52 protein-coding genes and 2 pseudogenes (2 of these 54 only partly in view) are annotated in these 56,900 nt (G+C 71.0%); 31 read left to right on the forward strand and 23 right to left on the reverse strand.

All coding sequences use genetic code 11. The features are described 5' to 3' along the window. The 3 genes from OH804_RS08305 to OH804_RS08315 form a co-directional block, all read left to right on the forward strand. Positions 1-331: the 3' portion of an effector-associated constant component EACC1 gene (locus OH804_RS08305; protein ID WP_231392690.1), read on the forward strand. The gene continues 47 nt to the left of window position 1, outside the view; the window shows 331 of its 378 coding nt (coding positions 48-378); its start codon lies beyond the left edge, outside the window; it ends in the stop codon at positions 329-331. A gap of 153 nt (positions 332-484) precedes the next feature. Continuing rightward, positions 485-2,578, forward strand: coding sequence for a hypothetical protein (locus OH804_RS08310; RefSeq protein WP_406064038.1), 2,094 nt, complete (start codon positions 485-487; stop codon positions 2,576-2,578). 10 nt (positions 2,579-2,588) lie between these two features. After that, a complete protein-coding gene (locus tag OH804_RS08315) occupies positions 2,589-4,850 on the forward strand; it encodes a hypothetical protein (protein ID WP_406064040.1) in 2,262 nt (753 codons plus the stop codon). A gap of 118 nt (positions 4,851-4,968) precedes the next feature. On the opposite strand, the gene OH804_RS08320 is transcribed toward OH804_RS08315, so the two are convergent. Further along, the gene (locus tag OH804_RS08320; protein ID WP_406064042.1) at positions 4,969-6,312 is read right to left on the reverse strand and encodes a glycoside hydrolase family 18 protein; all 1,344 of its coding nucleotides are present in this window, start codon (positions 6,310-6,312) and stop codon (positions 4,969-4,971) included. 146 nt (positions 6,313-6,458) lie between these two features. On the opposite strand from OH804_RS08320, the gene OH804_RS08325 reads away from it, so the two are divergent. Continuing rightward, on the forward strand, positions 6,459-7,343 hold the full coding sequence (locus OH804_RS08325) for a bile acid:sodium symporter family protein (RefSeq protein ID WP_196923660.1): 885 nt from the start codon (positions 6,459-6,461) through the stop codon (positions 7,341-7,343). A 60-nt stretch (positions 7,344-7,403) separates the two neighbouring features. Here the strand turns inward: OH804_RS08325 and OH804_RS08330 are convergent, their stop codons facing one another. From OH804_RS08330 to OH804_RS08345, 4 genes are all read right to left on the reverse strand, one after another. Beyond that, the gene (locus OH804_RS08330) at positions 7,404-7,823 is read right to left on the reverse strand and encodes a PPOX class F420-dependent oxidoreductase (protein ID WP_406064044.1); all 420 of its coding nucleotides are present in this window, start codon (positions 7,821-7,823) and stop codon (positions 7,404-7,406) included. A gap of 85 nt (positions 7,824-7,908) precedes the next feature. Further along, on the reverse strand, positions 7,909-8,364 hold the full coding sequence (locus OH804_RS08335) for a pyridoxamine 5'-phosphate oxidase family protein (protein ID WP_406064046.1): 456 nt from the start codon (positions 8,362-8,364) through the stop codon (positions 7,909-7,911). A gap of 11 nt (positions 8,365-8,375) precedes the next feature. Next, positions 8,376-9,002 carry a glyoxalase gene (locus OH804_RS08340; protein WP_406064048.1) on the reverse strand — a complete coding sequence of 209 codons (627 nt, stop codon included), beginning with the start codon at positions 9,000-9,002 and terminating at the stop codon, positions 8,376-8,378. Between the two features lie 97 nt (positions 9,003-9,099). After that, positions 9,100-9,510, reverse strand: a complete 411-nt coding sequence (locus OH804_RS08345; RefSeq protein WP_091399534.1) for a VOC family protein — start codon at positions 9,508-9,510, stop codon at positions 9,100-9,102. A gap of 69 nt (positions 9,511-9,579) precedes the next feature. Here OH804_RS08345 and OH804_RS08350 point away from each other — a divergent pair, with 69 nt between their 5' ends. Then, positions 9,580-10,473: an NAD-dependent epimerase/dehydratase family protein gene (locus OH804_RS08350; RefSeq protein ID WP_406064051.1), complete on the forward strand. Its 894-nt coding sequence runs from the start codon at positions 9,580-9,582 to the stop codon at positions 10,471-10,473. 1 nt (position 10,474) lies between these two features. On the opposite strand, the gene OH804_RS08355 is transcribed toward OH804_RS08350, so the two are convergent. The 4 genes from OH804_RS08355 to OH804_RS08370 form a co-directional block, all read right to left on the reverse strand. Beyond that, on the reverse strand, positions 10,475-11,443 hold the full coding sequence (locus tag OH804_RS08355; RefSeq protein WP_406064053.1) for a glycosyl hydrolase: 969 nt from the start codon (positions 11,441-11,443) through the stop codon (positions 10,475-10,477). A gap of 352 nt (positions 11,444-11,795) precedes the next feature. After that, a complete protein-coding gene (gene trxA, locus OH804_RS08360) occupies positions 11,796-12,143 on the reverse strand; it encodes a thioredoxin (RefSeq protein WP_269215343.1) in 348 nt (115 codons plus the stop codon). Beyond that, complete coding sequence (locus tag OH804_RS08365; RefSeq protein ID WP_196923655.1) at positions 12,122-12,505, reverse strand: MerR family transcriptional regulator; 384 nt, start codon at positions 12,503-12,505, stop codon at positions 12,122-12,124. Before OH804_RS08365 ends, trxA begins: the two co-directional genes overlap by 22 nt. Positions 12,506-12,611: 106 nt before the next feature. After that, positions 12,612-13,568, reverse strand: coding sequence for an AraC family transcriptional regulator (locus OH804_RS08370; RefSeq protein ID WP_406064056.1), 957 nt, complete (start codon positions 13,566-13,568; stop codon positions 12,612-12,614). Between the two features lie 216 nt (positions 13,569-13,784). Between OH804_RS08370 and OH804_RS08375 the strand changes: the two genes are divergently transcribed. The 4 genes from OH804_RS08375 to OH804_RS08390 all read left to right on the forward strand — a co-directional run bounded on the left by OH804_RS08375 (position 13,785) and on the right by OH804_RS08390 (position 18,758). Next, on the forward strand, positions 13,785-15,326 hold the full coding sequence (locus OH804_RS08375; protein WP_406064058.1) for a flavin-containing monooxygenase: 1,542 nt from the start codon (positions 13,785-13,787) through the stop codon (positions 15,324-15,326). Between the two features lie 114 nt (positions 15,327-15,440). After that, a complete protein-coding gene (locus OH804_RS08380; protein ID WP_196923652.1) occupies positions 15,441-16,640 on the forward strand; it encodes a low temperature requirement protein A in 1,200 nt (399 codons plus the stop codon). Positions 16,641-16,799: 159 nt separating this feature from the next. Next, positions 16,800-17,696, forward strand: coding sequence for an acetyltransferase (locus OH804_RS08385; protein ID WP_406064060.1), 897 nt, complete (start codon positions 16,800-16,802; stop codon positions 17,694-17,696). 75 nt (positions 17,697-17,771) lie between these two features. Further along, the gene (locus OH804_RS08390; protein ID WP_406064062.1) at positions 17,772-18,758 is read left to right on the forward strand and encodes an alpha/beta fold hydrolase; all 987 of its coding nucleotides are present in this window, start codon (positions 17,772-17,774) and stop codon (positions 18,756-18,758) included. A 54-nt stretch (positions 18,759-18,812) separates the two neighbouring features. Here OH804_RS08390 and OH804_RS08395 read toward each other — a convergent pair whose 3' ends face one another. Continuing rightward, positions 18,813-19,352, reverse strand: coding sequence for a DUF308 domain-containing protein (locus tag OH804_RS08395; protein ID WP_406064064.1), 540 nt, complete (start codon positions 19,350-19,352; stop codon positions 18,813-18,815). A 245-nt stretch (positions 19,353-19,597) separates the two neighbouring features. Between OH804_RS08395 and OH804_RS08400 the strand changes: the two genes are divergently transcribed. Together OH804_RS08400 and OH804_RS08405 are read left to right on the forward strand one after the other, a co-directional pair. Next, positions 19,598-20,200 (forward strand): VOC family protein, encoded by a 603-nt coding sequence (locus tag OH804_RS08400; RefSeq protein WP_406064066.1) that lies wholly within the window; start codon positions 19,598-19,600, stop codon positions 20,198-20,200. Between the two features lie 108 nt (positions 20,201-20,308). Further along, positions 20,309-23,032 (forward strand): ATP-binding protein, encoded by a 2,724-nt coding sequence (locus OH804_RS08405; RefSeq protein ID WP_406064068.1) that lies wholly within the window; start codon positions 20,309-20,311, stop codon positions 23,030-23,032. 23 nt (positions 23,033-23,055) lie between these two features. Here OH804_RS08405 and OH804_RS08410 read toward each other — a convergent pair whose 3' ends face one another. The 3 genes from OH804_RS08410 to OH804_RS08420 form a co-directional block, all read right to left on the reverse strand. After that, entirely contained in the window at positions 23,056-23,973 is a 918-nt protein-coding gene (locus OH804_RS08410; RefSeq protein ID WP_406064070.1) for an NADP-dependent oxidoreductase, read from the reverse strand. Positions 23,974-24,061: 88 nt separating this feature from the next. Further along, positions 24,062-24,439, reverse strand: a complete 378-nt coding sequence (locus OH804_RS08415; protein WP_196923645.1) for a nuclear transport factor 2 family protein — start codon at positions 24,437-24,439, stop codon at positions 24,062-24,064. Between the two features lie 11 nt (positions 24,440-24,450). Beyond that, on the reverse strand, positions 24,451-25,554 hold the full coding sequence (locus tag OH804_RS08420; protein WP_196923644.1) for an aldo/keto reductase: 1,104 nt from the start codon (positions 25,552-25,554) through the stop codon (positions 24,451-24,453). Between the two features lie 141 nt (positions 25,555-25,695). Between OH804_RS08420 and OH804_RS08425 the strand changes: the two genes are divergently transcribed. Further along, on the forward strand, positions 25,696-26,301 hold the full coding sequence (locus OH804_RS08425) for a TetR/AcrR family transcriptional regulator (protein WP_196923643.1): 606 nt from the start codon (positions 25,696-25,698) through the stop codon (positions 26,299-26,301). Between the two features lie 59 nt (positions 26,302-26,360). Here the strand turns inward: OH804_RS08425 and OH804_RS08430 are convergent, their stop codons facing one another. After that, positions 26,361-27,953: a tannase/feruloyl esterase family alpha/beta hydrolase gene (locus tag OH804_RS08430; RefSeq protein ID WP_406064074.1), complete on the reverse strand. Its 1,593-nt coding sequence runs from the start codon at positions 27,951-27,953 to the stop codon at positions 26,361-26,363. Between the two features lie 151 nt (positions 27,954-28,104). On the opposite strand from OH804_RS08430, the gene OH804_RS08435 reads away from it, so the two are divergent. The 3 genes and pseudogenes from OH804_RS08435 to OH804_RS08445 all read left to right on the forward strand — a co-directional run. Beyond that, a complete protein-coding gene (locus OH804_RS08435) occupies positions 28,105-28,257 on the forward strand; it encodes a hypothetical protein (RefSeq protein WP_196923641.1) in 153 nt (50 codons plus the stop codon). After that, entirely contained in the window at positions 28,254-28,994 is a 741-nt protein-coding gene (locus OH804_RS08440) for an alpha/beta fold hydrolase (RefSeq protein ID WP_406064076.1), read from the forward strand. Before OH804_RS08435 ends, OH804_RS08440 begins: the two co-directional genes overlap by 4 nt. A 254-nt stretch (positions 28,995-29,248) precedes the next feature. Then, positions 29,249-29,818, forward strand: a pseudogene (locus OH804_RS08445) (ATP-binding cassette domain-containing protein); the annotation flags it as partial. A 124-nt stretch (positions 29,819-29,942) separates the two neighbouring features. On the opposite strand, the gene OH804_RS08450 reads toward OH804_RS08445, so the two are convergent. The 4 genes from OH804_RS08450 to OH804_RS08465 form a co-directional block, all read right to left on the reverse strand. Beyond that, the gene (locus OH804_RS08450; protein WP_406066478.1) at positions 29,943-30,194 is read right to left on the reverse strand and encodes a helix-turn-helix domain-containing protein; all 252 of its coding nucleotides are present in this window, start codon (positions 30,192-30,194) and stop codon (positions 29,943-29,945) included. Between the two features lie 278 nt (positions 30,195-30,472). Beyond that, positions 30,473-31,924, reverse strand: a complete 1,452-nt coding sequence (locus tag OH804_RS08455) for an aldehyde dehydrogenase (protein WP_357105609.1) — start codon at positions 31,922-31,924, stop codon at positions 30,473-30,475. A gap of 55 nt (positions 31,925-31,979) precedes the next feature. Further along, complete coding sequence (locus tag OH804_RS08460; RefSeq protein WP_357105606.1) at positions 31,980-32,861, reverse strand: SDR family NAD(P)-dependent oxidoreductase; 882 nt, start codon at positions 32,859-32,861, stop codon at positions 31,980-31,982. Between the two features lie 97 nt (positions 32,862-32,958). Further along, positions 32,959-33,822, reverse strand: a complete 864-nt coding sequence (locus OH804_RS08465; RefSeq protein WP_406064079.1) for an oxidoreductase — start codon at positions 33,820-33,822, stop codon at positions 32,959-32,961. Positions 33,823-33,967: 145 nt separating this feature from the next. Between OH804_RS08465 and OH804_RS08470 the strand changes: the two genes are divergently transcribed. The 13 genes and pseudogenes from OH804_RS08470 to OH804_RS08530 all read left to right on the forward strand — a co-directional run bounded on the left by OH804_RS08470 (position 33,968) and on the right by OH804_RS08530 (position 47,458). Further along, the gene (locus tag OH804_RS08470; RefSeq protein ID WP_357105602.1) at positions 33,968-34,513 is read left to right on the forward strand and encodes a helix-turn-helix domain-containing protein; all 546 of its coding nucleotides are present in this window, start codon (positions 33,968-33,970) and stop codon (positions 34,511-34,513) included. A 72-nt stretch (positions 34,514-34,585) separates the two neighbouring features. Next, a pseudogene (locus OH804_RS08475) lies at positions 34,586-34,774 on the forward strand (IS256 family transposase); the annotation flags it as partial. Between the two features lie 137 nt (positions 34,775-34,911). Next, positions 34,912-35,625 (forward strand): IS5 family transposase, encoded by a 714-nt coding sequence (locus OH804_RS08480; protein WP_406066480.1) that lies wholly within the window; start codon positions 34,912-34,914, stop codon positions 35,623-35,625. A 201-nt stretch (positions 35,626-35,826) separates the two neighbouring features. Beyond that, positions 35,827-36,930, forward strand: a complete 1,104-nt coding sequence (locus tag OH804_RS08485) for a LacI family DNA-binding transcriptional regulator (protein WP_406064081.1) — start codon at positions 35,827-35,829, stop codon at positions 36,928-36,930. Continuing rightward, complete coding sequence (locus tag OH804_RS08490) at positions 36,927-37,862, forward strand: carbohydrate ABC transporter permease (protein ID WP_196923638.1); 936 nt, start codon at positions 36,927-36,929, stop codon at positions 37,860-37,862. The genes OH804_RS08485 and OH804_RS08490 overlap by 4 nt, the downstream gene beginning before the upstream one ends. Before the next feature lies 1 nt (position 37,863). Then, positions 37,864-38,703, forward strand: coding sequence for a carbohydrate ABC transporter permease (locus OH804_RS08495; RefSeq protein ID WP_406064083.1), 840 nt, complete (start codon positions 37,864-37,866; stop codon positions 38,701-38,703). Between the two features lie 38 nt (positions 38,704-38,741). Next, entirely contained in the window at positions 38,742-40,034 is a 1,293-nt protein-coding gene (locus OH804_RS08500) for an ABC transporter substrate-binding protein (protein ID WP_406064085.1), read from the forward strand. A 4-nt stretch (positions 40,035-40,038) separates the two neighbouring features. After that, positions 40,039-41,208, forward strand: coding sequence for an ADP-ribosylglycohydrolase family protein (locus tag OH804_RS08505; protein ID WP_406064087.1), 1,170 nt, complete (start codon positions 40,039-40,041; stop codon positions 41,206-41,208). Further along, positions 41,205-42,572 carry an ADP-ribosylglycohydrolase family protein gene (locus OH804_RS08510; protein ID WP_406064089.1) on the forward strand — a complete coding sequence of 456 codons (1,368 nt, stop codon included), beginning with the start codon at positions 41,205-41,207 and terminating at the stop codon, positions 42,570-42,572. Before OH804_RS08505 ends, OH804_RS08510 begins: the two co-directional genes overlap by 4 nt. Then, entirely contained in the window at positions 42,569-43,507 is a 939-nt protein-coding gene (locus OH804_RS08515; RefSeq protein WP_406064091.1) for a ribokinase, read from the forward strand. The genes OH804_RS08510 and OH804_RS08515 overlap by 4 nt, the downstream gene beginning before the upstream one ends. Continuing rightward, a complete protein-coding gene (locus tag OH804_RS08520; RefSeq protein ID WP_406064093.1) occupies positions 43,504-45,453 on the forward strand; it encodes an SUMF1/EgtB/PvdO family nonheme iron enzyme in 1,950 nt (649 codons plus the stop codon). Before OH804_RS08515 ends, OH804_RS08520 begins: the two co-directional genes overlap by 4 nt. Next, the gene (locus OH804_RS08525) at positions 45,450-46,637 is read left to right on the forward strand and encodes a CaiB/BaiF CoA transferase family protein (protein ID WP_406064095.1); all 1,188 of its coding nucleotides are present in this window, start codon (positions 45,450-45,452) and stop codon (positions 46,635-46,637) included. The genes OH804_RS08520 and OH804_RS08525 overlap by 4 nt, the downstream gene beginning before the upstream one ends. Continuing rightward, positions 46,637-47,458: a CoA ester lyase gene (locus tag OH804_RS08530; protein ID WP_196923631.1), complete on the forward strand. Its 822-nt coding sequence runs from the start codon at positions 46,637-46,639 to the stop codon at positions 47,456-47,458. Before OH804_RS08525 ends, OH804_RS08530 begins: the two co-directional genes overlap by 1 nt. Positions 47,459-47,526: 68 nt before the next feature. On the opposite strand, the gene OH804_RS08535 is transcribed toward OH804_RS08530, so the two are convergent. From OH804_RS08535 to OH804_RS08555, 5 genes are all read right to left on the reverse strand, one after another. Continuing rightward, complete coding sequence (locus tag OH804_RS08535; RefSeq protein WP_406064098.1) at positions 47,527-48,120, reverse strand: DUF305 domain-containing protein; 594 nt, start codon at positions 48,118-48,120, stop codon at positions 47,527-47,529. 70 nt (positions 48,121-48,190) lie between these two features. Next, positions 48,191-49,105, reverse strand: a complete 915-nt coding sequence (locus OH804_RS08540; RefSeq protein ID WP_196923629.1) for a DUF1996 domain-containing protein — start codon at positions 49,103-49,105, stop codon at positions 48,191-48,193. Positions 49,106-49,341: 236 nt separating this feature from the next. Then, positions 49,342-50,001: a C39 family peptidase gene (locus OH804_RS08545; protein WP_406062710.1), complete on the reverse strand. Its 660-nt coding sequence runs from the start codon at positions 49,999-50,001 to the stop codon at positions 49,342-49,344. A gap of 1,079 nt (positions 50,002-51,080) precedes the next feature. Further along, the gene (locus tag OH804_RS08550) at positions 51,081-52,964 is read right to left on the reverse strand and encodes a Xaa-Pro dipeptidyl-peptidase (protein ID WP_406064100.1); all 1,884 of its coding nucleotides are present in this window, start codon (positions 52,962-52,964) and stop codon (positions 51,081-51,083) included. A gap of 125 nt (positions 52,965-53,089) precedes the next feature. Next, a complete protein-coding gene (locus tag OH804_RS08555) occupies positions 53,090-53,626 on the reverse strand; it encodes a helix-turn-helix domain-containing protein (RefSeq protein WP_124772961.1) in 537 nt (178 codons plus the stop codon). Positions 53,627-53,798: 172 nt separating this feature from the next. Between OH804_RS08555 and OH804_RS08560 the strand changes: the two genes are divergently transcribed. The 3 genes in view from OH804_RS08560 to OH804_RS08570 are tightly spaced (at most 10 nt apart) and all read left to right on the forward strand, a layout consistent with a single transcriptional unit that may run on beyond the window. Beyond that, on the forward strand, positions 53,799-55,403 hold the full coding sequence (locus OH804_RS08560) for an ABC transporter substrate-binding protein (protein WP_406064102.1): 1,605 nt from the start codon (positions 53,799-53,801) through the stop codon (positions 55,401-55,403). A 10-nt stretch (positions 55,404-55,413) separates the two neighbouring features. After that, complete coding sequence (locus OH804_RS08565; protein ID WP_196923625.1) at positions 55,414-56,499, forward strand: ABC transporter permease; 1,086 nt, start codon at positions 55,414-55,416, stop codon at positions 56,497-56,499. Continuing rightward, a protein-coding gene (locus OH804_RS08570; protein ID WP_406064105.1) for an ABC transporter permease crosses the window boundary here: on the forward strand, positions 56,496-56,900 show its 5' end (the start). Its footprint extends 495 nt past the window's final position; 405 of the gene's 900 nt are visible here — the first part of the coding sequence; it begins with the start codon at positions 56,496-56,498; its stop codon lies beyond the right edge, outside the window. Before OH804_RS08565 ends, OH804_RS08570 begins: the two co-directional genes overlap by 4 nt.

The raw sequence follows: 56,900 nt of genomic DNA on the forward strand, positions 1-56,900 counted from the left end.
GCGTTCGCTGGCATCCTGGCTTCGCGCTGAGGATCGGTTGCGGGAGGGAGTGACCACGACCTCCCCGGAGGGGACGTCGGCCGACCGCGCTGACGTACTGCGGGTGGCCGCCAGCGACGCGGGCACCGCCATGGTGCTGGTGCAGGCGATCGCCGGCTGGCTGACGCACCGCCGCGACGATGTGACGGTGAAGCTCACCCGGCCCGACGGGTGGTCGGCCGAGGTGGACGTGCACCGGGCTCGGGACATGGACCAGGTGACAGCGCTCATCGAGGCTGCCGTGGGTGCTCTGGCCGATCACCAACCGTCTGTCGAGACCAACGACCGCTGAGCCGCCCCGACCCGACCGGGTCGACCGCGTTGACCGATATCGATCGCCGCACGGATAGCCCGTAGCGCGCTCCGAAGTGGATCGATGTCGGGTTCTCGACCCAGCGCTACCGCCCGAATCTCCTTGCCCGGACAGTGCACTGCGCCGGAGGAGGTGGGGAAGTTGGGGCAGCCGACGGGTGAGACCGTCATGATCCGGGACTGGTTCAGTGTGCCGCGGGTGTCCGCCGAGAACCGGGCGGCGGTCTACGGCGTACGTACCCAGGATCCGCGGGTGGAGTTCGTCGCGCTGACCGTACGGTACTGGATGGACGCGCACGCCACCCGCTCGATGACCCGCGACCGGGTGTTGCAGGCGATGACCGGTCGGATCTCAGCCGACAACGTCTGGGACCTGGTCGCGATGCTGGCGAGGCTTGGGCTGGCCGAGGCGTTCTTCGACCTGGCGGCCTCCGACGTCGACACGGATGGCGCGTTCCGACGCTTCCTGCTCGGCCTCGACCCCGCGCTGCTCGACGCGATGCGCCACTACGCGGCCTGGAACGGCATCAATCCGAAGCTGTTCCTCGACGGCTTCCTGGTGGGCGTCGGGGAGTCGTTCGCGACGGTGGTGGTCGACCTCGGCAAACTCGTGCAACTGGTCGGTCGCCTCCAGCAGGAGCAGCTGACCACCCTGATCGTGCTCACCGTGGACCCCCGGGCAGGTCTGCAACGTCTCGCCGAGCAGGCCACCGTCGTCCGCGAGGCGCTGGCCGGCGTCGTGGCCGCGCTGGACCCGAGCACCGTGCCCGAGCGGCTGCTGACGCTGTGGCGCGGCTGGGTGGCGGAATTCGGGCGGCACCTGGAGGAACTCGACCCGTTCGCCGCCGGCCGGCTGCTCGGCCGGGTCGCCGGCGACCTTTTCCAGCTGCTGACCGGCCTGGTCCAACTGGTCCGGCTACTCGGCGGGGTGGCGGTGCGCGCCGCGATCCGGTACGTGCCGCTGCTGATCGTGGGTGCCCGGGAGGCCGCCGCCGAGCTTCGTCTCCTGACCACCCAGATCGCCGCGCTGCTTGTCGCGATCGGCCGGGCGGCACTGCTGGCCACGCCGCAGGTAGGCCTGGCCGTGCTGCGTACCCTGTTCCCCCCGAAGGTGCTCGAAGCGTTGTACCGGCGGGGCCGGGTGCTGCTGGTCGACGCCGAGCTGACCCTGACCGTGTTCAACCAGGCTGCGCACGCCGAGGCGTTCGCTGGGGCGGGTGCGGGAGCCCAGCTCAGCGCGCTGATCAGCGCCGACGGCAAGCCGGTCCTGATGGCGTGCATGTCGGAAACGGTGCCGTCGGCCGGTCGCTCGGCCAGCCGAGCGGAGCTGAGCCAGGCGCTCGACGAGATCATCAAGCGGGTCGAGGACCTGCGGGAGCTCAAGCCGCCCAAGACCCCCCGTGACATCCGGGCCGCCGCAGTGCGGGCCGCCATCGCCCGCCAGCTCGAGCAGCGCCTGACCACCGTGTTCAACCGGGCGTTGCAGACCGCCGCGTACGAGGAGTTCCGCGCGCTGCGCAAGGCCGGGCAGGCGCAACCTTGGCGGCTCGGCCAACAGGTACACCGGCGGATGGCGGCCGAGACCGCTCAGTTGGTCGCTCGCTCACCGGGGTTGCAGGCGTTTGCGGAGAAGTCGCTCGCCACGGTCGTCGAGGCGGTCCGCGCGGCCAACCCGGAGCTGGCTGCGGCAGTGCGCGGCTCCGACGCGGTGCTCCGGCAGACGGTCGCCCAACTGCTGCTCAGCCACCCGGACCGGGACCTGCTGCTGCGCCTCGTCGGGTTCACCCGGAGCCCGTCCGCGGCCGGCGCGGAGAAGGCGTTGGCCTCCCACCTCGCCGAGCGGTTCGGGTGGAAGGCGTCAACGACCGTTGGTGAGCTCCGCAGCGACCTGCTGTTGGTCGACTCGGAGGCGGCCCGGGTGACCAACGTGGACTGGACCGCGTCGACGAAACTGGAGCGCTTCGAGAAGACGTGGGGCACTGTCGCCGACGACCTCGGCGAGGCGTTCGACGGTCGCTGGGAGGCGATCGCGGACGCGTACCAGCGGGCCAGGAAGGGCGGGGTGCCGGCTGAGGTCGTCGCCGGCCTGGAGGAGCTGACGGCGCACGCCGTGCGGGAGACGGTCGTCCGGCAGGCCGCCCTCAGCCAGTTGTTTCCCGGGTTCTTCGTCACCTCGCACGAGATGACCTACCAGGGCCTGCAAACCCTGTTCAAACTGCCACTTTAGAGGAGCACCGATGGGTGAAGTCGTCGTCGCCGACGCGGACCTGGCGACGCTGGGGTTCAGCACCGCGCACTCCGACCGCTACGTCTACTCCAACTACTTCGTGCCGGTCCAGCTCACCTTCGACGACGGGGAGACGCCCCTGCTGCCGTTCTACGTCAAGCAGGCGCTGATCGAGGCAATGCGGTACGGCGGGCTCTCCCATGACCGGCTGCCGCACCTGCTCAAGGAACTCGGCCTGTCGGGGCTGTGGAAGGCCAACGACATGGACGCCGCCGAGGCGGCGCTGCCGGGGCAGGACTCGGGCATGACCAACCGCGAGCCGCCGGCCCGGCGCCAGAGCCTCCTCGGTGACCAGGAGGCGGAGTTCGTCGCCGGCCTGCTCCAGTCCGACGTGGGCATCGCGTTCCTCGACCGGACCCGGATCCGGCCGGTGGGCTTCGCGCTCGGCGAGCACGTCTACGCGCTGGCGCTCGCGCCCGGCGAGGAGGCGGTGCTGGAGCAGCGCACCTACACCAAGCGTGAGTTGACCCTGGAGGAGCAGGACGAAACGGAGAAGCAGACCGACGTCGAGCTCACCAGCGCGCTCACCACGGAACTGCAGGAGGGCTTCGAGCGGCAGAAGTCGCTCACCGACACCTGGGGGCTCAACGCCAGCCACACTGGCCAGTACACCAGCCCGACCGGCATCTGGGGCACCTTCAACGCCAGCCACACGATCGGCTACACGCGCAGCGTGACGGCGGCCAGCCAGGAGACCAGCCGCCGTGCGGTCAAGGACAGCCAGACTGCCACCTCCAAGGTCGCCGCCCGCTACCGCACGCAGCACAAGACCGACTTCAAGCTGGTGAGCGAGACCGGCATGGAGTCGACCTCGAAGCGGACCGTACGCAACCCCAACCGGGCAACGCCGATCACACTGCACTACTTCAAGGTGCTGCAACGGCTGGAGCTGGCCCACGAACGGTACGGCGCCCGGGTGTGCTGGGCGCCGACGGTGAAGGACCCGGCGCTGGCGTTCGCCAAGAAGATCACCGACGGGCGCCAGCGGATCAGAGACAACGCTCTCGCCGCGCTGCCCGCCATGCCGGTCAAGCCGGTGCCCCCGGCGCCCGGCGTGCCGGCCGCCGTGGAGACCCGCACCATCTACTCCCCGGTGGTCACCCTCGACAAGTGGGGCTTCACCGGCGACATGAGCGCCGATTACGACATCGACGTCGTCTTCGACAGCGGTTGGGAGTGGGACGGCGACATCGAGACCATTCGGCAGAGCCTCACCCTGTTCACCCGCCGGCCGCCGTCGGGCATCGCGGCCCGGGTGGTCGGCGTTCCGGTGGTCACCGACGCCAACGGTCAGCCGGCACTGCGGGTACGCATCCACGTCGGCGCGGCCAGCTGGCTCGCCGGGCCCGGCGCCGACGTGCAGCTCGCCGCCGCGTTCCGGCGTACCCCGACGCTGGTCGCCGAGAACGCCGACGACGCCGCCTACAACGCGCTGGTAGCGGGCTATCTGACGGACCTGCAGGATTGGCAGGACACGCGCGGCGCGGCGCTGGCGGCGGCCGAGGAGGCCGGGGACGAGTTCGAGGCGCGGCTGCGCGGCGGGTACTCACCGGTCAACGAGATGGTCTCGCAGATCGTCGAGGCGCACTTCCCGGCCAGTGTGCGGGACGAGGCGTGGGAGATCGACTTCTGGCACCGGGTCTTCGACTGGGAGCGCGCCTCGTTCGTGTCGTACCCCGGCTGGTGGTCAGCCGGTGACGCCCGCGCCCCCGAGCGCGACCCGAGTGACTTCCTCAACGCCAGCTGGGCAAAGCTCTACCTCCCGGTGCGGGCCGGTATGGAGCTGGCGGCGCTGCGGTGGATCTTCGGCAAGGCCGTGGCGACCCGGCTCGCGCCGACGGTGGAGCAGCAACTGGCCGCGTTCGTCGACGAACTGGGCGCGTTCCGCACCAGCCACCTCGGCAGTGGCGACGAGATGCCGGACCTGACCAGTGAGTGCCAGGAGGTGCCGGAGCGGGTCTACTGCCTGGCCAAGTGGGCTGAGCTGATGCCCACCGACGGCACTCACCTGGAGGTCGTGCAGGGCGCGACGACCGCGGCCGACGCGGTGACCAGCAAGGAGATCACGGACGCGGAGGCTCTGCGGGCGGCGCTGCTCGACGGCGAGCTGCAGACCAACCGGCTCAAGACCAGGGCGTACGACCAGATGACCGGGGCCGCCGACGTCGACATCCACCTCGGCACGTCGGGTAACAGCAGCCCGACGGCGTGACACAGCGGCGGTTCCCCCTCCGCGGGGCACACGCCTCCTGACGGGTCGCGGCACCGTCCCGCCGGCCCGCCGCCAGCCGAGGAGTCGGCCGGCGACGGGCCGGGTGGATCGGGTACGGCTACCAGGTGGTCAGGCCGAGGCCGATCGTCTTGGTCAGCGTGGCGTTGTCGTCGTCGCCGTCGAGCGACCAGATCATGGCGCCGGCCAGGCCGGCCCGTCGGATGTAGAGCGTCTTCTGCAACACGACCGCCGGGTCGTCGTACGTCCACAACGTCGTACCGTCGAACAGCCAGGCGTGCCCGGCGCGCAGGTCGCGGTGCACCGTGTAGCCGTTGCCGGCCAGCGTCTTGAGCTTCTTGTAGTCCTCGTACCCGGCCTCGAAGGTGGCCGGCGCGGGCCCGGTGGCCGGTTGGAACAGGCCGTTGCCGCCGCCGGTGATGCCGGTCCAGCCGCGACCGTAGTAGGGGATGCCGAGCACGAGCTTGTCGCGCGGCGCGCCACGGGCGATCCACCCGTCGATGGCCACCTCGACGGAGAAGTCCGGGTTGTCCGGGGCGCCCGTCGGGACGCGAAGCGCCGACTGCTGGTTGGCTCGCGCGTCCCAGCCGCCGTGGAAGTCGTACCCCTGCACTGTGGCGAAGTCCAGGTACTTGAAGATCTTGCGACCCTCGTAGCCGGCGTCCATGGTGGCCGGGCTGGCCGGCAGGAACGCGGTCAGCGGGTGGTGCGCGCGGGTCGTGCGCCCGTACGCGTCGAGCTGCCGGCGGAACTCGGCGAGCAGCTTGGTGAAGTTCTCCCGGTCATCCGGACGGATGACGTTGCCGGGCTCACCCTCCCAGTTGGGCCACTCCCAGTCGAGGTCGATGCCGTCGAAGACGCCGGCCCCGGCGCCCGGTCCGCCCGCGGCGCCGTCGCCGCCGGGCAGGTTGCCCTTGAGGTAGAGGTCGATGCAGGACGTGACGAACGCCTTGCGGGAGGCGTCGGTGCGGGCGGCGTTCGAGAAGTACGTCGACCAGCTCCAGCCGCCCAGCGAGATCAGCACCTTCAGTTCGGGGTGCTTGGCCTTGAGCTTGGCGAGCTGGCCGAAGTTGCCGTTGAGCGCCTGGCCCGGTGCGTCCGCGACGCCGTCGACGCTCTCCTCGGCCGGGACGGGGCGCTGGTAGTCGGCCCAGGCGTCGCCCTCACCCGGCCCACCGTCCACGTAGCAGCGGCCGTCCTCGCTGACGTTGCCGAAGGCGTAGTTGAGGTGGGTGAGGCGGCTCGCCGCCCCGGAGGTCTCCAGCTTCTTGACCGGGAAGGCCCGGCCGTAGATGCCCCACTGGGTGAAGTAGCCGACCCGGTGGTAACCGGTGCGGCGCTGGTGGTTGTCGCCGGCGCTGGCGGCGGTGGGCGGAGCGGCGGTGACCAGCACTGTCGCCAGGGCGACGACGGCGGTGAGACGGCGGTGGCGGAATGGTCGCATCGGCACACTCCCACGAGACATCAAGCAGAATTAGTAAAGAGACTTATCTGATTGATGAAGTTAAGCCGATCACCGTCCGGGGTCAAGAGCCGTCCAGCCACATGGGGGATTGTGACGGCGTTACCGGGTGGTAACGATGTTGTGCCATGGACTCCGCCGTGACTCTGATCGGACTACCCGTCGCCCTCGGCATCATCATGCTCGGTCTCGGTCTCGGACTGACCACCGCGGATTTCCGCCGGGTGGCCCACCATCCACGAGCCGCCGTCATCGCACTGGTCTGCCAGGTGCTGGTGCTGCCGGCGCTCTGCTTCTGCCTCGTCCTCGCGTTCGACCTCGCACCCGAGCTGGCCGTCGGCATGATGCTGCTGGCCGCGTCACCGGGCGGCACCACCGCCAACCTCTACAGCCACCTGTTCGGCGGGCACGTGGCCCTGAACATCACCCTGACCGCCATCAACTCGGTGCTCGCCGTGTTCACCCTGCCGATCCTGGTCAACCTGTCGGCGGCGTACTTCCTGCCCGACGGGAGGAGCATCGGCCTCCAGTTCGACAAGGTGCTCCAGGTCTTCGCCATCGTGCTCGTCCCGGTCGCGATCGGCATGCTCATCCGGGCACGGATGCCGCAGGTGGCCGAGCGGCTGAACCGCCCGGTCCGGATCCTCTCCGTCGTCGTCCTCGTCGCGGTGATCGCCGGCGCGGTGCTCGGCGAGCGGGAGAACATCGCCGACTACTTCGTCTCGGTCGGCCTGGCCGTGCTCGCCTTCAACCTGCTCAGCCTCGCCATCGGGTACGGGGTGCCGCGCCTCGCCGGTGTGGACCGGAGCGCCGCGACGGCCGCCGGGTTCGAGATCGGCATCCACAACAGCACCCTGGCCATCACGATCGCGCTCAGCCCGGCGCTGCTCGACAGCACCCAGATGGCCATCCCCGGCGCCGTCTACGGCATCGTCATGTTCTTCACCGCAGCGGCCTTCGGCTACCTGGTGACCCGCGTCGGCACCCGGTCCGCCACCGCACTGACCCCCTGACGGCTGACGCCCTGGCGCCCTGACGACTGTCGTCGAGGGCGCCAGGGCGGGCGGCAACGGTCAACCGACCTGGTCGTTGTCCTTCTGCGCGCCCCAACCGTGCCAGCGGTCGACCTCGATCAGGGCACTGACCCGGGCGCGGTCCCGGCGTGGGTACGCGTTGCCCGTGTAGTGCTCCGACAACCGGTCGATGTCCGCGAGGTCCTCGTCGGGGCGCAACTCGGCGACGTGCCCGATGATGCTGACGTGGGTGTACCAGCCCGCCTCGTCGAGCACGGTGAGGGCCACCCGGGGGTCGTTGCGGACGTGCTCCAGCCGGCGGCGGCTCTCGTCCATGTTGACCAGGATCCGGCCGTCCTCCCACAGGTACCAGGTGGCGGCGGACACCGGCTGGCCACCGTTGCGGAGGGTGGTCATGACGGCGGGGTTCGGCTTCTGGAGCATGGCGACCGCGGCCTCGGGAAGCGGTGGCTTGGACATGAAGTCTCCTCGTCGCGACAACGTTTACCCCTGCACGTTACGCACCCTCTGGCCCCGATCATGGTGCTACAGGTACATCGCGCGATCAGCCGAGCCAGCGGCCGTCACGCATGAGGACGCGTCCCTCCAGCTCGTTCGCCTCCCGCCAGGCCTGGATGCGCTGCGGTCGGATCAGAAAGTACTGATAGGGCTCGTCGAGACCGCTCGGGTCGAAGCCCGTCTTCGTCGCGAACGCATCACCCGTCTCCGGGCCGAGGTCGGCGATGTCCACCGGCTCGGCGGTGCCTTCGACGATGACGACGTCGCGCGTCGGCCCGAGGCTGAGTCGTACCCGGCCATCCGCCACCAGGTTGCGGCCGGTGACCGAGGCGCGCGGCGTTGAGACGAGGAATGCGGTCCCGTCCCAGAGGAACGAGAGTGGGATGAGGTGTACGCCCCCGGGGGAGCCCGCCGTCGCGACCCAGAGGTCGACGTCGCTCTCCAGTCTGGCGCGAGTGTCCCGAAGCCTCTGCTCAAGCCCACGCGGCGGAACTTCCGTCATGCTTCCTCCAGTCACTTCGCGGTCGCCAGCGATGAGGCTTCCCAGGCGAACCCGTCCGGGTCGGTGAAATGCCCGCCGTCGCCGCCGATCGTGAGTCGATGCGACCCGGTGCCGCCGGGAGCGACGCCGACGTCCTTGGCGAGGGCACGACGTCGGTAAAGCGCCAGCTTCACGGGGCTGGACCCGGCAACGAACTCGACGTACATGCGGCCGAAGCTCTTTGCCACCGCAAGGCCGCGCTCGACGTAGAACCGCTTGCTCGCAGCCACGTCCGCGACTCCGAGCAGGAGCACCATCTCGTCGATCTGCCGGGTAGCCGGGCCGCTGTCCTTCTTCGCCGAGGTCGCGATCTTCCAGATCGTCCCGTCCGGGGCTTGCACGACACCGCCGTAGCCCCAGAGCGACTTCGCGGCAGGCTTCAGCGACGTGGCACCGGCGTCCAGGGCGGTGCCGATGAGGCCGTTGACGGTGGCCGGCTGGGACACCGTGAGCGCCAGCGTGAACCCACGGAAGCCGCTCGTCGGTGCGTCCGAGGCCCGCAGGCGAATCTGCCTGTCCAGACCGAAGGCGGCGGTGTGGAAGCGCTGGGTGGCCGCGGGGTCGGCCACGTCGAGGGTGACGGATGCGATGGATGTCATGGCGATCACGCTATTTGCGGCCAGGCGACCGGTGCTTCTTGATTCCTGACCGGTCTCGTCAGCTGTCCCGAACGGTGCACATCGAGGACCGGACGGCTCAGCGAAGCTCCTGGATACGGACCAGGTTGCCGGCGGGATCGCGGAAGGCGCAGTCGCGGATGCCGTACGGCTGCTCGGTCGGCTCCTGGACGACCTCGGCGTCGCCGGCCTGCACCTTCTCAAAGGTGGTGTCGAGGTCCCGCGTGGCCAGCAGGATCCAGCCGTAGGTGCCCTTGGCCATCATCTCGGTGATGGTGCGGCGCTCGTCCTCGGTGGCCCCGGGGTCCGCGGCCGGCGGCGCCAGGAGGATGGACGTGCCGGGCTGGTCGGCGGGGCCAACTGTGATCCAACGCATCGTGCCCTGACCGACGTCGCTACGGACCTCGAAGCCGAGGGCGTCGCGGTAGAAGGCCAGCGAGGCGTCCGGGTCGGTGTGCGGCAGGGAGCACGTGTGAATAGTGATGTCCATGTCGATCATGCTAGGGCTAACGCCGTACCCGCGTGTGGGTCACCGTCTGCCCCCGGCGAAGATGGGGTCATGAGCGAATCCACACTGCCCAGGCGTGTCGTCGTCACCGGTGCCACCGGCAAACTGGGTCGCGCCGTGGTCGCGCACCTGCGCGCCGTGGGGGTCGACGTCCTGGCGGTGGACCGCGCCGGTGGCCGCGACGCACGCGACGTGAACGGCGAGTTCCTGCTGGTCGACCTGACCGACTACGGGCAGGTGGTGGAGGCGTTCACCGGGGGCGCCGACGAGCACGCGGGTGGCGTCGATGCGATCGTGCACCTCGCGGCGGTCCCGGCTCCCGGGCTGATGTCGAACGCGACCACCTTCGCGAACAACTCCGCCGCGACGTACAACGTGTTCGCCGCGGCCAGGGCCGCCGGAATCAAGCGGGTCGTGTGGGCGTCGAGCGAGACGGTGCTCGGGCTGCCGTTCGACACCCCGCCGCCGTACGCGCCGGTCGACGAGGAGTACGCGCCACGGCCCGAGTCGACGTACTCGCTGAACAAGGCCCTGGAGGAGGAGATGGCCCGACACTTCTGCCGGTGGGACCCGGAGTTGGTCATGGTGGGGCTGCGCTTCTCCAACGTCATGGACGTCGAGGACTACGCGCCGTTCCCCTCGTTCGACGCCGACCCGCGGCTGCGCCGGTGGAACCTGTGGGGCTACATCGACGCCCGCGACGGGGCCCAGGCGGTCGAGCGGGCGCTCGCGTACGACCAGCCCGGTGCCGACGTCTTCGTCATCGCCAACGCCGACACCGTGATGACCAGGTCCAGCGCCAGCCTGATGGCCGAGGTCTACCCGGGCGTGGAGATCCGTAAGGAGCTGGGTGAGCACGAGACGCTGCTCAGCATCGACAAGGCCCGCCGGGTGCTGGGGTACGAGCCGCAGCACTCCTGGCGGGACCACGTCGACGTGCTGTAGGTCAGCGCGCCGCCTGGTAGGCGCGGCCGACGGCGGTGGCAGTGCTGCCGGTACGGAACAGCCCGGTCTGGTCCTTGTCGGTGGCGGGCAGGCCGAACCACGCGTACCGCTGTAGCCAGGACAGCCCACCCAGCATCCGGGTCGCCGCGGTCAGGAAGGCGGCCTGCTGTGCCTGGGTGGGGAAGCGGACGCCGTTGGAGAAGTCGATCAGGGCGAACTCGGTGAGCCAGATCGGCAGCTTGTACCGGTCGTGCACGGCCTGGAGGTACGACCTGAGCTGGTTGACCGCGTTGGCAGTGGTGAAGTCGCCGCCGTACCAGTGCAGGGCGATGAAGTCGACGCGGTAGCCGCGCTGCTTCGCCCCGGCCATGAACCGGTCGAGCCATTCGCCCGGCCGGTCGCCGCCCCAGGCCACCGCCGGGCTGCCCAGCGGAAGGCCGGTCGCCTGCAACTGCGGCCACAGCTCCAACGCCTGCTCGACGGTCATCTCCGCCTGGCCCTTCAGGTCCGGCTCGTTGAATCCGAGCAGGTAGCGGCCGTTCTTCCTGGCCTGTTGCAGGTTGGTGGCGGTGACGCTCTTCGCCCCCCAGATCATCGGGACGAACTCGGCGCCCTTCGGGCTGGTGACGCCCGAGTGGGCCACGTCCCAGGTGTAGTACCAACTGGCTCCGGAGTTGGCCAGCGCCTGGCTGACGCCGTCGAAGGTCCACACTCCGACGCCCTTGCGCTTCGAGGTCACCGCCGGGCCCGCCGGGGCGACCGGACGCCCGGTCGTCGGCTTCACCGCCGGCGTCGGCGTCGGGGTCGCCCCCGCCGGGCTCGTGGTGGCGGCAGGCGTGGTCGCGCTGGGCGCGCCGGGTTGCGGGCTCGCGGGCGGCGGCGCGTCGAGCGCCTGCGTCGCGGCCGGGGCGGGCGTCGGCCCGGTCGGCTGCACCACGACGATCACACCCGTCACCAGTACGGCGACCACGGCCGCCACCAGGAGCGGCCACAGTAGCCGCCTCGCGCCGGTCGGGAGGCGGCCGAGCGGCCCGCGTCGGGGTTCCGCGTGGACGCCCCGGTTTCCCCTCGCGGCGTCCGCTTCACCCTGGCCGGTTGCGCGCATCGTCTCGACTCCTTCACGTGGTCGTACCGCTACCTGGTGCAGACGGTGACGGAAGGTCCGCCACCTGCCTCCCCTCAGGAGACTCGCCGGCCGCATCGGGATAACGATTTCCACCACTGATGTCGACCGTCGATCACCACCTGGTTCTCCGACAGCACCAACCACCCTGGCCGGGACGACACCCGGTCCCGGTCCGACGGGCTCGCGGCGGCGGCCCTTACCACCCGGCCTGTGCGGTCAGGGTCTGTCGCAGGTACGTCTTCGGCCTGGACCCCACGGTCGAGCCGACGACCTCGCCCTGACGGAACACGAGCAGGGTCGGCAGGGACATCACCCGGTAGCTACGGGTCGCTCTGGGGTTCTCGTCGGAGTTCAGCTTTGCCACGACCATCCGGTCACCGAACTCTTGGGCCAGTTCGGCGAGGCTCTTCTCGATCGCCTTGCAGGGCGGACACCAATCCGCCCAGAAGTCGACGACCACGGGCCGGTCGCTGGCCAGCACCAGCTCCGCGAACGTGTCGTCGGTGACGGTGACTAGCGAGCCTACTTCCGCCTTCTGCGGCATGTTTTCTCCCGGTGTGCGATCGCATGGGTGAGTTGACTGTGCAGTTGCTGGCGGACCGCGCCGAGCCGGTCGATGACGAGGTCGACCTCGACGATCTTGCGCCGCAGCACCAGCACCGAGTCCGGGCAGACGTCACCGGACGTGTTGCCGGCTCGGAGGCAGGCGACGAACGGGCGGACATCGTCGAGGTCGAACCCGACGTCGAGTAGCGCCCGGATCTCCCGCACGACGCGTAGCTCCGCCTCGTCATAGATGCGGTAGCCGTTGGCGGAGCGCTGCGCCCGTACCAATCCGTGCGCCTCGTAGTAGCGCAGAGTGCGAGGGCTCGTGCCGGCCCGCTCAGCCAGCTCGCCGATCAGCATCCGACCTCCTCCATCGGCCCGTCGCGACCACGCTAAACCTTGTCGTCAGCGTCAAGGCAAGGGCCGGGCGGGGCCCGGCGAGGTGCCGGGGGCGAGGCGACGGTCGTCACCGGCGCAGGGTCGTGGACGGCGTCTCGCCGAATCGGCTCCGATACTCGGTCGCGAACCGACCGAGGTGCACGAAGCCGTGTTGCAGGGCGACAGTCGTCACGGACGCCCCCGGCGCGGCCGAGCGGAGCGTGCGGTGCGCCGCGTCGAGCCGGCAGGCCCGCAGGTACGCGGTCGGCGTGGTCTGCAACTCACGGCGGAAACAGTCCTGCAGCGTCCGGACGCTCACCCGGAGCGCCTCGGCGACGTCACCGACGGTCAGTGCCTCGCCGTGGTGGTCGGAGATCAGGGCGCAGGCCCGGCGGACGAGACGCCCGGGGTGGGCGTGCTGGGACGGCTCGGCCAGCAGGTGGGAGTGGCTGTGCCGGTGGGCCAGCAACAGCTTGCCGATCAGTCCCTGTTCGAACCGGGCGGCGACCTGCGGGTGGTCGAACAGGGATGCCGGTTGCGACAGCTCGTCGGCGAGGAACGCCACCCCGCGCGCCCACGCCTGCGCTGTCGGCGTGGTCATGAGCATGCCGACGTCGAGGCGGACCGGGTCGTCCACCGGGTGGCCCAGCAGCCGGGCGAGTTCCCGGTCGACGGCGTGCCGGTCGGCGTAGAAGATCCGATGGGGCGATCCCTCGGACCACCGCATGTCCGACGGGTCGTACGGGGACAGGACCGAGGCGACCTCGGGGGTCGAGGTCACGATCTGACCGGCGTGCCGGACCGTCGTGCTGCCGGCGCTGGGGATCTGGACGAGATAGAAGGTCTCCAGCGCGGGCGGTTGAATGCGGACCGCCTGCCCGTAGTCGAGGTCGATGACGCCCACCCCGCCCGCCCGGCGAGCCGCCATCCGCAGTCGCACGTTGTGCACGCCCGGCTGGGGGGTCAGCCGGTGTGGACAGAAGACCCGGCCCACCTCGGCGCGGGCCTGGTCGACGTCGTCCGTGCGGACCGTCACCGCATCCATCCGACACCTCCCGGGCGTCCCGTCGCGCTGACCGTAAGGCGTGAGCGGGCCGGACCAGACCGGAAAGCCGTCGACCCGACAGGAAAAGGGGCCGGCTGCGTACTGCGGACAGTGCCCGCGTCGCGCGGATAGCGACCATCCCGGCCTGCCCGCTAGCGTTCGACCACCGCTGGCGGTCGGCGCCGGCACCGTTTCGTACGTCCTTCGGAGGAGATCATGAGGATTGCCGTCGTCGGTGCCGGATTCGCCGGTGTCAGCGCAGCGAAGGTGCTGCGGCAGAGCGGATTCGACGTCACCGTCTTCGAGCGGGCGCCCGACGTCGGCGGGGTGTGGAGTCGCACCCGCCGATACCCCGGCCTGCACACCCAGAACGACAAGGGCACTTACCACCTCTCCGACCTGCCGATGCCCGCCCACTACCCGCAGTGGCCGTCCGGTGAGCAGGTGCAGCAGTACCTGGAGAGCTACGTGGAGAAGTTCGGGCTGGCCAGCGCGCTGCGCCTCTCCACGGAGGTCGCCTCCGCCGAGCTCGTCAACGACGAGACCGGGTGGCTGGTCACGTCGCGGCCGGCGGGCGCCCAGGACCCGCTGACTGTGGAACGGTACGACCACCTGATCGTGGCCAACGGCATCTTCTCCGACCCGGTCGTCCCGTCCTTCGACGGGCACGCGAGCTTCGTCGCCGCAGGCGGGCGCGTCCTGGCGACGGGGGAGTTCCACGACATCGAGGCGGCCCGAGGTAAGAACGTCCTCGTGGTGGGGTACGGCAAGTCGTCCTGCGACGTGGCGGTCCCGGTGAGCGAGGTCGCCGCCCAGACCCACGTGGTCGCGCGCGAACTGCTCTGGAAGATGCCCCGCAAGCTCGGTGGTGCGCTCAACTACAAGTACCTGTTGCTCACCCGGATGGGTGAGGCGCTCTTCCGCTACCTGCACCTGAAGGGCTTCGAGCGGTTCCTGCACGGTCCGGGGAACGGTCTGCGCCGACGCATGGTCGACAGCGTCGGCTCGGTCGCCACCCGGCAGCTCAACCTGCGCGAGCTGGGTCTCGTGCCCAACGGCAGCTTCGAGGACATCGCCCGCAGCACGGTCAGCCTCGCCACTGAGGGTTTCTTCGAGCGGGTGACCGACGGCCGCATCGCCGTGCACCGGGAACAGGTGATCACCGAGCTGCTGGTCGACGGTGATCGGCCCGCCGCCCGCCTGGCCGACGGCACGGTGCTCGCTGCCGACCTGGTGATCTGTGGCACCGGCTTCCGCCAGCACGTGCCGTTCTTCGACGACGCGTTGCACGCCCGGCTCCAGGACGACGCCGGCAACTTCATGCTCTACCGGCAGATCCTGCCGATCGGCGTGCCGAGGCTGACGTTCGCCGGCTACAACTCGTCGTTCTTCAGCCCGCTCAGCGCGGAGATGGCGGCGGTCTGGACGGCCGCGTACCTGCGGGGTGGGCTCACAGTGCCGACCGAGGTCCGGATGCGTGACGAGGTGCGCGCCCGGCTGTTCTGGATGACGAAGCGCACCAACGGACGACACGCTCGCGGCACGAACATCATCCCGTTCTCGATGCACAACGTCGACGAGGTGCTCGACGAGTTGGGGCTCAACGTCGGCCCGCTGACCCGGGCCCGGCAGTGGCTGTTCCCCGTTGACCCGGGCTCGTACCGCAGGGTGACGGCGCAGATGATCCGGCGTACCGCCGACCCGGTATCTGCCATCAGCGACGAGGGTCCGATAAACATGGATAAAATACGTAGATAGGGATCAGGTGGGGCCGGTCGGTGAGGAGGCTCGGGGACGATGGCAGCGGAACAGGGTCAGCACCGTCGGGTGCCCGTGCCGGCGGCCCTGGCCGGCTGAGCTGTCTCGCCGTCCGTGTTGACGCGCACCGCGTTCTTCCGTGGGCTCGGGGACAGCAAGAGCCCACGCTCGGCGACCGTCCTGGAACTGCTGTTCGACATCGTCTACGTCTTCGCGTTGGCCCGTCTCGCCGGGCGGGTCGCGGACGACCTGACCATCGTCCGGCACACGCTGCTGTCCGAGGCGGGCCAGACCGTCCTGTTCTTCACGGCGATGTGGATGATCTGGTCGCTCAATGCCCTGCTGGCGAGCACCTACGACCCTCGACGCCCCGATCTGCAGGCCGTCCTGCTGGCGACGATGTTCGGCACGCTGGTGCTGGCTGTCACGTTGCCGCAGGCCTTCGGCCAACGCGGCGTGATATTCGCCTGCACCTACGTCTTCATCCAGGTCGGCCGGCCGCTCTTCCTGGTGTTCGCCCTGCGGGGTCACGCGGGTCGCGCGTTCTCGCTCCGGGTGCTGACCTGGCACCTGGCGTCCAGCGTGCTATGGATCAGCGGCGGCATCAGTGGTGGTCTCGGTCGGGGCATCTTCTGGACCATCGCCCTCGCCATCGAGCTGATCGGCGCCGCCACCACCTACCCCCTGCCCCGGATGGGCGGGAGACAGCTCATCAGCTCGGGGGTCACCGTCTCGCAGGAGCATCTCGCCGAGCGGTACAACCAGTTCTTCATGATCGCCCTCGCCGAGGTGGTGCTCGAAGCCGGCGCGGCGGTCAGTTTCCCGGGCTTCACCACCGGGGGGACCATCACCCTCGTCGCCGCGTTCGTGGCGGTCGTCTCGTTCTGGCGCATCTACTTCTACCACGTCAGATCCGGCCATGCCTCGACCCCCAGCGGGGAGGGGATCCAACTGTCGCGGTGGGCGAGCTACAGCCTGCTGCTGATCGTCGGTGGCATCATCTGCACCGCCGTCGGCTTCGGACAGGTCATCGAGGATCCACACCCTCCGATCGACTGGGCTCTGGTGGCCATCATCTTCGGCGGGCCGGTGCTGTTCCTGATCGGGCGGAGCGCCCTGGAGCGGGAGGACCGATCCGCACCGCGGTGCCGGGCGCTGTACTACGGCGCGGTGGCGCTGGTCGTGGCAGCCCCGCCGATGGTGCTGCTCCCGCCGGTCGCCGTGGCGGCCGTCGCGGCGGCGATCCTGGCCGGCATCACCGTGTACGACCAACGTGCCCACAAGCGCGGGGCGGAGACCAACCCGACGCTGTGACGATCCGTTGCGAACCGCCGACCAGTCCGCGTATGGTCGTCGGGCACGCCGTCGAGCTGGAAGGAGGTCAGAACAATGTCCAATGTTCTGCGCCCCCTCCGCGCTCCGGCGTCCGCGCGGATCTGACCCGGGGCGCGCGCTTCCCGGAGGACCAACCCCATGACTGATCTGGTCATCCGTCCGCTCGTCGCGGGCGAGGAAAACCTGTTCGACTCCATGCCCGATCCGCTGCCCCAACTGCGCCAGGTCGCGTACGCAGACGGGATCGCCGGTGGCGGCTACCGGCCCGAGAACACGTGGGTCGCGCTGCGCGCCGGCCGGTTGGTGGGCCGGGCCGCCTGGCTCCTTCCCCCGGGTGCCGTCGGTGCCCCCTGGCTGGACCGGTTCGACCTGGACGCCGAGCCGGAGGTGGGCGCCGAGCTGTTGCGCGCCGCCCACGAGGCGCTGGGCGGCCCTGGTCTGTACTACGCCGCGCTGCCGGCGCACTGGCGGCGTCGACCCGAGGTGCTGGCCGTGGTGCGGGCGCCCATGGAGGCCGCCCGGCTCGCCGGGCTGGTCGAGCGGGGGGAGCGGCTCCGCTGCTCCTGGACGGGCACACCCCTGCCAGCGTCCTCCGGGCGGTACGACTTCCGTCCGCCCGTCGACGTGGCGGAGATCAACGCCCTGGTCGCCAGGGTCGTGGAGCCGGACGTGCTGACCGGTGTCGAGATCGCGCGGGTGGTCGGCGGCGTCGACCTGGCCACCGACCCGCTGGCCTGGCTGGGCGAGAACACCGAGGAGTGGCGCGTCGCGGTGGACGCTGGTAAGCCGGTGGGCCTGGCCGGAACGGCCGGCGATGCCTGCTTCCCACTGCTCGCCTATCTCGGCCTCCGCGACGAGGCGGCCCGGCCCGAACTGCTGGCCGAGGCGGTCCGGGTGCTGGCAGCCAGCGGTGCCCGCGAGGTCATCGCCGATGTGGAATCGCACCGGGTGGCGGTGCTGGCGGAGTTGGAGCGGACCGGCTTTCGACAGTTGCGCTCCCGGGTCGTCTTCGCGCCACCGAACAACCAGGAATAGCTGACCGGGTGCGCCCGGTCACCCGGGCGCACCCCCTCAGCCGGCGCCGAGCGCGACCCCTGTCAGCATCTGTCCATGCCGGAGATCATCGCGCTTCTCGTCGGCGGGTTGGCGCTCGTCGCGGCGGCGGTCGCCGGGGTCTATCTCTGGCCGGTGGGCCGCCGTGGGCTCCGGGTCGCGCCGGACCGACCGCTCGACTTCGACACCGCCACCCGTGCCGCTGCGGCCATCATCGCCGCCGAGGCGGCCGATCCGGAGGTCCGACCGGAGTCACGCAGCCGCCTGCTGAGCCACGGCTCCCGTACCGGCCGGGCCGTGCTGCTGTTGCACGGATACACCCTCGCGCCCGAGCAGTACGAGGGGCTGGCCGAGGAGTTCTTCCAGCGTGGGTACAACGTCTGGATTCCCCGCGCGCCCCAGCACGGGACCGTGGACCGGCGGGCCCACCACCGGGTCGAGGCCGGTGAGCTGACCACGTACGCCGCGCAGGGGTGGGCAGTCGCGGCGGCCCTGGGCGACGAGGTCGGCGTGGTGGGGATCTCCGGCGGCGCCGTGCTGGCCGCCTGGTTGGCCCAGGTGCCGGGCAACGTCGTACGGCATCTGCTGTTGCTCTCGCCGTTCTTCGGCCCGAACCCGCGACAGGCGCCGGCCTACGCGGTCAAGCCGCTCATCGTGCTGTACGGGCGTCGCGTCCTCCGGGACCGCGTCACGTCGCGCGGCTACTCCCTCGCCGCCGTCACCCAGTACCTGACGATCGCCCGTACGTTGCCGAACCCCGCCCGGGGGAACGGGCTGCGGACCGCGGCGGTCGCGATCAGCCCGCTCGACGGCGTGGTGGACCTCGGGGCAGCGGTCCGGGTGCCGCGCCGGATCGCCGATGCGAACGCGATTCCGCTGCGGGTGTGCACCCTGCCGGCGACGTTGGGCGTCGAACACAACACCCTCAACCTCGCTGCCCTCGGCGCCGACGGCGACGAGTGGCGCCGACGGTACGTCGCGCTCTACGAGGGTGAGAACGCGTCGGCCTCCGGGCTTGCTGGGACGACAAGCGTCGGCGAGTGACGGTCGACGACGCCGTGGTGGCAGGTGAGCCCCTGCCATCACGGCGTCGGTCGGTCATGCTCGGACGGTCTGTCGGCGCTGCCGCCAGGCGAGGCTCGCGGCCTGCAGGACGAAGAAGACACCGCCGGCCGCGGTGTAGACGATCAGCATGCTGAGGCTCGGCTCCGCACCGAGGGCAGCGGGCAGGTAGGTCGCGCCGGCGATGACCGAGAGGGCGCCGGCGACCAGCATCGGCCACTGGCGGCCGAGTTCCGGGCTGTTGCGGCGGATGGCGACGGTGAACTGGGCCACGCCGGAGACGATCGCCCAGACGCCGAAGGCGAAGAGTACGGCGCCGATCCCGCTGCTGGCCGCCAGCCCCAGGGCGAGTGCCGCCAGGGCGCTGAGCGTGGTGTTGAAGATCTGCAGCTTGCGGGCCGGGGTGCCGGGATCTTCGCGGGCGTCGAGCAACGAGGCCACCACGTCGATGAGTGGATAGGCGATCAGGAGGACCACGGTGGTGGCGGTGAGCGAGTCGCTGACTGTCGAGAATCCGGCGGCCCAGGCGATCGCCACGAGGCCACGGACGAGGTAGATGCGAAAGAGGGGAGACATCCGAGGGTCAGCTTTCTGCCGGTCGTGTCGGTTACCCAGACGACTCTTCCGGCCGTGCCGCTGGATGGCCCCAGGGAGACACCCTGGCCGAGGCACTGGCCTCCGACCGCCTGGCCTTCAGCGCACTGGGCCGGTGACCCCAGGGCGCCGGCCAGGGAATCTCCCTGGGGCGACCGGTGGGTGCTGCGCGCGACGGTGAACACCGGACGGCGAACGGCGTCCGGTGCCACAGAGGAGTGAAGATCGTGGATTTCAAGCTCGAGGTCATCGTCCTGCCGGTCTCGGACGTGGACCGGGCCCGGGACTTCTATCAGAAGGTCGGCTTCCGGCAGGACGTCGACTACGTCGCCCCGGACGGCTTTCGCGTCGTGCACTTCACCCCGCCCGGCTCGGCGTCCTCGATCATCATCGGTGACGGGGTGTCCGACGCCGCGCCGGGCTCGGTGCAGGGGATACACCTCGTGGTGGACGACGTGGTCGCCGCCCGCGCGGAACTGGTCGCCCGTGGAATCGAGGTGAGCGAGGTCTTCCACGACGCCGGAGGCGTGTTCCACCACGCCGGCACCCGCGACCGGGTGACCGGCCCGCAGCCGGAGCGACTGTCGTACAGCTCGTTCGCCTCGTTCAGCGACCCGGACGGCAACGGCTTCGTCCTCCAGGAGGTCACCGCGCGGCAACCGGGACGGATCACCCACGTCGTCTACGGCTCGGTGCCCGAGGTGGAGCAGGCCCTGCGCGACGCCGCCGCGGCGCACGGCCGGCACGAGGCGGAACTCGGTCACGAGGACGCGGACTGGCCGATCTGGTACGCCGACTACATGGCCCGGACCGCCGGCCTCGGCGCCTGATTTCCGCGCGGTCCCTCGCGCAGCCGACGCGCGGGGGGCCGCCCTTTGAGCTGGCCGGACCCGGGATCGGTGATCTCACTCGGTGTACCCTCCGCCGGGGAGGATGACGTGCCGAGTAACACCGAGGGTTCCGCGCTGCGGGGACGTCGGCGCGAGCGGGACACGCTCGACCGACTCCTGCGTGACGTTCGCGCCGGGCACAGCCGGGTGCTGGTACTCCGCGGCGAGGCGGGTGCCGGTAAGAGCGCACTCCTGGATTACCTCAGCGAGCATGCGTCGCCCGGTCGGGTGACCCGGGCCGCCGGGGTGGAGCCGGAGTCCGAGATCGCGTACTCGGCGCTCCAGCAACTCTGCGCGCCGCTGCTCGGTCACCTCGATGGGCTGCCGGAGCCGCAACGGCTCGCCCTCGCCACCGCCTTCGGGCTGAGCCCCGGCGACCCGCCGGAAGGGCTGCTCATCGGCCTCGCCGTCCTTGGGCTGCTCGCCGAGGCCGCGGCGGAACAGCCACTGGTCTGCATCGTGGACGACGTGCAGTGGATGGACCGCATGTCGGAGGTCATCCTCACCTTCGTCGCCCGCCGACTGGACGAGGAGTCGATCGCGCTGGTCTTCGCCTCCCGCAGCCCGGGGGACGAACAGATCCTCGGCAGCCTGCCGGAACTGCGGGTCGACGGGTTGCCGGCCGCGGAGGCGCGGGCGCTGTTGGATTCGGTGCTACCCGGGCCGGTCGACGACCGGGTCCGAAACCGGATCGTCGCCGAGACGCGCGGCAACCCGCTCGCCCTGCTCGAGCTGCCACGTGGCTTGACACCAGCGGAGCTGGCGTTCGGGTTCGGCGGACAGGCCGCAGCACCCCTGGCGAGCCGGATGGAGGAGGGCTTCCGACGGCGCATCACCGCGCTTCCGGCGAACACCCGCCAACTCCTGCTCGCCGCGGCGGTCGAGCCGGTCGGCGACGTGACGCTGCTGTGGCGCGCCCTGGAGCGGTTGGGAGTCGGACCTGACGCCGCCGCGCCGGCCGAGGCCGCGGGACTGGTCGAGTTCGGGGCGAGGGTGCGGTTCCGGCACCCGCTGGTGCGTTCGGCCGCCTGGCGGTTGGCCGAGGCCGCCGACCTGCGTGAGGTGCACCGTGCGCTCGCCGAGGCGACCGATCCGGATCACGACCCCGACCGCCGCGCCTGGCACCGGGCGCACGCCGCCGTCGGGCCGGACGAGGAGGTCGCTGCCGAACTGGAGCGTTCGGCCGGTCGCGCCCTCGCCCGGGGCGGCCGGTCCGCCGCCGCGTCCTTCCTCGAGCGCGCCGTCGCGCTCACCCCGGACCCGAAGTCGCGTGCCGCACGCGCCCTGGGTGCCGCGCGGGCCCGACTCGACGCGGGAGAGCTGAATCAGGTTCCGGACCTGCTGGCGGCCGCCGAGTTGGGTCCACTCGAACCGTTGCAGCGGGCCGGGGTGGAGCGTCTGCGGGCCCAGGTCGCGTTCGCGTTCAACCCCGGCAACGCGGCAGGTCCACCACTGCTCGCGGCCGCCCGCCGGCTTGAGGAGCTGGATCGCGCCTCGGCGCGCACCACGTACCTCTCGGCGGTGGGTGCCGCCGTGCACGCGGGCCGGCTTGCTGGCGGCGACCTGCGCCGGGCGGCCGAGGCGGCCCGCGGCGTGCCGGCCGGCGACGAGCCGGCCGGCCTGTTCCTGACCGGCCTCACGGCATGGACCCTCGACGGGTACGCGCACGCCGTTCCGTATCTCCGCCGGGCTCTCGAAACGATGACGGCGGACGAGAACCTGCACCTGCTCTGGCTGGCCGGGCCGGTCGCACACGAGGTGTGGGACGACGCCGCCTGGTTCCGGCTCACCGAGCGGGCGGTCGGCTTCGCCCGTGCCACCGGTGCGCTGTCGCTGCTGCCCACAGCGTTGACGTTCCGCTCCGGCGCGCTGGTGTTCGCGGGCCGGTTCGTCGACGCGGCCAGCCTGGTCGACGAGGCCGATGCCCTCGGCCAGGCCACCGGGATGGCCATGCATCCGTCCGCCTCGCTCACCCTGGCCGCCCACCGTGGCCGGGAGTTGCCCGCGATGGAGCTGATCGACGCCACCGTCAAGGACGCCGACGCGCGTGGCGAGGGGCGCCTGCTCGGCCTGGCCGGCTACGCCAGGGCGGTGCTGGCCAACGGGCTCGGCCAGTATCCGGCCGCGCTGCATGCCGCGCGTCAGGCGACCGAGTACGTGGACCTCGCCGTGTTCAACTGGACGCTCGGTGAGCTGGTCGAGGCCGCCGTCCGAGCCGGAGAGACCGAGGTGGCCGCCGAGGCCCGCGAGCGCCTCGCGGAGCGTACCGGCGCCGCCGGCACGGACTGGGCGCTCGGCGTGCAGTCCCTCGCCGACGCCCTGACGGGAGCGTCGGGGAGGGCTGAGGACCGGTACCGGGAGGCGATCGAGCGGCTCACCGGTGGCCAGCTCGGTCTGCAACTGGCCCGGGCCCGACTGCTGTACGGCGAGTGGTTGCGTCGGGAGAATCGCCGCGCCGATGCCCGGACTCAACTGCGTGCCGCGCACGAGGCATTCGCCACGATGGGCGCGGAGGGCTTCGCCGAGCGGGCGGGCCGGGAACTGCTCGCCACCGGTGAGACCGTCCGCAAGCGGACCCTCGGTGAGCCGGTCGCGCTCACCCCGCAGGAGGCGCAGATCGCCCGACTAGCGGTGGCCGGGCAGACCAACCCGGAGATCGGTGCCGCGCTGTTCCTCAGCCCTCGTACCGTCGAGTGGCACCTGCGCAAGGTCTTCACCAAGCTCGGCATCGGGTCGCGCAGGGAGCTGGCGGCGGCCCTGCGCGACCGCTGACCGCAGGTAACGGACCCCCTCGTTCAGTGACTGAGCACGACCTTGCCCGACAGGCGGCCGGCAGCGTGACGGCGGTGCACCTCGACGATCTCTGTCATCGGGAGGTGCTCGCTGACGCCTGACGAGATCCCGTCGGCGTCCACCCGGCGGGCAATCTCGTTGAGGTGGGCGGGATCCCAGCGGACGGTCATGACCATCGCGCGCACCGCGGGGCGGCGGTCCGTCGCCGCGGCCGAGGTGATGGAGACCAGACGACCCCCCGGCTCGATGAGGGCGACGAGCCGATTCAGGCCGGACCGGTCGATGGGTGCCGTGTTGAACACAGCGTCGACCGGCTCGGTCAGCCGGTCGACCGTGTAGTCCAGGATCTGGTCGGGGCCGGCCGACTGGGCTGCCGTGATGCTGGCCGGGCCCGCCACTCCCAGGACGGTGGCACCAGCCAGCTTGGCGAACTGCACGGCCAACCGACCGACGCCGCCGCCCGCGCCGTTGACCAGGATGCGCTGGCCGGGCCGGACCCGCAGGTGGTCGTGAATGCCCTGCCAGGCGGTGAGCCCGGCGATCGGCAGGGCGGCGGCGTCGGCGAGCGGGATGCTCGTTGGCGCGGGGACCACCATCGCCGCCGGAGCGACGGTGAACTCCCCGGTTGCGCCGTCCGCCGGTCGTGGCAGGGCCGCGATGACCCGGTCGCCGACCGCATGGCCGGTGACACCCGGGCCGAGTTCGACGATCGTGCCAGCGACGTCGGTGCCAGGGATGTGCGGCATCCGGACGGGATGGGAATGGTGCAGGACACCGGCTCGGATGACGGCGTCCGCCGGGTTGAACGACGTGCCCGCGACGTTGATCAGGACCTCACCGGAACCGGGGACGGGCACGGGTGCCTCCTCGTAGCGGAGCACCTCCGGTCCGCCGTACTCGTGCATTCGGATGGCGCGCATGTCTTCCTCCATCGGGATGTGCGGCAAAGGGGGGTGCCCGCAGCCACGACCCGGGCTGCGGGTTCGTGGCCGCGGGCACGAGGGCGGGTCAGCCGGCGACGAGCTTCTGGGCGTACTCCGGGTTGGTGTAGTCACGCCAGGCGGCGATCCTGCCGTCGCGGATCTCGTAGATCGCCATGTTCATGACCGGTGCCACCGGTCGGCCCGGCAGGCCGAGGCCGTGGACCTGCTCGGCGATCACGACGTCGCCGTCGACCGCCTGGTGCACTGTCGCGAACTGAACCTCCGCGAACATCCCGAAGACGCCGCGCCACACCTCCACGACCGCGTCCCGGCCGCGCACCTGCTGGTCGCCGTACGCGTGGAAGACGACATCGGGGTGGAGGTAGGGAACGAGGCGGTCCGCGTCCCTGGTGTTGAACGCCTCGACGAACTCACGAACGAGGGTGTCGTTGCTCTGTGCCATGTCCGGTCCCTTCACTTGGTGGGCTGGGTGGCGCCGTTGAACACCGGCGGGGTGTAGCCGGCCGGCTTGTCGCCGATGCCGAGACCGGGGCTCACCACCCAGGACTGGTACTGCGGGGTGAACATCACGTAAGGCCCCCCGAACTGCGGCGCGCTGGCCTCCTCGAGCCGGCGGCGGGCGTCGGCCGGGATCTCGAAGTCGAGCGCCTCGAAGTTGCTGCCGACCTGCTCGGCACTGCTCGCCCCGATGATCACCGAGGCGACGGCGGGCTGGGTGGCGACCCAGTTGATCGCGACCTGGGCCATGCTGCGACCCAGGTCGGCGGCCACGCTCTCCAGTGCCTCGATGACCTGCCACTCGCTGGGGCTGACCTCGCGACCTCCGGCGTCGGGATTGGTCAGCCGGCCGCTGCCGCTCAGACCGTCGCCGGTGCGCCGGTACTTGCCGCTGAGCAGGCCGCTGGCGATTGGGCTCCACGCGGTGAGCCCCATGCCCATGGTCTGGGCCATCGCCACGTACTCCGCCTCGATGCCCCGGCTGACCAGGGAATACGGGAGCTGCAGATTGATCATCGGGGCCAGCCCGTGCGCTTCGGCGTAGCTCTGTGCCCGGGCGGCGTACCAGGCCGGTACGTCGGAGAGGCCGGCGTAGCGGATCTTGCCGGCGCGCACCAGGTCGTCGAGGGTGTGCACGACCTCCTCGACCGGGGTGATCCGGTCCCAGGTGTGCAGCAGGTACAGGTCGATGTAGTCGGTGCCGAGCCGGCGCAGCGACGCCTCCACGGCCCGCATGATGTGCTTGCGGCCGTTGCCGCTGGCGTTCGGGTCGGTCGGGTCGACGGTGTTGGTGAACTTGCTGGTCAGCACGAGCCGTTCCCGGACACCGGCCCGGTCGATCAGCCGGCCGAGGATCTTCTCGCTCTCCCCGGCGGTGTAGAAATCCGCCGTGTCGATGAAGTTCCCGCCCGATTCCAGGTATTGGCGGAAGATCGGCTCGGCCTCCGCCTCGGTCTTGCCGTACGCGGCGTGGAACCCGTCGACGCCGAAGTTCATGGTGCCCAGCGCCAGCCGGCTCACCCGCAGACCGGACCGCCCGAGCAGGTAGTAGTGGTTCATCGTTGCGTCCTCCCGATCGTGGTGTCGGCCCGTGGCGGACCGCGCTCCAGACCTTTGCTCGCCAAAAATGGACCTGCAAGTCCAAACCTGCGGCTAGGGTTGGACCGGCAGCCGAGGGCGGATGCTGGTGACGGAGGTCTCATGACACGCGCGTTGACCCGCAAGGGCGAGGCGACCCGGGCGCGGATCGTCGCCGGTGCCGCCGCCGAGATCCGTGAGCGCGGCGTCGACGACGTGCGCCTTGAGGATGTGATGGCCCACACCGGCACCAGCAAGGGTCAGCTCTTCCACTACTTCCCCGACGGCAAGGAGGAGTTGCTGCTTGCTGTCGCCCAGCACGAGGCCGACCAGGTGCTCATCGACCAGGAGCCGATGCTCAGCAACCTGACGTCCTGGCCGGCCTGGCTGGCGTGGCGCGACCGGCTCGTCGAGCGCTACCTCGCACAGGGGGTGAAGTGCCCGCTCAACGGTCTGCTCGGCCAGACCGGCCGGCGGGCGCCCGGCGCGCAGGCGATCGTGACCGGTCTCATGTGGCGCTGGCAGGCGGCGATCACCGAGGGCATCCGGCAGATGCAGTCGACCGGGGACATCGCCCCGGACGTGGACGCCGAGCGCGCGTCGGCGGCGTTGCTGGCGGGCATCCAGGGAGGCGTACTGCTGTTGCTCTCCACCGGCAAGATCGATCACCTGGAGGCCGCCCTCGACCTCACCATCGAACGCCTGCAAGCGAGCGCCCGCACCGCCTGACGGCCCGGTCGGCGGCGGCCCGGAGCGGGATCGCTCCGGGCCGCCGCCCTCAGCTGTGCTCAGGCCATGACGCAGCGGTAGTTCGCCGCCGCCTTCGGGTCGCCGTGACCGGTGAAGCGGGCCACCTGCGGGTACCGGCAGGCGTTGCGGGTGACGCTGCCGTCGGCGCTCGACGTGGCGAGGGTGGCCGGGGCCTGACCCTTCTCCACCCAGTCGACCAGCGCGTCCAGCTCACCGGTCGGCTGTGGGCCGGGGCCGCCGCCGCAGTGGGCCACGCCGGGCAGCAGGAACAGCCGGTAGAAGTCGTCGACCCGGCGGTTGCCGCCGGACACCCGGTTGACCCGCTCGCGGTAGTCGACGGTGCCCTGGGTGGGCACCAGCTGGTCGGCCTGGCCGTGCCAGCTGAGCAGCTTGCCGCCGGCGCGGGCGAACGCGGACAGGTCGGGATCGTCGGTGCCGATGACGTCGTTGTAGCGCTCCTGGGATTCGCGGAAGATCTGTGCGAACCGCTGGTAGGTCAGTTTCGTGGTGTCGAACGAGGGATCCTGCTGCACGAAGTACTTGACCCAGGTGTCGGCGACGGTGAACGGCTCGCCCGCCTTCGCCAGCCAGTCGAAGGTCGCGCCCTTGTTCGGCCCGTACCAGAGCTTCTTGCCGGTGGGGGAGACCGGTCCGGCCCAGATCTTGCGGACCGCGTCGGCGGTGGCGGCGGAGATCGTGATCTCCTTGCCCTCGCAGACGACAGTGGTGCCGATCAGCCGCCGGGTGTCCCAGTGACAGTCCTGCGGATCGGCGATGATGCCGTCGGCAACGCCGTCGAGAGTGTCGCAGGCCTTCGTCGCGGCGGCGTTGAACGCCTCCAGCTCACACTGGGTGGGCTGGACCTTCTCCTCGTTGAAGACGACCTGCGGCCACAGCGTGGCGACCGCGAACCGGTCCCAGTTGACCGCCGGCGCGTCGGCGAGGATGCCCTGGAAGTCGGTGGGGTGGTCCTGGGCCTCCTGGTAGCCCTGGCGGCCTCCCGTCGAGCAACCGTTCCAGTACGCGTAGCGCACCGGAGTGCCGTAGAACCTCCTGGCCACGTCCTTGCCGACGACGGCCATGTCGTGCAGCGAGCGGGAGGCGAAGTTCTTCAGCAGCGGTGTGTTGACCGTGCCGGCCGCAGTGAGCGCCCAGCCGCTGACATCGGCCGGATTCTGGCCGATGCCGGCATCGGTGGCGGCGGCGACGTAGCCGTTCTTCACGGCGCTGACCAGCGGGGCGCCGAAGTCACCGGCGAGGTAGGCGCTGCCGCCGATGGCCTGGAACCGCCCGGTCCACAGTCGCGGGTCCTGTGGCAGCGAGACCTTGACCTGGACGTGGTCATGAACACCGGGGTGGGTCAGGGTGACAGTGATGTCGCACCAGGCCGGCACATCGGTGATCGGCGGCGGCGCGTCGAGCGGGGGTACGGCGGGGAAGGTGACCGTTCCGCCCGCGTGCGCGACCGCCGTCACCGACTCGACCGTGGCGCCAGCGGGCGGGGCGACCGGCACCGCCGCACACGTCGTAGCGGAAACGGTGCCGCTGTCGCGCGCATCGGCCGCCATCGGCAGCAGGACGGCCGACAGCGGCACGGCAGCCGCCATCAACATGATCAGTCGTCTTCTCATGCCCGTCACCCTCGCCGGAGTCCACGATCCTCACCCCAGGGAGTTGCCCTGGGGTGAACCCTGGCCGTTATGGAGCAACCCACACCAGGGACCGACACCGGAGTTGTGCCGAGTAGCTTGAGTCGTGCCGTCTCTCAGCGAGCGGAAGACCGTGAAAACCATTGACGTCGACGTGCTGGACAACCCGGCGTGGGCCTCGCTGACCGGCCCACACGCACTCTTCGCCGAGGTACGCGTGCAGGCCGCGCGGTCTCCGTCCGAGGCGGTACCGGGTGACCGGCACGCAGGAAAGGCACGTAGATGAATGACGACGAGCGCCGCCCACCGCTGGTGCTGCTGCATGGCCTCACGTTCGACCGGCGACAGTGGGATCCGGTCCGGCGTGAGCTTGCGGTGATCGACCCCGCCCGGCAGGTGCTCGCTCTCGACCTGCCCGGTCACGGCGATTCACCGCGGCGGGCCTCGTATCGGATGGCGGAGGTCGCCGAGGTCGTGCACGACCGGGTGACCGAGGCGGGGCTCGTTGAGCCGGTCGTGGTGGGGCACTCGGTGGGCGCTGTGGTCGCCACGACGTACGCGGGCCGTTACCCGGTGCGTGGCGTGGTGAACCTGGACCAGATCCTGCTGCCCGGCCCGTTCGGTGCCGCCGTACGCCAGAGCGAGCCGACGCTGCGCGGCCCGGACTGGCGGCGGGTGTGGGACGGCATGCTGGCCGGGATGGGCATCGAGTCGTTGCCGGCCGAGGCGCGCGAAATCGTGACGAGCGCGACCGATCCCCGGCCGGACCTGCTGCTGGGCTACTGGGACGAGATCCTGCACGGCTCCGACGAGGGAATTGCCGCCGAGCGGCACCGCGCGCTGCGATCCATCGGCGAGCGGGCGATCCCCTACCGCTGGGTGACCTCGTCCGAGCCGCCGGCCCGTTACCTGGCCTGGTTGACCGAGACCCTGCCGGAGGTTGCGGTGACCGTGCTACCCGGTAGCCACTTCCCGCACCTGGCCGAGCCGGCGACGATCGCCCGGCTGCTGGCGACCGGCTGAGAGCGGTCGGTCGAGCACATCGCCGGGAACGACGGCAGCGAAAGCTGGACCACGGGCGGCGAGTTATTCTTGCGCCCGAGTTGCCGGAGATCGGAGCAGGCGTGGCAGGTGACGACGACATCTCCGGGTGAGCACCCGGACCGGCCGCCGACGGGCGCGTGATCACGCCTCCGTCGCCGCGGCCTCCGTCGTCATGCTCTGCTCCCGCCGGGGTGCCGGTGTGCGCCCCGGATCGTCGTTCTCCGAGGTTCCCCATGTCTGTTCGACCTGCTCTCGTCGCCCATGACCTCGTACGGGTCCGCGGCGACCGCCGGGTGCTCGACGGCGTCTCCCTGACCGCCGCGCCCGGCCACCGGATCGGCCTGATCGGTGAGAACGGCACCGGCAAGACGACAGTGCTGCGGGTCCTCGCCGGCGCCGACGAACCCGACTCCGGCACCGTCGCGCGCCCACCACGTCTCGGCTTCCTGCACCAGGAAATGCCCCACGCCCCGTCCGTGACCGTCGCCGCCGTCCTGGACGACGCTCTGCGCGGGGCCCGCACGGATCTCGCCGAGCTGGACCGGCTTGGTGCCGCCCTGGCCGAAACGCCGGAGGAGTCCGAGCGGCACGCCGGGCTGCTGGCCGCGTACGCCGAGGTTCTGGAACGGGCCCAGGACGGTGACGCCTGGGATGCCGACCGGCGTGCGGTGACGGTGCTCGACGGCCTCGGCCTCGGCGGAATACCCCACGACCGCAGGCTCGGCGCGCTGTCCGGCGGGCAGCGCGGCCGGCTGGCCCTCGCCGCCCTGCTGATCCGCCGGCCGGATGCGCTGCTGCTCGACGAGCCCACCAACCACCTCGACGACGCGGCTGCGGCGTTCTGCGAGGGCCAGCTCCGTGCCATGCCCGGGGTGGTCGTGGTGGCCAGCCACGACCGGGCCTTCCTGGACGCGGTCTGCACCGATCTCATCGACCTGGACCCGTCGGTCGACGGGCCGGTCCGCTTCGGCGGGGGCTACAGCGCGTACCTGGCCGCCAAGCGTGCCGAGGCGCAGCGGTGGCGCCGGCGCTACGACGACGAGCAGCCCGGCCGCCGTGCCGGGCGACTTCCCGCGACACGACCGACGGGTCCCGGCCGATCCGAACCCCGATTTCCTTATACAGCAAGCCTTCCGCGAGCCCGCGGGAGATCTCGGCATGTCCGGCGGGCCAGGGCATCTGATGTCGCCGCAAGAAGCCGAAGCCGCACCGCGCATCGGTTGGATACCCGCTCAGGAGCAACACGTGACGGAGTGCTTCAACCACCACATCGTCGGTTCACAGGCGACCGTCAAGGCAGGGTTGGAGGATCTCGCCGAGCGCACGGGGGCGAACGAGATCATGATCGCCAATATCATGCACGGATACGGTAACCGGCTCAAGAGCTTCGAGCTCATTGCGGAGGCCAACCGGGCGCAGACGAGAACGCCGCTCAGACGAGGCCCTCGCACACGCGATCACCGGGTGCGGGTGATCGACTTATGCTCGACGTAGCCGGTCAGGCCGACCTTGCCGTACTCGCGGCCGAGGCCGCTGGCCTTGTAGCCGCCGAAGGGTCCGTCGAAGCTGATCGGAGAGCCGTTCAGCGTGACTGTGCCCGTGCGCAGCCGGCGGGCGACGGCCAGGGCGCGGGCGGCGTCCGTGGACCAGATGCCGCCGGACAGTCCGTACTCGGAGTCGTTGGCGATCCGCACAGCATCGTCATCGTTGTCGTAGGCGATGACGGCCAGGACCGGGCCGAAGATCTCCTCCTGCGCGATGCGCATGCCGTTGTCGACGTCGGCGAATACGGTCGGTGTGACATAGTTGCCGTTCTCCAGGCCTGCCGGGACCTGCGGCCCGCCGGTCACCAGCCGTGCGCCCTCCTCGATGCCGATGTTGATGTAGTCAATGACCCGCTGCTGCTGGTCGCGGCGGATCATCGGGCCGATGAAGGTGTCGGCGGCGGAGGGGTCGCCGACCTTCAGCGACTCGACCATTTCCTTCACTGCGGCCACGACCTCCTCGTAGCGGCTGCGCGGGGCCAGGATCCGAGTTTGCAGGATGCACGCCTCACCGTTGTTGCCCAGCGAACCGAACCTGAGGCCCTGCATCGCGGCCGCCAGGTCGGCGTCGTCCAGGATCAGGGCGGCGGACTTGCCGCCCAGCTCGAGACCCACACGCTTCAGCTGCTCCCCGGCGATCGCCGCGATCCGCCGTCCGGCGCGGGTCGAACCGGTGAAGGAGATCTTGTCCACGTCGGCGTGCGAGACGAGGTGCTCGCTGGTCTCACGGTCCGCCGGAAGAACACTGAGGACGCCCTCGGGCAGGCCGGCCTCGTGCCACAGGTCCGCCAGCAGCATCATGCTCAGCGAGTTCTCCGGGGAGACCTTCAGCACGACGGTGTTGCCCGCCAGCAGAGCCGGGATCAGCTTCGCGGTGGCGGCGGAGAACGGGGAGTTCCACGGGATGACCGCGGCGACCACACCGATCGCCTCGCGCCGCACGATGGTGTCGAAGGCCACCGAAGGGTCGGACGGGGTGACGATTTCCTCCCAGCCGAACTCCTCGGCTGCCTGGAGGTAGGCGTTGGTCTGACGGGTCAGGAATGGCTGACCGATCTTGGTGAACCAGCCCGCCGAGCCGTTCTCGGTCGAGATCGCCGCGGCGATGTCGTCGGCCCGAGCGGTGCGCAGCGCATCGTAGCGACGCACGACCTCCTGGCGCTCTTCGGGCGTGGTACGCGGCCATGGGCCGTGGTCGAATGCCTCACGCGCCGCAGCGACCGCCCTGTCGATGTCGGCCGGCGCGGCCTGCGCCGCACGGCCGATGACCGACTGGTCGTGGGGCGACAGGATATCGAGCATCAGCTCCGGTGCGCTGGGAGTCACCCAGGAACCACCGATGTAGAGCTTGTCGCGCACAGTCATGTCTGTCATTCCTTAGGTGAAAAGTGGTGGAGGGAAGGGGATGGTGGGGTGGGTATCAGGGCTTGGCCGGGCGGACCATCCGCGCGACCTCGGTGTCGGCGAAATCGCCGAGTCCGTCGCGGTCGGTGGATACGCTGAGTTCGCGCCACGCCGCGTCTTCCGCGGCTCGCGCCGTCGTGATCTGCGGGGCGAGCCAGGCAGCGTCGGAGCCGAGCAGAAGCCGCATCGGCGGTGCCGGCTCTTCGGTGAGCCTCAGGATCGCGGCGGCCATCTTGGCCGGGTCGCCCCGCTGCACGTCGGGGTTGTTGCTGTAGGTGCGGGCGAAGGCGCCGACCGTTTCCTCGTACTCGGGGTGGATGTCCGGCACCGTCATCGGGGCGACTGCCCACGGGGTTCGGATTCCGCCAGGTTCCACCAAGGTGACGCGGATCCCGATGGGGGCTACCTCGCGGGCGAGGATCTCGGTGAAACCGCCCAGCGCCCACTTGGATGACTGGTAGGCGCTCAGACCGGGCTGGTTGCGCCGGCCGCCAATGGTGGAGACGTTGATGATGCTGCCAGAACGACGCGGGCGCATCACCGGCAGGACGGCGCGCACGGTGTTGACCGCACCGAAGAAGTTGACGTCGACATCGCGGTGGAAATCGTCGTCGGACATGTCCTCGATCGAACCGACAGTTCGGGCACCGGCGCTGTTCACGAGCACATCGACCGCGCCGAACTCGGCGACCGCGCAAGCGACCGCAGCACGGGCGGAGTCCGGATCGGTGACGTCCATGATGCGTACGCGCAACCGGTCGCGGTACTCGTCAGGTACAGATACGCCGTGGGGCGCGAGGTCGGTCGCTACTACGTTGTGGCCGGCGGCGAGGGCGGCCTCGACGACCCGGCCGCCCAGTCCCCCCGCCGCACCGGCTATCAAAAAGGTCTTGATCATTGCGTTCATCCCTTGGCGAACTGGGGTGCGCTCGCGGAGCGGGGCAGGTATGCGGCGCGCATTGACCGGCCCCGTTCCCCAGCCACCACGGAGTCGGTCAGGCGGTGGGGTAATCCGTGGACCGGCTCACCTTGGCCCACGAGTTGGCTTCCGCTATACGGCCTTCCTCTGAGCTGATCGCGATCCCTAGTGCGTCGCTGCCGAGCAGCAGCCGGCGCGGAGGCTCCGCGGCGTCCACAGTGTCGACGATGGCGCGGGCCATGCGGTGCGGGTCGCCGGGCTCGTTCCCGGCATACTGCGCGAATCGATCCAGCCACGCGCCAACCGTCTGCTCGTAGTCAGGCGTGATGGGACCGGAGGGCTCGGCGGCCCCGGCGGCCCAGCCGGTGCGGATACCACCCGGCTCGACGATGGTGACCTTGATGCCCAAGGGGGCCACTTCGTTGGCGAGGACCTCGGAGAAGCCCTCCACAGCAAACTTCGCCGTCTGGTAGGCACCCAGGCCAGGGGTGCCGCCCACCCGGCCGCCGATCGAGGAGATCTGCACGATGTGCCCGGAGCGCTGGCCGCGCATCACGGGTAGCACCGCCCTCGTCACATTGACCACGCCGTACAGGTTCGCCTCGACCTGCGCGCGGAATTCCTCCTCGGGAAAATCCTCGATCGAGCCGCTGGTGGCGTAGCCCGCGTTGTTGACCACCAGGTCGATGGAGCCGAACCGCTGCACCGCCGCGGCGACCACCTCTCGGGCCTGCGCCGGGGAGGTGACGTCGAGCGCGACGGTCGCGAGACGCTCGGGGTGCTCTGCCACCAGGGAAGCCAGCGCTTCCGGCTTGCGGGAAGTCGCCACTACTCGGTCGCCGGCCTCCAGCGCTGCGAGCACCAGTGCCTTGCCCAGGCCCTGCGAGCCACCGGTGATCAGCCAAGTCCTTGTCATCGTACGGAGCCTCTCGCTTGTCATTCCTCGCCGCCCGAAGCGGGCAGCAACACAACCGTAGAGCTACGGTCGCTAAATGCAACAGCAGTGAGGCGATAATATTCTGTTCCGCGGCTCACACGTAGAAGATTGCCGGGTAACTGAAACGGTCGAGTAAGATCGCAGCACCATGAGAGCCGACGCCGCCCGCAACCTAGATGCCGTCCTCCGCGCCGGAGCTCGACTTCTGGCCGAGGACCCCGGCACCTCCATGTCAGCCGTCGCCGCTGCCGCCGGAGTGGACCGCACCACCCTGCACCGCCGCTTCGCGAACCGCGAAGCCCTGCTCAGCGCCGTCTTCCAGGCCAAGCTCGACTCCGCCGAAAACGTCCTCGACGAGGCCCGCCTGACCGAGGCCCCCGTGCCCGTCGCCCTGCACCGCTACGTGGAGGGAATCGTCCCCGTCAGCCGCGAATGGCCTCTCGACACTCGCCGCATGATGCAGAACGACCCTGCCGCCAGCATCCGCCGTCAGGAGCAGAGCGCCCGAGTCGACGCCTTCATCCGCCGATCACGAGACGAGGGATACCTCCGCGGCGACGTGGACATGACCTGGGCGCGAACGGTCCTCGACCAACTCGTCGACGCCGCAGCCCACCAGTTCCCTACCCTGACGCCACCGCAAGCCGCCGACCTCGTCGTAGCCACCTTCATGAACGGCCTCGGCGCGGCCTGACGGGGGTCTGTGGGTCTAACGGTGTTTCCGGCCTGACCCGCTAGGTGTTGTGCCTGGTGAGGAGGTGCCGTGATGACCGCGACAGTAAACGATCAGACCGGACGCAAGAAGCGGCCCGAGCCGTCGGCGGAGGCGAGGGCTGCCGCTGAGCTGGTCCGGGCCGCGAAGGAACAAGGGCTGTCGCTGACCGGCCCGGATGGGCTGCTGAAGCAGTTGACCAAGACGGTCCTGGAGACCGCGCTCAACGAGGAGATGACCGAGCCTCAGGCGTGTTTCGTAAGTCCCGCTGAGGCCTGAAGTTGCGGCGTGGCGGTGATCGATAACTGAAGAGGTCTCCGGTATCTGGTTCTGCGACCAAGCAAGAACTTCCTACCGGAGATCTCGTGGCCACCTTAGCGGTGACGAGGCGGCATGACCTGACCGACGCGCAGTGGGCTGTGCTGGCCCCGCTGCTGCCTGCCGCGTCGGGTACGGGTCGGCCGCCGAAGTGGGACATACGGCAGCTGATCGATGGGATCCGGTGGCGGATCCGGATCGGTGCCCCGTGGCGCGATGTCCCGGCCGAGTACGCCCGCATCGACGGGCACCTGCAGAAGGAACCACCCGGCGGTGTCCATGACGAACCGGCCGATCACGGGCTGGGCCGTTCCCGCGGCGGGCTAACCACCAAGACCCATCTGGCCTGCGAGCAAGGCCAGAAAGTCCTGTCGATGACCGTCACGGCCGGGCACCGCGGCGACAGCCCCCAGTTCATCCCGGTTCTACGCCGTATCCGGGTCAACAGGCTCGGCGTCGGCCGGGCCCGATCGCGTCCGGTGCTGGTGCTGGCCGACAAGGCCTACACCAGCCGCGTCAACCGTGGCTATCTACGCTCCCGTGGGATCAAGGCCTGCATCCCCCGCAAGAAAGATCAGGACGCCCACCGCCAAGCCAAAGGCTCCCGCGGCGGGCGCCCGCCGAAGTTCGACCCGCAGCAATACCGGCTGCGCCACGCCGTCGAGAACGGCATTGCCCGCCTCAAACGCCACCGCGGCGTCGCCACCCGCTACGACAAGTTAGCCGTCCGCTTCCAAGCCGTCCTGACCATCACCATCATCGGCGAGTGGTTGTGAAACACGCCTTAGGCGCCACCGTCATCGCCACCCACGACCGACGACTCCGCTCCCGGTGGCCCGGCCGAGAGCTGGCCCTTCCCGCCGCGGGGTCGCGAGCGCGGAGGTTGGAAACGTTTTCGTAACGGGCCCTTGACCTCTCCGCCATCTGCGGAGCAGACTCCCGGAAACGTTTACAGCTATCGGGTGGAGGTGCCGGACGTGGGTCGTAAACGTTTACAGGAACCGGCGGACGGCCGGCCCACGGTGCACACCGTCGCCGCCCGCGCCGGCGTATCCATCGCGTCCGCCTCGCGGGTGCTCAACGGTGTCGGCGGCAGCCCCGAGACGATCCGCAAGGTTCGCGAGGCGGCGGCCGAGGTGGGCTACGTGCCCAACGCGATCGCCCGGTCCCTGCAGTCCCAGCGAACCGGGCTCGTAGCGCTCGCGGTGGAGGACATCGGCAACCCGGTCTACGTGGAGATGATGCGGGCCATCGAGGCCGTTGTCGCGTCCTCCGGGCGGCAACTGCTGGTGCACGCCACCGGCGGACGGATCGACAACGAGACCGCCCTGTTGCGACGCCTGGCCAACCGCTACGTGGACGGCATGATCGTCTCGCCGATCCGGGTCACCGACGCCCACCTCACCGCGCTGGTGGACAGCCCGGTGCCGGTGGTGGTCGTCGGCCAGCTCGGCGCGGACGCTCCCATCGACAACGTGCGTACCGACTCACGGCACGGTGTGGCGCTGGCCGTGGACCATCTCGTCGCCACCGGCCGACGGCGGATCGGCTTCGTCAACGGCCCCCTCGACACCGTCCCGGGCGCCGCCCGCGACGCCGGATTCCGGGCCGCCCTGGCCGGGCACGGCATTCCGCTCGACGACGAGCTGATCGAGGTCGGCGACTTCCAGTACGCGGCCGGCCGCGCCGCCACCGAGCGACTGCTCGCCCGCGCCGAGCCGGACGCGCTGGTCTGCGCCAACGACCTCATCGCGGTCGGCGCGCTGCACGCCCTGCTGGCCGCCGGTCGTCGGGTCCCGCAGGACGTCGCCCTGGTCGGCATGGACGACACCGAACTGGCCCGGATGATGTTCCCCCAGCTCTCCAGCGTCTCGCTCGGCTCGGCCGAGCGTGGTCGCCGGGCCGCCGAACTGCTCCTGCAACGCATCGCCGACGCCACACTGCCGCCGCGACGCGAGCAGGTGCCACCAAGCCTCGTCGTCCGCGCGTCCAGCATCGCGACGCTGCCGGCCCCCCGACCCGCCAGCGCGCCGGCCGGCCCACCGACCACCCACCCGTCCAGCGAAGGGGTGACCGCATGACCACCCTGGCCGAGCGGCCGGACGTCGAGCGGGCCGGGTCGGCCCGCCGGCCGAGCCGGTTCCGCTCCGACCGCACCACCATCTACCTGCTGCTGCTGCCGTCGCTGCTGCCGATCCTGCTGCTGTCGGTGTTCCCGCTGCTGCGGGGCATCTACCTCGGCTTCACCGATGCCCGCGCCGGCCGCAACGTCGAGGTCAGCTTCACCGGCCTGGCCAACTACCGGGAACTCCTCGGCGACGAGCTGTTCTGGAACTCCTTCAAGATCGGCCTGCTCTGGGCGGTCGGGGTGACGGTGTTGCAGTTCCTGCTCGCCCTCGGGCTGGCGCTACTGCTCAACCAGCAACTGCGGTTCCGAGGTGTGGCGCGGGTGCTCGCCGTCGTGCCGTGGGCTATGCCGCCGGTCGTGGTCGGCATCCTGTGGAAGCTCGTCTACCACCCCGACGCCGGCCTGATCAACGAGTTCTTCCACCGCATCGGCGCCGACGGGCTGCGGACGAACTGGCTGGGCGACTTCAGCACCGCCCTGCCCGCGGTGATCATCGTCGGCGTCTGGGCGGGCATGCCGCAGACCACAGTCGTCCTGCTCGCCGGCCTGCAGGGCGTGGGTCGCGAGCTGCACGAGGCGGCGGCGGTGGATGGGGCCAGCACCTGGCACCGGTTCCGGCACGTCACCCTGCCCGCGCTGGCGCCGGTGATCGTGGCGATCACCTCGCTGGACTTCATCTGGAACTTCAACTCGTTCGGCCTGGTCTACGTGCTCACCGCTGGTGGACCGGGTGGCAAGACGATGCTGCCGATGCTCTTCGCGTACGAGGAGGCGTTCCGCTACGGCAACTACGGCTACGCGGCGGCGCTCGGCAACGTCATGGTCGTGATCATCGTCGCGCTGCTCGCTGTCTATCTCCGTCGCCGGCTCAGGGAGGCGAACTGACATGTTCGGAAAACCGAGCCGCACCAGCCGGACGCTTCAGTACCTGGCGCTCGCCGGTTACCTGATCTTCCTCGGGTTCCCGCTGGTCTGGCTGCTCTCCACGGCGTTCAAGCCGCCGCGCGAGCTGGTACGCCTGCACCCGACGTTGATCCCGGACAACCCGACAGTGCAGAACTTCGTCCAGGCCTTCACCGAGCAGGAGCTGGGCCGGGCGGCGCTCAACAGCCTCCAGGTCTCCCTCGCCTCGGCGGTGCTGACAGTGCTGGTCGCCATGCCGGCGTCGTACGCCCTCGCCCGGTTCCGCTCCAAGCTCGGCACCGCCGCGCTGGGCTGGGTGCTGCTGTCCCAGCTCTTCCCGTTCGTGCTGCTGATCATCCCGATCTTCCTGGTGCTGCGGCAGGTCGGCCTGGCCAACACGCACGCCGGGCTGGTGCTGATCTACGTGGTCTGGGCGCTGCCGTTCGCGCTGTGGATGCTGCAGGGCTTCGTCCGCAACATCCCGAGGGAGCTGGAGGAGGCCGCCTCGGTCGACGGCGCGACCCGGGTGCAGGTCCTGCGGCGGGTGGTCTTCCCGCTGCTCGCCCCGGGCCTGGTCGCGACAGCGCTGTTCTCCTTCATCTCGGCCTGGAACGAGTTCTTCTTCGCGCTGGTGCTGATCAAGACCCCGGAGCTGGCCACCCTGCCGGTGGCGCTGGCCCGCTTCGTCGGCATCGAGGGCACCGCCCGGCTGGGACCCCTGGCCGCCGGCTCACTGCTGGCCACGCTGCCCAGCCTGGTCTTCTTCGCGTTCATGCAGCGCCGGCTGTCGTCCGGGTCGCTCGCGGGCGCGGTCAAGGGCTGACCGTCCCCCAACCACCACCACCAAGGAGGTAACCCCCCATGCTCCGTACCCGATTCCGTCGACTCGCGGCGGCCGCCGCGGTCGCGGTCATCGGCCTCGGCGCGCTCACAGCGTGCGGTGCCGGCGACGACGACGAGGCCACCTCCGGCCCCGCCAAGCTGCGCTTCCTCAGCCTCGCCTGGCAGAAGGAGTCGTTGCAGGTCAACAAGGACCTGGTAGCCAAGTGGAACGCCGAGCACCCGGACATCCAGGTCGAGTACGTCCAGGGTGACTGGAACTCGGTGCACGACCAGCTACTCACCTCGTTCGAGGGCGGCGACGCGCCGGACATCGTGCACTACGAGGCGTCCGCGATCGGCGAGTTCAGCAAGCAGGGCTACCTGGCCGACCTCTCCGACCTGGTCTCCGACGACCTCAAGGGTCAGATCGACAAGGGCATCTGGGACACCGCCACCGTCGACGGCAAGGTCACCGGTGTGCCGTTCCTGCTGGAGTCGCAGGTCGTCATCGCCAACAAGAAGCTGCTCGACGCCGCCGGTGTCGCGGTGCCGCCGGCCGACGGCGGCTGGACCTGGGACGAGTTCCAGGCCAACGCGCAGAAGCTCACCAAGCCAGGCCAGTACGGCGCGGCCTGGGCGTTGAAGTCGCCGACCAACCGGGTGCTGAACCTGGCGCTCAACTACGACGGCAAGTTCTTCTACGGCGACGGTGGCCGCACCGAGGTCAAGGTCGGCGACGCGGAGAAGGAGATCCCGAAGCGGATCCACGACATGCTCTACACCGCCAAGTCCGCCTCACCGGAGGCGCTCGGCATGAGCGGCGCGGACACCCTGCCCGGCTTCTTCGGCGGCAAGTACGCGATGCTGCCCGGCTCGGTGTCGCTGCGCCAGCAGATGGTCGAGCAGGCGCCGGCCGGCTTCGAGTGGGTCACCCTGCCCCCGATCAAGGGGCTCTCCACCAAGCAGGCCGCCAACCCGCAGACGCTGTCGATCTCCGAGGACAGCAAGCACAAGAAGCAGGCCGCGCAGTTCCTGGAGTACTTCCTGAACCCGACCAACATGGCCGCCCTGGCCAAGGGCGACTGGCTCGTGCCGACCGGCAAGCAGGCCAACGAGGAGTTGGTCAAGCTCACCGCCGGCAAGCAGGGCTGGGACGTCGCCGCGGACAGCGCCGCGGACCTGACCGTCGCCCCGTTCCAGCAGGCCGACGGCTACCCGGAGTGGAAGACCAAGTACGCCACCCCGGCCCTCCAGCAGTACTTCGCCAACAAGATCACCCTCGATCAGCTCGCCACGCAGCTGGTCGACGGTGGCAAGCAGGTTCTGAGGTAACGACATGTCACTCTTGCTCGACACATCGGTCGGTTGCCTGGTCGGCGCCGCTGTCGGAGACGCCCTGGGCGGCGCCACCGAGACGGCGCTGCCCGAGCAGATCCGCGCCCGCTTCGGCGGCTGGGTCGAGGGCATCGTGCCCCCGTACCACGCCGACTGGGCCACCGCGCGGCCGCTCGCGCCGTACCACAAGGGCGATGGGCACATCACCGACGACACGTTGATGACCCACGCCCTGGTCCGCGCGTACGCGGCCAAACGGGACCACCTCGACGCCTACGACGTGGTGGAACTGCTGGTGCCCGACCTGATCGAGCGGGTGGTGTACATCCCCGACCTGGAGCGCGACGGGGTGACCTTCCACCGGCTCGCGGCCGCCGAGCGGTGGTTGGTCACCCGACTGCACCACGCCCACGCGGACCCGCGCGAGGCCGGGGTCGGCAACATCGTCAACTGTGGCGCGGCCATGTACATGGCCCCGGTCGGCATCGTCAACGCTGGCGACCCGGCCGGGGCGTACGCCGAGGCGGTGGAGATCGCCGGCGCACATCAGCACAGCTACGGGCGGGAGGCCGCCGCCGTGTTCGCGGCCTCGGTAGCGGCGGCCGCGACCCCCGGAGCGGGCGTCGAGGACGTCGTCGCGGCGGCGCTGGACCTGGCCCGCGACGGCACCCGCGCGGCCATCGACGCGGTGGTCAAGGAGGCCCGCGGCCACCACGACTGGAAGCAGGCGATCCCGGCGCTGCGGGCCGCGGTCGCCCCCTATGACACGGTGGGGGAGGAGTACCGCAGCCCCGGCCTCGGCGCGCGGCGGCCCAGTCGCCTGCACGCCATCGAGGAGCTGCCGGTGGCTCTCGGCATGCTCGTGGTGGCCGGCGGCGACTTCCGGGCCGCGGTGCTCGGCTCGGTCAACTACGGCCGGGACGCCGACTCCACCGCCACCATGGCCGCCGCCATCGCCGGTGCGCTCGGTGGCGCCGACTCGGTGCCGGCGGAGTGGTCCGAGGTGGTCGCCACCGCCTCCAAGACCGACCTGGTGGAGCCGGCCCGGGTGCTCGCCGCGGTGGCCGGCGAGGTCTTCGAGCGCGACCAGGCCCGGTTCGCCCGCCGGGCGGAGCGTTTCGCCGGGCTGGCCGCCGGTGCCACCCGGGAGGCTGGAGGCGAGACCCGGTGAGGATCACCTGGGTTCAGCCAGAGGACCTGCTGCCGCACGAGCTGGCGGCCAGCCGGGACGAGGGGCGCGACGTCGCCGCGCTCGCCGCGCGGTGGACGGCGGCCGGCGGGGACCTGACTCCGCCGGTCAGCGGGGCGTCGGCCACCCCGGCGTCGCCCGAGCTGCGGGCCCTCGCGACGGAGCTGCTGGACGCCGCCGACGCGGTGCCCGCCGTCGACACCGCCGACGAGGCCGACGACCTGGCCAGGCTGCGCGCCGGATGGCCGGCCACCTGGTCGATGCCGACCGAGACGGCGTACGACCGGCTGCACGGCGGGTGGCTCGGCCGGGCGGTCGGGTGCCTGCTCGGCAAGCCGGTGGAGAAGATTCCCCGCGAGGGCATCCGGGAGATCCTCACCGCGACCGACAGGTGGCCACTGCGCGACTGGTTCACCGCGAAGGGACTCCCGGCCGACGTCGCCGCCCGCTGGCCGTGGAACCGGCGCAGCGCGCCGACCAGCCTCGCCGAGAACATCGACGGCATGCCCGAGGACGACGACCTGAACTACGCGTTGCTGGCACTGCGGGTGCTGGAGACGCGCGGTCGGGACTTCACGAGCGCCGACGTGGCGCAGGCGTGGCTGGACTGGCTGCCCGGCGGGCGGGTCTTCACCGCCGAGCGGGTGGCCTACCGCAACCTGCTCCTCGGGTACGCGCCGCCGCAGAGCGCGCGCCGGCACAACCCGTTCCGGGAGTGGATCGGCGCGCAGATCCGCACCGACGTGTACGGCTGGGTCAACCCCGGCCGGCCGGACCGCGCCGCCGAGCTGGCGGTGCGGGACGCGGCGGTCAGCCACGTCCGGGGTGGGGTGCACGGTGCGCTCTGGGCGGCGGCGCTGTCCGCCGCCGCGCCGGTGGCCGACACGGTGGACGAGGTGCTGGACGCCGCCGAGGCGGTGCTGCCGGCGGGCAGCCGGTTCGCCGCCACGGTCCGGGAGGCACGCGCCCTCGGCGCGGGGACCGACGACTGGGAGCGCGTGGTCGACGAGCTGTACGCCCGGCACGGCCACCTGCACTGGGTGCACGTCCGCAACAACGCGGCGCTGGTCGCCGCTGCATTGGCGTACGGGCGGGGGGACCTGGAACGGTCCATCACCGCGGTGGTCAGCGGCGGCTGGGACACCGACTCGACCGGCGCGACTGTCGGCGCGGTGACCGGAGCACTCACCGGCGCGTCCGGGCTGCCGGAGCGCTGGGTCGCCCCGCTGCGCAACCGGTTGGCCAGCAGCATCGCCGGCTTCGACGGGATCGGCTTCGACGAGCTGGCCGAGCGGACCCTCGCCCTGGCGCAGCCGGGGAGCAGCACGGAAGGGAGCGCGGCATGAGCGCGCGCGTGGCAGTGGTGGGCAGCAGCAACCTGGACCTGGTGGTCACGGCGTCGCGGTTGCCTCGCCCCGGTGAGACGGTGCTCGGCGAGAACTTCCGGACCGTGCCCGGCGGCAAGGGCGCCAACCAGGCCGTCGCCGCCGCCCGGGCCGGCGCGGCCTGCGACTTCGTGGGCGCGGTCGGCGACGACGAGTTCGGTACCCGCATGCGGACGAGCCTCGTCGACGCCGGCGTGGACGTCCGGGGGCTGCGGACCGTCGCCGGCCCCTCCGGCGTCGCGTTGATCGCCGTCGACCGGGACGCGGAGAACTTCATCGTGGTCGCGCCCGGCGCCAACGGCACGCTGACCGAGCTGGACGGGGACGACCGGGCGACCATCGCGGCGGCGGACGTGCTGCTGCTGCAACTGGAGGTGCCGCTGGCCGCCGTGATCCAGGCCGCGCAGTGGGCTCGGGCCGACGGCACCACTGTGGTGCTGAACGCCGCGCCAGCCGCCGCTCTCCCCACCGAACTGCTCGACCTGGTCGACGTCCTGGTGGTCAACGAGCACGAGGCGGCGGTCGTCGCCGAGGTCGCCTCCGACGACCCCCCGGTGCTGCTCGACGCCCTGCTGAAGCTCGTTCCCCGGGTGGTGCTCACCCTCGGCGCGCGCGGCGCCGCGTACGCCGATCGGCGCGGCCTGCGTCTCGCGGTCCCGGCGCCGCAGATCGACGCCGTGGACACCACCGCCGCCGGTGACGCGTTCACCGGCGCGCTCGCCGTGGGCTGGGCCGAACGCGGCGGCGCCAGAGGCGAGGACACCGTCGCGGCCAGCCTGCGCTGGGCCTGCGCCGCCGGCGCGGCCTGCGCCCAGCGGCCCGGAGCGTCCACCGCCCTGCCCGACCGGCCGGCCATCGACGCCCTCTACGACGCGACCTACCGAGGTGCACAGTGAGCTTCAACCCGTACGTCCCGCGCCCCATCGACCGGCCGACCGAGGTGCCGTTGGGCGGGCACGCCGACCTGAGCACCCTGGACGAGGCGAAGATCTTCGCCGCCCCGACCGACAGGGCCGACTGGCCGGCCTGGCGGGAGCAGATCGCCCGGTGGCGCGTCGACGCCCGGGACCGGATCGGCTACGTCGGCGAACACTACGACGAGATCGCCGGTGACTGCTTCAGCGTCTGCCTGGCCTGGCTCTGGGACGAGACGCTCTACGACCACGAGCGCGGCGTCTTCACCGTCGACGCGTTCCTCGACGCGGCCGGGCGGGACTTCGGCGGCTTCGACGGGGTGGTGCTCTGGCACGCGTACCCGGTGATCGGCCTCGACGACCGCAACCAGTTCGACTGGTACCGGGACGTGCCGGAGCTGCCCGAGGTGGTGCGCGCGTTCCAGCAGCGGGGGGTGCGGGTCTTCGTCGACTACAACCCGTGGGACACCGGCACCCGGCGCGAGCCGGGCAGCGACGCCGAGGAGGTCGCCACGCTGGCCGGCAAGCTGGGCGTCGACGGGGTCTTCCTGGACACCCTCAAGGAGGGCGCCGGGGAGCTGCGCGCCGCGCTGGACGCGGTGCGCCCCGGCCTGGTCCTGGAGGGCGAGAGCCGAGTTCCGTTGGCCCGCATCGCCGACCACGCGATGTCCTGGGCGCAGTGGTTCGCCGACTCCGAGGTGCCCGGCGTGCTGCGGGCAAAGTGGTTCGAGCGACGGCACGTGCTGCACCACACCCGGCGCTGGCACCGCGACCACCTCGACGAGCTGCACTCCGCCTGGCTCAACGGCGTCGGCGTGCTGGTCTGGGAGAGTGTCTTCGGCGTCTGGGTCGGCTGGAACGACCGGGACCGCGCGGTGCTGCGGGCCATGCGCCGGGTGCAGGCCAGCCACGCGGCGTGGTTGCGCGCCGAGGACTGGGTGCCGCTCGCCGACCATCCCGGCGACGGCCAGGTGTACGCGTCCCGCTGGACGCACGACGACGAACCGCTGTGGACGGTGGTGAACCGGGGCGCGGACCACGACGGCCCGTGGCTGGTCACCGACCCGAGCGCCGGCCGACACTTCGTCGACCTGGTCACCGGTGCCGAGCTGACAGTCACCGAGAACGCCGACGGTCGACTGGCGGTGGGCGGCCCGCTCCCAGCCGGCGCGATCGCGGCAGTGACGCGTGGTGTCGCCGCCACGCACCGGCACGAGCCGCCGACCGGCGACCCGTCCTTCCCGGCCCGCGCCGCGGTGCGCGTCCGCACGCCGTGGGCACCCCGACCGCAGGTGCCGCCGGGCCTGGTTGCCGTCGAGGGCGGCCGGCACGACCTGGTCGTCCGGCACCGGGTGCGGGAGACCGGGCTGTACGGCGAGGCGCCCTACGTCGACGAGTGGAAACCGCTGCCGCCCCGGCTGCACCACCCCGGCACGCTGCGGCGCAGTGTGCGGCTGGGCCGGTTCGCCATCGCCGTGCACGAGGTCACCCACGGCGAGTACGCCGAGTTTCTGCGCGCCAGCGGCTACGTTCCGGTGCGCCCGGAGCGGTTCACTGCCGGCTCCGGTCCGGCCGACGCCCCGGTGACCGGGGTCGAGTTGGCCGATGCGCGGGCGTACGCGGCGTGGGCCGGGCTGCGGCTGCCCACCGAGGACGAGTGGCAGGTCGCCGCCGAGGCGGGGCTGCTCGTACGGCGGGAACCGCTGGTGTGGAACCTGACCGAGAGCGAGCACTCCGACGGTCGTACCCGGTTCGCCATCCTCAAGGGCGGCGCCCAGTACCGGGCGGAGGGCTCCGACTGGTACCTCGACGGTGGCCCGCAACCGGCGGACGTCTCGGTGAAGCTGCTGCTCACCGGCGCCGGTCTCGCCCGCTCCGAACAGGTCGGTTTCCGTTGCGCGGCCGACCTGCCGGAGGTGGCCCGGTGAGCGCGCCACTGGACGGGGTGAAGGTCGTCGACCTGGCCACCCTCTTCGCCGGGCCGCTCGCGGCGGCGTTCCTCGGTGACTTCGGCGCCGACGTGATCAAGGTGGAGCACCCGGCCAAGCCGGACCCGTCGCGCGGCCACGGCCCGGCCCGTGACGGCGTCGGTCTCTGGTGGAAGGTGCTCGGCCGCAACAAGCGCACCGTCACCCTCAACCTTTCCGACCCGGACGGCGCGGCGTTGCTGCGCCGGCTGCTCGCCGACGCGGACGTGCTGGTGGAGAACTTCCGCCCCGGAACCCTGGAGCGGTGGGGGCTCGGCCCCGCCGAGCTGCACGCGGTCAACCCCCGGCTGGTGATCACCCGGATCAGCGGGTTCGGGCAGGTCGGCCCGTACGCCCGCCGGCCCGGCTTCGGCACCCTCGCCGAGGCGATGAGCGGGTTCGCGGCGGCCACCGGTGAGCCGGACGGGCCGCCCACGCTGCCCCCGTTCGGACTGGCCGACTCGGTGAGCGCGCTCGCCGCCGCGTACGCGGTGATGCTCGCCCTGCGGGCCCGCGACGTCACCGGCACCGGGCAGGTGGTCGACCTCGCCATCATCGAGCCGATCATGGCGATGCTCGGGCCGCAGATCACCTGGTACGACCAGCTCGGCTACGTCCAGCCCCGGCTGGGCAACCGGTCCAACAACAACGCCCCACGCAACACCTACCGGTGTGCCGACGGGCGCTGGGTGGCGGTCTCCACCAGCGCGCAGAGCATCGCCGAGCGGGTGCTGCGGCTCGTCGGCCGCCCCGAGCTGGTCGACGAGCCGTGGTTCGCCACCGGCAGCGGCCGGGCCGCCCACGCCGACGAGTTGGACGCGGCGGTGAGCGCCTGGGTGGCGCAACGGGACCGCGACGACGTGGTGGCCGCGTTCGAGGAGGCACAGGCCGCGGTCGCGCCCGTCTACGACGTGCGCGACATCCTCGCTGACCCGCAGTACGCGGCGCTGGGCACCGTGCGCACCGTGCCGGACGAGGAGTTGGGCGAGGTACGGATGCAGAACGTGCCGTTCCGCCTCGCCGAGACGCCCGGCGAGATCCGGCACGCCGGCCGGCGGCACGGCCAGGACACCGACGCGGTCTTCGGCGCGCTCGGCCTGAGCGCCGAGGAGTTGGCCGCGCTGCGCGAGCGGGGGGTGCTCTGATGCTGTTGAGCTGGCTCTACGTGCCCGGTGACCGCCCGGACCGGTTCGCCAAGGCGGTCGCCTCGGGCGCGGACGCGGTCATCCTCGACCTGGAGGACGCTGTGGTCGCCGGGCGCAAGGCGTACGCCCGGGACGCGGTCGCCGAGTTCCTCGCCGAGGCGCACCCGCTGCCGGTGCAGGTGCGGGTCAACGAGCTGACCGGCCCGGACCTCGACGCCGATCTGGCGGCGCTGGCCGGCCGGCCCGGGTTGGGCGGGCTGCGGCTGCCGAAGGTCGAGTCGGCCGCGACGCTGGCGGCCCTCGCCGAGCGGGTCGATGTGCCAGTGCACCCGCTGATCGAGTCGGCGGTCGGGCTGGAGGCCGCGTACCCGATCGCCGCTGCGCACCCGGCGGTGGCCTCGATCGGGCTCGGTGAGGCCGACCTGCGCTCGGATCTGGGGGTGAGCGACGACGACGGGCTGCTCTGGGCGCGCGGCCGGGTGGTGGTCGCGGCCCGCGCGGCCGGTCTGGCCCCGCCGGCCATGTCGGTGTACGCCGACGTGGTCGACCTCGCCGGTCTGGCCGCCTCCTGCGCGGCGGGCCGACGGCTCGGCTTCCTCGGCCGAACGGCGATCCACCCGCGCCAGCTTCCGGTGATCGTCGACGCGTTCCGGCCGGCCGAGCGGGAGGTGGCCCGCGCTGCGGAGCTGCTGGCGGCCGTGGCGGACGCGCACCAGCGCGACTCGGGAACCGTTGTCCTGCCCGACGGCCGGTTCGCCGACCGGGCGATGGTGGCCGCCGCCCGACGCGTCGTCGACCTCGCCGCCCGCTACGCCGCCTGAGCCCCGCCGGCGGTGTCCCGTCCGGTCGAACTGGCCGCGCTGCTCGACGAGAGCGTCACCGCTCGCGGCTACGCGGGGTCCAGGTGATCGAGTCGTGCGAGGTCGGCGGTGCCGGACCGGACCACAGCCGCAGCCAGCGCGACGGTGGCCGGCTGGATCCCGCTCTGCTGCTCCGAGGTGGCGACCCGGACCGACTGCGCGAGATGCGCCCGCAGGTGCCCGGCGAGCAGGCGGTGAAACGGCTGCCCGTTGGCCGCCCGCAGCGCTGTCATCTCCTGCGCGGTGACCATGCCCGGCATGTCGTGCCCCTCGTGCGGGTTCGTCGTCGGCGCGGCGGCGTCGGCCAGTAGCCGGCGGGCGCGGTCCAGTTCGGCGCGCCGGGTGGTCGCGACCTGGGCGGCTGTCCGCCGCCAGGCTGGGTCGGTGGTCCGCGCCGGCACCAGATCGAGGACGGGCAGCAGGCGTTCGGTCATCGCCACCGTCAGTTGCAGCCAGGCGATGTCGGTGGGGTTGAACGCCGTACCCGTGGGGGTTGGCGCGGTCGTCGCCGGTGGCGCGGTCACGGGTGGTGTGGCGGTGCTGGCCGCGTCTTGTGGCCCGATGCCACAGCCGCCGACGAGCAGCACGGCGATGAGCACTGTGGACGCCATCGACTGGCGCATCCGACCTCCTTCCGCCCAGGGCAGCGGGCCCGGGGAACCGGACCCGCCGCCGTGGTGTGAGCCTGTCGGCTCAGATCGGTCGGCCGTCGTGACCGCACTTGATGACGGGACGGATGCAGTCCTGGACCCGGCGGGCCAACTCCGCCACCGGCCAGGCGTTGAAGAAGTCGCCGTGCATCGTGTAGCCCGGCCCGGAGGCCAGCCGGAACCGCGACGGGTCACCGGTGACCGGGTACCGCAGCACCTGCCGCAGCTTCGGCACGTGCACCGGGTGGGTGCTCGGGCAGGCCTGGTTCACCGGGTACGCCAGGTGGCTCTTGTGGTCCGGCGAGTCGAGGTCACGGCCGTTCCAGCACTGCGGGAAGTCCAGGTACGACTCCAGCATGGTGCCCGACGGGCAGTTGACGAAGTCCTTCGACGGCGGCACGTGCCCGGCGTGCAGGCAGGACCAGCGGGCGATGCTGTCGTTCGGCCCCGTGGCCTTCGCGTTGCCGGCGACGAGCCGCAGCCCCAGCGGGAACGGCTGGGTGTTCGCGACGACGTCGGCGCGTACGCCCTCGCCCAGGTAGTAGAACGTGGCGATCGCCGGCTCCACCGCGACGTTGTCCCGGTACAGGGTCGGCACCCAGTACGACGAGACGTCCACCCGCGGGTTGCAGGTGGTTGGCGAGTTGACCAGGTCCGGGAGGGTGGTCCTGGCGTTCGTCACCGTGCTGCCGAAGAAGCTGTGCATGTGCGACGCCCCGGGCAGCCCGGGGAAGACGATCGGGTCGTCGGGCAGCCGGTGGCTGTAGGTGCAGTCGGCGGGGAACTCGGCGACCCGGATGGCGTTGACGCCGTAGTCGGCGCCGGCTTGGCCGGGGGCGGCGTCGGCCCGGTTGGTGGTGGACACCAGGTACGTGCCGAGTAGCACCAGCAGGGCGCCGATCGCCGTGGCGAGGCGCAGTCGGCGGGGGATGCCGGAGAGGGGTGCGGCCCTGTCCATCGTGACTCCTGTCGGGGACGGGTCAGGGGCAACTCCGGCGCCGCCGCCGAAGGCAGCGGAGTGTGTCCTGGCCAGACTGGTGGTGGCCGGTTGGGCCGGTGCGAGAGAGCGCTCTCACTGCCCCTCAGCCTCACGTTGAAGTCGACAATTGTCAATACGTGCCGCAGATGGTGGAAAGACGACGAAGGGCCGGACCCCGTGGTGGGGTCCGGCCCTTTCGTTTCGTGTGGTGCGGGTCAGCTGGTGGCGTAGCCGCGGGTGGCGATCCAGTCGGCGAGGTGCTCGACGGTGACCTCGTAGGAGGCGGTGTTCGCATCGGCGGAGTCGGCGATCTTCACCACGTTCCCGCCGTCGCGGTAGCCGACGACGCTGATGTAGTGCCCGCCCTCGAAGGAGTGCACGCCGCCGTCGGTGTCGACGCTGGTGCCGGCGATGTTGGCGACCACGGCCCGGCCGTCGTCCACGGTCTTGACGATGTCGGCGCGCAGCCGGTCGGTCTGCTTACCGTCAGCGTCAGGGCTGGAGATCTCCACGCTGTGGTAGGCGTCGTTCTTACCGGTCTCCTTGTTCAGCACGGGGGTGATGTCGTTGATGGAGTTGGTGCCGGCCTCGGTGGTGCCCATCTCCTTGGCCATGGCGTCCACGCTGATCTCCTTGCCCTGCACGCTCAGGGCGTTACGCGTGGCGGCCGGGCCGCAGTAGTAGAAGTTCGGCTGCGCCTCGTAGCGCACACCGAGCTGACGCTCACCGGCGGGCTTGCGGTCGGTCTGGGTCTGGGTGGCCGGCTTGGCATCCGACGCGGCGTACGCGGCGGTCACCGGTCCGGCGATGGCGCCACCGGTGAACGCGAGGCCGGCGGCGGTCAGGGCGGTCTTACGGATCAGATCGGTACGCATGATGGCGTGCTCCTCTGCATCGGGGGTGCCCGCACGACAGTTCGGGGGGTGCGTGCCGTGCGGGAAAGTCTTGTTGCCCGGCGACCCGCGAGAAGGGGGGTCGGCGTCGGGACAGGGTGTAACCGTTCGCGGTAGCGGGTCATTCCCGCAGGGGGTTGGCCGTTGTGGTGCTCGGCCGTGCGGGGGATGTAACCGGGGCGGCCTGCCAGGTGTTCCCGGCGGCTGCCCCGCCCCACGACCCGATGGTCGCGGTGGCATGCCAGGTATAACGACCCCGGCCCGCCGCCGATTCCACCGTCGGGGTGGCCCCGACCACCCGACAGTCGGGGTTAAACCGGACAAGGCGCCCAGCCGGCGAAACGGACATGGCGGCCAGGGTGACCTGATCGACACGGGTTCACGGAAATCGTGGCGTCCGGGTGCCGGGGATACCCCGACATCATGAAAGCCGAGTGGATCAAGCGGGTTCGCGCCGTTCGCGCGCCTAGACGGGGCCGAGGCAGGGGGCCGGGGCAAAGCGTCGGGCGAATTGGCCCGATCTGAGGTCAGTGCGCGCCCCGGCCCGACTTGGGGCGGGGCGCCGCTCAGATCGGCCCGGCCACGGGTCAATCGCGGTCTGGCTCGGGGCGACCCAGCGGCAGAGCGTCGTGCGGACTGGCCGGCCAGGGAGCAACGCACCGTGCGGAACCTCGCGACCCTCATGATCGTGCTCGATCCGGGAAACAGGTGGCTCCCGACGCCGCGAGGCCACTACATCCAGGATCGAGCACGCTCGGGGCGGTGTGCGTCGTCAAGATCCGCGCAATATCGGGGATGTTGCTGTCTCCCGCGTGTCGGAGGCAGCAACATCGGGGAAGTTGCGGAGATCTTGGCGCGGGGCGCGGGGCGCGGGGCGCGGGGCGCGGGGCGCGGGGCGCGGGGCGCGGGTGCCCGCGACATCCCTCGACGTCAAGGACAGCGCGTCGACAACGCCGCCGTATGTGGCACACGCGTGGTGCCACAGCGGCGGGGTGGTCCCGACGTGCGGGTGGGGCAGCCCGAACGTGTCGGACTGCCCCACCCGGGAGTGCGGGGACGAATCAGAACCCGAGGACGCTCCGCCCGCCGACCACCGGCAGCCGCAGCTCACTGTCGTTCGGCGCGACCCGCAACTCGGTGCCGCCCAACGGCAGCAGTGTGTACTCCTGGTCGCTGGAGAAGACGACCACACCGATCCGGTGCCCCGCCGGGAAGACGTAGTCCTTCGGCTCCATGGTCCAGCGGTAGTCGTACAGCTTGCCCTGCTTGACCGGCTCGGTGCGTGCGGCGCTCTTGCGGTTCTGCGGGTCCATCCAGCCTCGCGTCACCACGGTCGGGGCGGCGGTCGACCCGGCCGGGCCGTAGTCGACCAGGTACGCGGTGAGGTTCGCGTCAGGCTTGTTGTCGATCGCCATCCGCAGCCGCATCTCCGGACGCCCGGAGATGCGCACGCTCTGCGTCAGCTCGGGGGAGCGGTAGGCGAGTCGGTTGGCGCTCGCGGTGTCCGGGTTGGACACCAGGGTGTCCGGGTGGATGGTGCGGCCCTCGTCGACGAAGCTCTGCTCGATCTTGGCCTTCGGCGGCTTGCCCGTGGTGAGTGCGCCCGGGGCGGTGGCGTCGGTGGCGGCGAACCGCAACCCAACCTCCCGTGCGGCCGGGTCGGGCCAGTTGGCGTACGTGGTGTAGGCGCGGTCCTCGCGCTGGAGCACCGCCGTCGGCTCGTCCATGATGCCGTTGCGCACGTTCCACAGCCAGAAGTCGAACCAGCGGTTCTCGGTCTGCTTGTAGGTCCACGTCTGCCCGCTGGGCAGTGTCACCGACGCGCTGCTGCCCGGGCCACCGTGGCCGCCCTGGTGCAGCCAGATCTTGCGGGGGACGTCGCGCTTGGCGAGCTGGTCCCACCAGCCGGCGAAGTGCTCGGTCTTGACGTTCCAGTCGTTGAGGCCGTGCACGACGAAGACGCTGGCCTTGACGTCGCGGGCGTCGAGGTAGTCGCGATCCTGCCAGAACGTCGAGTAGTCGCCGGTGACCCGGTCCTGCTTGGCGGTGATCTCCGCGAGTTCGTCGGCGCAGGGCCCTTCGGCGCGGGCCTGCCCGGCGGTGTACTGGGCCAGGATGTCGAGGTCCTCACCCTGGTACGTCCCGGGCGCGACCACCAGACCGTTGGCCCGGTAATAGTCGTACCAGCTGCTGATCGCGGAGACCGGCACGATGGTCTTGAGCCCCTTGACGCCAGTGGTGGCCACCTGGTTGGGCAGCGTCCCGTTGTAGGAGACACCGGTCATGCCGACCGCGCCGGTGGTCCAGCCGGCGGTGACCGGGGCGCCGTTCGCGTCGTACCCCTTCGCCCGGCCGTTGAGCCAGTCGATGACCGCCTTGGTGCCGAGCGTCTCGGCCTGGTCCCCGCTGGTCGGGCAGCCGTCGGAGTCGCCGGTGCCGACGCTCTGGCCGAGCACCACCGCGTACCCGCGGGGCACGTAGTAGTCGTCCAGCGAGCCGGGCAGGTTGGCCTTGGCCTGGGCCCGCTGTGCGCCGGCGTCGAGGGCGCGTCGCCCGTTGCGGTCGGTCAGGCCGTTCTGCGGCAGGTCGTCGACCAGCACGCTCGGGTACGGCACGTCACCCCAGGTGCCCTTGCGGTACGGGCTGTGCTCGAAGATGACCGGCACCTTGAAGCCCTGCGTGGCGGTCTCCCGGGGGCGGGAGATGTCGATCGCCACCCGGTCGGGTCGACCGTCGTGGTCGGTGTCCACAGGGGTCTGGACGAACACCCGCTCCTCGATCGCGTCGGCGAGCGAGAACACCGGTTGGGTCATGCCGTCGCTGACCACGATGCCGGTGGGCGTGGTGGGCGTGGGCGGAGCCGCAGCCGCTGGTGGGGCTGCGCTGAGGACCAGAGCGCCGGACACGCCGACGGTCAGGAGTGCCAGATGACGGGGTCGACGCACGCGCGTCTCCCTTCGGTTGGGCTGGTTGCCGGGGTCGGCAGGGGCCAATCTCGAAGATCCATTCGTGGTCATGCTAGGTCCGGCGCGGCGTTCCGTCGATCCCCTCGGCTGTCCACCGTGGCCGGTCAGGGAGTCGGCGGTGTCACCGCGATGATCAGGTGGGCACGCTGGTCGCTGGCGTTGCGGTAGAGGTGCGCGAGGCGCGAGTCGAAGGTGACCGACTCGCCGGCGGTGAGGGTGTACGACTCTCCGCCGATCTCGGCGACGACCTCACCGGTGATGACGATCGCGCACTCGGTCGACGGGTGCGCCCACGGCTCGGCGGAGCTGGCGTCGCCGGGTGCGAGGTGGGCCTGGAGCACCTCCAGGTCGCCGCGGCCGGGGGTGAGTCGTTCGTAGGTGATCTGGCCGGGTGGCGCGGCCAGCCTGGTCCGGGCGCCGACGCGGCTGACGTGCACGGGTGGCGCCTCAGGCTCGGAGAACAGTTCCGCGATCGAGGTGTCGAAGACCTGGGCGAGCTTCCGCAGGGTGGACAGGCTGGGGTCGGTCGCGCCGTTCTCGATCTGGCTGAGCAGGGCGGGGGACACGTCGGCGGCTGTGGCGAGCTGACGCAGCGTGAGGGAGTGCTGCTGACGCAGGTCGCGGAGTCGGTCACCGAGCATGTGTCCTCGTTCCAAAACAGTGTGACTGAATCTTGATTGACCAGACTATACGGGCCTGTTTAGGATCCCTGAACATCAGGCGCTGATGTTCAACCTTACTGAACAGGCCATGTCGCGTCGAAGCCTCGCGGATCCCGCACGGCGGGCCGCGCGATACGAAGGTAGGAACAGCATGTCGGTGTCTCCCCGCCGGCTCCTCGCCGGGGCGTCCGCTCTGGCGACGCTGGCCGTCCTCTCCGTCAGCGCCTGTAGCGCCGGCGGCAGTGGTGGAAACGCGAACGGTACGGCCAAGACCCTCACCGTGAACACCTCGTTCGTGCTCAAGACCCTCGACCCCGGCCGGGTCTACGAGGCAACCGGTCTGACCGCCGTGCACGCCCTCTACGACACCCTGCTCACCTTCAAGGGTTCGGACGTCAGTAAGCCGGTCCCCGCGCTGGCCGAGTCGTACCAGGCGTCGCCGGACGCCACAACGTTCACCTTCAAGCTCCGGCAGGGCGTGACGTTCGCCGACGGCACCCCGCTCACCGCCGACGACGTCGTCTTCTCGCTCAACCGCCTGAAGAACATCAAGGGCAGCCCCGCGGTCACCGTCAGCGGCCTGACCGTGACCAAGACCGACGACAGCACCGTCGTGGTCGTCTCGGCCACCCCCGACCCGAACATTCCGGTGGTGCTGTCGATGCCGTCGACAGCGGTGCTCAACTCCAAGATCGCCAAGGAGCACGGTGCCCGCGACGGCGCCGACGCCGCCCAGGGCGACACCGCGCAGCAGTACCTGGACACCAACTCCGTCGGCAGCGGCCCCTACGTGCTGAAGTCCTACGACCCGTCGTCGCAGGTGGTATTGGAGGCCAACCCGAAGTACTGGGGCACGAAGCCGCAGTTCTCCCGGGTGGTGCTGCGCAACATGGACGTGCAGACCCAGAAGCTGACAATGCAGCGCGCCGAGGCCGCCGAGATCTCCCTGGACATCTCCGGCAAGCTCCTCGACGGACTGCCGGGCAGCCTGCAGACCTCCGGCGTGCAGGACACCGTCTACTTCCTCTTCCTCAACGCCGACCCGGGCGTCTCGGCGGTCACCTCGAACCCGAAGTTCAACCAGGCCCTGCGCGCCGCCATCGACTACCAGGGCATCGCCGCCCTGTACGGCAAGGGCGCCGCCCCCGGCGCCGGGCTGGTCGCGCCCGCCTTCCCGGGCGCGCTGCCGGCCGGCGAGGAGTCCAAGCGGGACGTGGCCAAGGCCAAGGCGCTGCTCACCGAGGCCGGCCTGACCAACCCGACGGTGAAGTTCACCTACCCGGCCATCACCTACAAGGGTGTGGACCTCGGCACGGTGGCCACCAAGGTGCAGGGCGACGCCGCCGAGGCCGGCATCAAGCTGGAGCTCAACCCGCAGCCGCTGACCACGTTCCTCGACGAGATGCGCGGCGGGAAGTCACCACTCGGATTCACCCCGCAGAGCCTGAACTACCCGGTCGCCGACTCACTGATCAACAACATGGCACCGGGCCAAGCGACCGCGCTGCGCTCCGGCTGGACGGTCGAGCGGGCCGACCCGGCCGTGGTGGCCGCCGGCAAGAAGGTCACCGCGACCCTCGACCTGGCCGGCCGGGCCACCGCCATGCAGGAGTGGCAGCGGCTGATGAACGCGTCCTCGCCGTACCTCGTGCTGGCCAGCAACTCCTCCATCGTCGTGGCGACCACCGACCTGACCGGGGCGGACTACACCGCCGCTGGTTGGCAGGTGGACGTCGCCGCGGTCGGCCGCAAGTAGTCCCGACGACATGACGACAGTCCACGACGGTGAGCCGGGCGCGGTCGCCACGACCGCGTCCCGGCCCCGGGGTCCCCACCCGCTGCTGACCTTCCTGGCCAAGCGGGTGGCGGTCACCGCCGGCCTGCTGCTCGGCGTCACTGTGGTGACGTTCGGTCTGGTCAACGTGGTCCCCGGTGACCCGGTCACCGCCAACCTCTCCGACCAGGCGCTCAACGACCCCGCCGCGGTGGCCGCCTTCCGCGAGAAGTGGGGCCTGGACCAGCCGCTCTGGGCCCAGTACCTGCACTACCTGGGCAACCTGCTGCACGGCGACCTGGGCCACTCCCAGCAGACCGGGCGGGCCGTCCTGGACGATCTGCTGCACTACGTGCCGGCAACCCTGGAGCTGGCGCTGCCGAGCATGGTGCTGGCGCTGCTCATCGGCACCGGGGTCGGCATGCTCGCGGCGGTCCGCAACGGCCGGTTCACCGACCAACTGGTCCGGGTCGGCGCCCTGCTCGGGCTCTCCACCCCGCCGTTCTGGCTGTCCCTGGTCGTGCTCTACGTCTTCTTCTACCAGCTCGGCCTGGCCCCCAGCGGCGGGCGACTCTCCACGGACTTCAGCCCACCGCCCACCGTCACCGGCATGTACACGGTCGACGGGGCGCTCGCCGGGCAGTGGGACGTCGCCTGGGACGCCGCCCAGCACCTGTCCCTGCCGGTGCTCGTGCTGACCTCGCTGACGGTGGCGATGCTGGTCCGCTTCGTCCGCTCGGCGATGCTCGAGGTGCTCCAGCAGGACTACATCCGGGCCGCGTACGCCAAGGGCCTGCCGACCCGGGTGGTGCTGCGCCGGCACCTGCTGCGCGCCGGCCTCGTCCCGGTGGTCACCGTCTCCGGCCTGGCGTTCGCCTCGCTGCTCTCCGGGACGGTGCTGGTCGAGAGCATCTTCGGCTGGCCCGGCGTCGGCCAGTACGCGTACCGCAGCGCCACGGCGCTGGACCTGCCCGCGATCCTCGGCGTCAGCCTCTTCGTGGCACTGGTCTACACGCTGGTCAACCTGACCGTCGACCTGCTGTACGGGCTCATCGATCCGAGGATCCGGTTGTCATGACGACACTTGTAGACCCGAAGGCCGAGCGGGCCCTGGGCCGACGCCGCTGGCTCGGCCGACTGCGCGGCGGCTCGGCCGGCCGACCGGTCTGGCGTCAGCCGATCACCGTGGTGGCGTTGACCATCCTCGGTGGATGGTTGCTGCTGGCGTTGCTCGCCGACGTTCTCGCGCCGTACGACCCGCTGGCGCAGAGCGCCGACACGTACGCGTCGCCCTCCGGGGCGCACTGGTTCGGCACCGACTCGCTCGGCCGGGACATCCTCAGCCGGGTCGTCCACGGCGCCCGCCTGTCCATCCCGCTGGCCCTGGCCATCGTCTCGTTGGCCCTGCTGGTCGGCGGGCTGCTCGGGCTGGTCGCCGGTTACGTCGGCCGGTTCGTCGACGAGGCGCTGATGCGCCTG

The organism is Micromonospora sp. NBC_00860 (assembly GCF_045207375.1).
GTDB lineage: Bacteria > Actinomycetota > Actinomycetes > Mycobacteriales > Micromonosporaceae > Micromonospora > Micromonospora vinacea.

Bases quoted from the DNA above. Each gene is read 5' to 3' on its own strand.
- OH804_RS08315 (WP_406064040.1), top strand. From the start codon at position 2,589: ATGGGTGAAGTCGTCGTCGCCGACGCGGACCTGGCGACGCTGGGGTTC.
- OH804_RS08320 (WP_406064042.1), bottom strand. From the start codon at position 6,312: ATGCGACCATTCCGCCACCGCCGTCTCACCGCCGTCGTCGCCCTGGCG.
- OH804_RS08325 (WP_196923660.1), top strand. From the start codon at position 6,459: ATGGACTCCGCCGTGACTCTGATCGGACTACCCGTCGCCCTCGGCATC.
- OH804_RS08330 (WP_406064044.1), bottom strand. From the start codon at position 7,823: ATGTCCAAGCCACCGCTTCCCGAGGCCGCGGTCGCCATGCTCCAGAAG.
- OH804_RS08335 (WP_406064046.1), bottom strand. From the start codon at position 8,364: ATGACGGAAGTTCCGCCGCGTGGGCTTGAGCAGAGGCTTCGGGACACT.
- OH804_RS08340 (WP_406064048.1), bottom strand. From the start codon at position 9,002: ATGACATCCATCGCATCCGTCACCCTCGACGTGGCCGACCCCGCGGCC.
- OH804_RS08345 (WP_091399534.1), bottom strand. From the start codon at position 9,510: ATGGACATCACTATTCACACGTGCTCCCTGCCGCACACCGACCCGGAC.
- OH804_RS08350 (WP_406064051.1), top strand. From the start codon at position 9,580: ATGAGCGAATCCACACTGCCCAGGCGTGTCGTCGTCACCGGTGCCACC.
- trxA (WP_269215343.1), bottom strand. From the start codon at position 12,143: ATGCCGCAGAAGGCGGAAGTAGGCTCGCTAGTCACCGTCACCGACGAC.
- OH804_RS08365 (WP_196923655.1), bottom strand. From the start codon at position 12,505: ATGCTGATCGGCGAGCTGGCTGAGCGGGCCGGCACGAGCCCTCGCACT.
- OH804_RS08370 (WP_406064056.1), bottom strand. From the start codon at position 13,568: ATGGATGCGGTGACGGTCCGCACGGACGACGTCGACCAGGCCCGCGCC.
- OH804_RS08375 (WP_406064058.1), top strand. From the start codon at position 13,785: ATGAGGATTGCCGTCGTCGGTGCCGGATTCGCCGGTGTCAGCGCAGCG.
- OH804_RS08385 (WP_406064060.1), top strand. From the start codon at position 16,800: ATGACTGATCTGGTCATCCGTCCGCTCGTCGCGGGCGAGGAAAACCTG.
- OH804_RS08390 (WP_406064062.1), top strand. From the start codon at position 17,772: ATGCCGGAGATCATCGCGCTTCTCGTCGGCGGGTTGGCGCTCGTCGCG.
- OH804_RS08395 (WP_406064064.1), bottom strand. From the start codon at position 19,352: ATGTCTCCCCTCTTTCGCATCTACCTCGTCCGTGGCCTCGTGGCGATC.
- OH804_RS08410 (WP_406064070.1), bottom strand. From the start codon at position 23,973: ATGCGCGCCATCCGAATGCACGAGTACGGCGGACCGGAGGTGCTCCGC.
- OH804_RS08415 (WP_196923645.1), bottom strand. From the start codon at position 24,439: ATGGCACAGAGCAACGACACCCTCGTTCGTGAGTTCGTCGAGGCGTTC.
- OH804_RS08420 (WP_196923644.1), bottom strand. From the start codon at position 25,554: ATGAACCACTACTACCTGCTCGGGCGGTCCGGTCTGCGGGTGAGCCGG.
- OH804_RS08425 (WP_196923643.1), top strand. From the start codon at position 25,696: ATGACACGCGCGTTGACCCGCAAGGGCGAGGCGACCCGGGCGCGGATC.
- OH804_RS08430 (WP_406064074.1), bottom strand. From the start codon at position 27,953: ATGAGAAGACGACTGATCATGTTGATGGCGGCTGCCGTGCCGCTGTCG.
- OH804_RS08440 (WP_406064076.1), top strand. From the start codon at position 28,254: ATGAATGACGACGAGCGCCGCCCACCGCTGGTGCTGCTGCATGGCCTC.
- OH804_RS08450 (WP_406066478.1), bottom strand. From the start codon at position 30,194: ATGCCCTGGCCCGCCGGACATGCCGAGATCTCCCGCGGGCTCGCGGAA.
- OH804_RS08455 (WP_357105609.1), bottom strand. From the start codon at position 31,924: ATGACTGTGCGCGACAAGCTCTACATCGGTGGTTCCTGGGTGACTCCC.
- OH804_RS08460 (WP_357105606.1), bottom strand. From the start codon at position 32,861: ATGATCAAGACCTTTTTGATAGCCGGTGCGGCGGGGGGACTGGGCGGC.
- OH804_RS08465 (WP_406064079.1), bottom strand. From the start codon at position 33,822: ATGACAAGCGAGAGGCTCCGTACGATGACAAGGACTTGGCTGATCACC.
- OH804_RS08470 (WP_357105602.1), top strand. From the start codon at position 33,968: ATGAGAGCCGACGCCGCCCGCAACCTAGATGCCGTCCTCCGCGCCGGA.
- OH804_RS08490 (WP_196923638.1), top strand. From the start codon at position 36,927: ATGACCACCCTGGCCGAGCGGCCGGACGTCGAGCGGGCCGGGTCGGCC.
- OH804_RS08495 (WP_406064083.1), top strand. From the start codon at position 37,864: ATGTTCGGAAAACCGAGCCGCACCAGCCGGACGCTTCAGTACCTGGCG.
- OH804_RS08500 (WP_406064085.1), top strand. From the start codon at position 38,742: ATGCTCCGTACCCGATTCCGTCGACTCGCGGCGGCCGCCGCGGTCGCG.
- OH804_RS08505 (WP_406064087.1), top strand. From the start codon at position 40,039: ATGTCACTCTTGCTCGACACATCGGTCGGTTGCCTGGTCGGCGCCGCT.
- OH804_RS08515 (WP_406064091.1), top strand. From the start codon at position 42,569: ATGAGCGCGCGCGTGGCAGTGGTGGGCAGCAGCAACCTGGACCTGGTG.
- OH804_RS08530 (WP_196923631.1), top strand. From the start codon at position 46,637: ATGCTGTTGAGCTGGCTCTACGTGCCCGGTGACCGCCCGGACCGGTTC.
- OH804_RS08535 (WP_406064098.1), bottom strand. From the start codon at position 48,120: ATGCGCCAGTCGATGGCGTCCACAGTGCTCATCGCCGTGCTGCTCGTC.
- OH804_RS08540 (WP_196923629.1), bottom strand. From the start codon at position 49,105: ATGGACAGGGCCGCACCCCTCTCCGGCATCCCCCGCCGACTGCGCCTC.
- OH804_RS08545 (WP_406062710.1), bottom strand. From the start codon at position 50,001: ATGCGTACCGATCTGATCCGTAAGACCGCCCTGACCGCCGCCGGCCTC.
- OH804_RS08555 (WP_124772961.1), bottom strand. From the start codon at position 53,626: ATGCTCGGTGACCGACTCCGCGACCTGCGTCAGCAGCACTCCCTCACG.
- OH804_RS08560 (WP_406064102.1), top strand. From the start codon at position 53,799: ATGTCGGTGTCTCCCCGCCGGCTCCTCGCCGGGGCGTCCGCTCTGGCG.
- OH804_RS08565 (WP_196923625.1), top strand. From the start codon at position 55,414: ATGACGACAGTCCACGACGGTGAGCCGGGCGCGGTCGCCACGACCGCG.